This is a genomic window from Pseudomonas sp. PSPC3-2, from assembly GCF_049897085.1.
Lineage (GTDB): Bacteria > Pseudomonadota > Gammaproteobacteria > Pseudomonadales > Pseudomonadaceae > Aquipseudomonas > Aquipseudomonas paraveronii.
On sequence record NZ_JAFCVO010000001.1, the window covers coordinates 845,668 to 900,661 of the forward strand.

At 60.3% G+C, this 54,994-nt stretch carries 56 protein-coding genes (2 of these 56 running past the window's edge); 39 read left to right on the forward strand and 17 right to left on the reverse strand.

Annotated features, from left to right (window positions below; translation table 11 throughout):
* On the forward strand, positions 1–139 hold the end of the coding sequence (locus ACP7CJ_RS03950) for an ammonium transporter (RefSeq protein WP_276197195.1). Its footprint begins 1,070 nt before the window's first position; only the last 139 of its 1,209 coding nucleotides appear in the window; its start codon lies off the left edge, out of view; the stop codon is at positions 137–139.
* Here the strand turns inward: ACP7CJ_RS03950 and ACP7CJ_RS03955 are convergent.
* A complete protein-coding gene (locus ACP7CJ_RS03955) occupies positions 126–1,862 on the reverse strand; it encodes a cation:proton antiporter (RefSeq protein ID WP_276197196.1) in 1,737 nt (578 codons plus the stop codon). The two genes, ACP7CJ_RS03950 and ACP7CJ_RS03955, sit on opposite strands and share 14 nt — an antisense overlap.
* A gap of 146 nt (positions 1,863–2,008) precedes the next feature.
* Here ACP7CJ_RS03955 and ACP7CJ_RS03960 point away from each other — a divergent pair, with 146 nt between their 5' ends.
* From ACP7CJ_RS03960 to ACP7CJ_RS03970, 3 genes are all read left to right on the forward strand, one after another.
* On the forward strand, positions 2,009–2,245 hold the full coding sequence (locus ACP7CJ_RS03960) for a glutaredoxin family protein (protein ID WP_247397298.1): 237 nt from the start codon (positions 2,009–2,011) through the stop codon (positions 2,243–2,245).
* A gap of 74 nt (positions 2,246–2,319) precedes the next feature.
* Positions 2,320–2,655 (forward strand): transcriptional regulator, encoded by a 336-nt coding sequence (locus ACP7CJ_RS03965; protein WP_247397301.1) that lies wholly within the window; start codon positions 2,320–2,322, stop codon positions 2,653–2,655.
* A 71-nt stretch (positions 2,656–2,726) separates the two neighbouring features.
* A complete protein-coding gene (locus ACP7CJ_RS03970; RefSeq protein ID WP_247397304.1) occupies positions 2,727–3,617 on the forward strand; it encodes a pseudouridine synthase in 891 nt (296 codons plus the stop codon).
* 54 nt (positions 3,618–3,671) lie between these two features.
* Here the strand turns inward: ACP7CJ_RS03970 and ACP7CJ_RS03975 are convergent, their stop codons facing one another.
* A complete protein-coding gene (locus ACP7CJ_RS03975; protein WP_247397306.1) occupies positions 3,672–3,893 on the reverse strand; it encodes a YgdI/YgdR family lipoprotein in 222 nt (73 codons plus the stop codon).
* A 79-nt stretch (positions 3,894–3,972) separates the two neighbouring features.
* Positions 3,973–4,575 carry a molybdenum cofactor guanylyltransferase MobA gene (gene mobA, locus ACP7CJ_RS03980; protein WP_276197197.1) on the reverse strand — a complete coding sequence of 201 codons (603 nt, stop codon included), beginning with the start codon at positions 4,573–4,575 and terminating at the stop codon, positions 3,973–3,975.
* 76 nt (positions 4,576–4,651) lie between these two features.
* Between mobA and moaB the strand changes: the two genes are divergently transcribed.
* Positions 4,652–5,191: a molybdenum cofactor biosynthesis protein B gene (gene moaB, locus ACP7CJ_RS03985; RefSeq protein ID WP_276197198.1), complete on the forward strand. Its 540-nt coding sequence runs from the start codon at positions 4,652–4,654 to the stop codon at positions 5,189–5,191.
* Positions 5,175–6,401, forward strand: a complete 1,227-nt coding sequence (gene glp / locus ACP7CJ_RS03990; RefSeq protein WP_426099415.1) for a gephyrin-like molybdotransferase Glp — start codon at positions 5,175–5,177, stop codon at positions 6,399–6,401. The genes moaB and glp overlap by 17 nt, the downstream gene beginning before the upstream one ends.
* 129 nt (positions 6,402–6,530) lie before the next feature.
* Here glp and ACP7CJ_RS03995 read toward each other — a convergent pair whose 3' ends face one another.
* Entirely contained in the window at positions 6,531–6,860 is a 330-nt protein-coding gene (locus tag ACP7CJ_RS03995) for an EscU/YscU/HrcU family type III secretion system export apparatus switch protein (protein WP_426099414.1), read from the reverse strand.
* The gene (locus ACP7CJ_RS04000) at positions 6,857–8,440 is read right to left on the reverse strand and encodes a flagellar hook-length control protein FliK (protein WP_426099413.1); all 1,584 of its coding nucleotides are present in this window, start codon (positions 8,438–8,440) and stop codon (positions 6,857–6,859) included. Before ACP7CJ_RS04000 ends, ACP7CJ_RS03995 begins: the two co-directional genes overlap by 4 nt.
* Positions 8,441–8,640: 200 nt before the next feature.
* Between ACP7CJ_RS04000 and ccmA the strand changes: the two genes are divergently transcribed.
* The 12 genes from ccmA (at position 8,641) to phnN (ending at position 17,021) form a co-directional block, all read left to right on the forward strand.
* Positions 8,641–9,276 (forward strand): cytochrome c biogenesis heme-transporting ATPase CcmA, encoded by a 636-nt coding sequence (gene ccmA / locus ACP7CJ_RS04005; protein ID WP_253394355.1) that lies wholly within the window; start codon positions 8,641–8,643, stop codon positions 9,274–9,276.
* Positions 9,273–9,941 carry a heme exporter protein CcmB gene (gene ccmB, locus ACP7CJ_RS04010; RefSeq protein WP_017849435.1) on the forward strand — a complete coding sequence of 223 codons (669 nt, stop codon included), beginning with the start codon at positions 9,273–9,275 and terminating at the stop codon, positions 9,939–9,941. The genes ccmA and ccmB overlap by 4 nt, the downstream gene beginning before the upstream one ends.
* A 90-nt stretch (positions 9,942–10,031) precedes the next feature.
* A complete protein-coding gene (locus ACP7CJ_RS04015) occupies positions 10,032–10,787 on the forward strand; it encodes a heme ABC transporter permease (RefSeq protein WP_276197203.1) in 756 nt (251 codons plus the stop codon).
* A complete protein-coding gene (ccmD, locus tag ACP7CJ_RS04020) occupies positions 10,784–10,960 on the forward strand; it encodes a heme exporter protein CcmD (RefSeq protein ID WP_253394359.1) in 177 nt (58 codons plus the stop codon). The genes ACP7CJ_RS04015 and ccmD overlap by 4 nt, the downstream gene beginning before the upstream one ends.
* Positions 10,957–11,412 (forward strand): cytochrome c maturation protein CcmE, encoded by a 456-nt coding sequence (gene ccmE, locus ACP7CJ_RS04025; protein WP_027607026.1) that lies wholly within the window; start codon positions 10,957–10,959, stop codon positions 11,410–11,412. The genes ccmD and ccmE overlap by 4 nt, the downstream gene beginning before the upstream one ends.
* A gap of 3 nt (positions 11,413–11,415) precedes the next feature.
* On the forward strand, positions 11,416–13,404 hold the full coding sequence (locus tag ACP7CJ_RS04030) for a heme lyase CcmF/NrfE family subunit (RefSeq protein WP_276197204.1): 1,989 nt from the start codon (positions 11,416–11,418) through the stop codon (positions 13,402–13,404).
* Complete coding sequence (locus ACP7CJ_RS04035; protein ID WP_276197205.1) at positions 13,401–13,937, forward strand: DsbE family thiol:disulfide interchange protein; 537 nt, start codon at positions 13,401–13,403, stop codon at positions 13,935–13,937. Before ACP7CJ_RS04030 ends, ACP7CJ_RS04035 begins: the two co-directional genes overlap by 4 nt.
* Positions 13,934–14,407, forward strand: a complete 474-nt coding sequence (locus tag ACP7CJ_RS04040; protein WP_276197206.1) for a cytochrome c-type biogenesis protein — start codon at positions 13,934–13,936, stop codon at positions 14,405–14,407. The genes ACP7CJ_RS04035 and ACP7CJ_RS04040 overlap by 4 nt, the downstream gene beginning before the upstream one ends.
* Positions 14,400–15,584: a c-type cytochrome biogenesis protein CcmI gene (gene ccmI / locus ACP7CJ_RS04045; RefSeq protein WP_426099412.1), complete on the forward strand. Its 1,185-nt coding sequence runs from the start codon at positions 14,400–14,402 to the stop codon at positions 15,582–15,584. Before ACP7CJ_RS04040 ends, ccmI begins: the two co-directional genes overlap by 8 nt.
* Before the next feature lie 15 nt (positions 15,585–15,599).
* Complete coding sequence (locus ACP7CJ_RS04050) at positions 15,600–15,995, forward strand: hypothetical protein (protein WP_276197208.1); 396 nt, start codon at positions 15,600–15,602, stop codon at positions 15,993–15,995.
* Positions 15,996–16,035: 40 nt separating this feature from the next.
* On the forward strand, positions 16,036–16,254 hold the full coding sequence (locus ACP7CJ_RS04055; RefSeq protein ID WP_426099411.1) for a hypothetical protein: 219 nt from the start codon (positions 16,036–16,038) through the stop codon (positions 16,252–16,254).
* Between the two features lie 203 nt (positions 16,255–16,457).
* Positions 16,458–17,021 (forward strand): phosphonate metabolism protein/1,5-bisphosphokinase (PRPP-forming) PhnN, encoded by a 564-nt coding sequence (gene phnN / locus ACP7CJ_RS04060; RefSeq protein ID WP_276197210.1) that lies wholly within the window; start codon positions 16,458–16,460, stop codon positions 17,019–17,021.
* Here phnN and ACP7CJ_RS04065 read toward each other — a convergent pair.
* A complete protein-coding gene (locus ACP7CJ_RS04065) occupies positions 17,010–17,891 on the reverse strand; it encodes a LysR family transcriptional regulator (RefSeq protein WP_426099410.1) in 882 nt (293 codons plus the stop codon). The genes phnN and ACP7CJ_RS04065 overlap by 12 nt on opposite strands.
* Before the next feature lie 459 nt (positions 17,892–18,350).
* On the opposite strand from ACP7CJ_RS04065, the gene ACP7CJ_RS04070 reads away from it, so the two are divergent.
* Positions 18,351–19,892, forward strand: a complete 1,542-nt coding sequence (locus tag ACP7CJ_RS04070; RefSeq protein WP_426099409.1) for a M57 family metalloprotease — start codon at positions 18,351–18,353, stop codon at positions 19,890–19,892.
* Between the two features lie 30 nt (positions 19,893–19,922).
* On the opposite strand, the gene ACP7CJ_RS04075 is transcribed toward ACP7CJ_RS04070, so the two are convergent.
* The 6 genes from ACP7CJ_RS04075 to gcl all read right to left on the reverse strand — a co-directional run bounded on the left by ACP7CJ_RS04075 (position 19,923) and on the right by gcl (position 27,232).
* Positions 19,923–21,119 (reverse strand): MFS transporter, encoded by a 1,197-nt coding sequence (locus ACP7CJ_RS04075; RefSeq protein WP_426099408.1) that lies wholly within the window; start codon positions 21,117–21,119, stop codon positions 19,923–19,925.
* 322 nt (positions 21,120–21,441) lie between these two features.
* On the reverse strand, positions 21,442–22,446 hold the full coding sequence (locus ACP7CJ_RS04080) for a sulfate ABC transporter substrate-binding protein (protein WP_426099407.1): 1,005 nt from the start codon (positions 22,444–22,446) through the stop codon (positions 21,442–21,444).
* 95 nt (positions 22,447–22,541) lie between these two features.
* Positions 22,542–23,366, reverse strand: a complete 825-nt coding sequence (locus ACP7CJ_RS04085; protein ID WP_247405189.1) for an ion transporter — start codon at positions 23,364–23,366, stop codon at positions 22,542–22,544.
* 237 nt (positions 23,367–23,603) lie between these two features.
* Positions 23,604–24,494: a 2-hydroxy-3-oxopropionate reductase gene (locus ACP7CJ_RS04090; protein ID WP_426099406.1), complete on the reverse strand. Its 891-nt coding sequence runs from the start codon at positions 24,492–24,494 to the stop codon at positions 23,604–23,606.
* Positions 24,495–24,663: 169 nt separating this feature from the next.
* Positions 24,664–25,446: a hydroxypyruvate isomerase gene (hyi, locus tag ACP7CJ_RS04095; protein ID WP_426099404.1), complete on the reverse strand. Its 783-nt coding sequence runs from the start codon at positions 25,444–25,446 to the stop codon at positions 24,664–24,666.
* Positions 25,447–25,456: 10 nt separating this feature from the next.
* Positions 25,457–27,232, reverse strand: coding sequence for a glyoxylate carboligase (gcl, locus tag ACP7CJ_RS04100; protein ID WP_426099403.1), 1,776 nt, complete (start codon positions 27,230–27,232; stop codon positions 25,457–25,459).
* 266 nt (positions 27,233–27,498) lie between these two features.
* Between gcl and ACP7CJ_RS04105 the strand changes: the two genes are divergently transcribed.
* A complete protein-coding gene (locus ACP7CJ_RS04105; protein ID WP_276197218.1) occupies positions 27,499–27,939 on the forward strand; it encodes a GlcG/HbpS family heme-binding protein in 441 nt (146 codons plus the stop codon).
* Between the two features lie 150 nt (positions 27,940–28,089).
* Here the strand turns inward: ACP7CJ_RS04105 and ACP7CJ_RS04110 are convergent, their stop codons facing one another.
* Positions 28,090–28,695 carry a TetR/AcrR family transcriptional regulator gene (locus ACP7CJ_RS04110; RefSeq protein ID WP_046384206.1) on the reverse strand — a complete coding sequence of 202 codons (606 nt, stop codon included), beginning with the start codon at positions 28,693–28,695 and terminating at the stop codon, positions 28,090–28,092.
* Positions 28,696–28,829: 134 nt separating this feature from the next.
* On the opposite strand from ACP7CJ_RS04110, the gene ACP7CJ_RS04115 reads away from it, so the two are divergent.
* From ACP7CJ_RS04115 to ACP7CJ_RS04135, 5 genes are all read left to right on the forward strand, one after another.
* A complete protein-coding gene (locus ACP7CJ_RS04115) occupies positions 28,830–29,744 on the forward strand; it encodes a DUF808 domain-containing protein (RefSeq protein ID WP_276197220.1) in 915 nt (304 codons plus the stop codon).
* Positions 29,745–29,931: 187 nt separating this feature from the next.
* On the forward strand, positions 29,932–30,684 hold the full coding sequence (locus ACP7CJ_RS04120) for a transporter substrate-binding domain-containing protein (RefSeq protein ID WP_276197221.1): 753 nt from the start codon (positions 29,932–29,934) through the stop codon (positions 30,682–30,684).
* Positions 30,685–30,701: 17 nt separating this feature from the next.
* Positions 30,702–31,418 carry an ABC transporter permease gene (locus ACP7CJ_RS04125; protein WP_426099402.1) on the forward strand — a complete coding sequence of 239 codons (717 nt, stop codon included), beginning with the start codon at positions 30,702–30,704 and terminating at the stop codon, positions 31,416–31,418.
* Positions 31,415–32,137: an ABC transporter permease gene (locus ACP7CJ_RS04130; protein WP_426099401.1), complete on the forward strand. Its 723-nt coding sequence runs from the start codon at positions 31,415–31,417 to the stop codon at positions 32,135–32,137. Before ACP7CJ_RS04125 ends, ACP7CJ_RS04130 begins: the two co-directional genes overlap by 4 nt.
* Before the next feature lie 15 nt (positions 32,138–32,152).
* On the forward strand, positions 32,153–32,929 hold the full coding sequence (locus tag ACP7CJ_RS04135; protein ID WP_276197224.1) for an amino acid ABC transporter ATP-binding protein: 777 nt from the start codon (positions 32,153–32,155) through the stop codon (positions 32,927–32,929).
* 71 nt (positions 32,930–33,000) lie between these two features.
* On the opposite strand, the gene ACP7CJ_RS04140 is transcribed toward ACP7CJ_RS04135, so the two are convergent.
* Together ACP7CJ_RS04140 and ACP7CJ_RS04145 are read right to left on the reverse strand one after the other, a co-directional pair.
* Complete coding sequence (locus ACP7CJ_RS04140) at positions 33,001–33,789, reverse strand: MlaA family lipoprotein (RefSeq protein WP_276197225.1); 789 nt, start codon at positions 33,787–33,789, stop codon at positions 33,001–33,003.
* Complete coding sequence (locus ACP7CJ_RS04145) at positions 33,782–35,080, reverse strand: serine/threonine protein kinase (RefSeq protein ID WP_276197226.1); 1,299 nt, start codon at positions 35,078–35,080, stop codon at positions 33,782–33,784. Before ACP7CJ_RS04145 ends, ACP7CJ_RS04140 begins: the two co-directional genes overlap by 8 nt.
* A gap of 236 nt (positions 35,081–35,316) precedes the next feature.
* Between ACP7CJ_RS04145 and ACP7CJ_RS04150 the strand changes: the two genes are divergently transcribed.
* Positions 35,317–35,685, forward strand: a complete 369-nt coding sequence (locus ACP7CJ_RS04150; RefSeq protein WP_426099399.1) for a hypothetical protein — start codon at positions 35,317–35,319, stop codon at positions 35,683–35,685.
* Positions 35,686–35,737: 52 nt separating this feature from the next.
* Here the strand turns inward: ACP7CJ_RS04150 and ACP7CJ_RS04155 are convergent, their stop codons facing one another.
* Complete coding sequence (locus ACP7CJ_RS04155) at positions 35,738–37,291, reverse strand: glycosyl hydrolase family 17 protein (RefSeq protein ID WP_426099398.1); 1,554 nt, start codon at positions 37,289–37,291, stop codon at positions 35,738–35,740.
* Positions 37,292–37,622: 331 nt separating this feature from the next.
* On the opposite strand from ACP7CJ_RS04155, the gene ACP7CJ_RS04160 reads away from it, so the two are divergent.
* The 3 genes from ACP7CJ_RS04160 (at position 37,623) to ACP7CJ_RS04170 (ending at position 40,701) form a co-directional block, all read left to right on the forward strand.
* Entirely contained in the window at positions 37,623–38,474 is an 852-nt protein-coding gene (locus tag ACP7CJ_RS04160; RefSeq protein WP_276197228.1) for a glycine betaine ABC transporter substrate-binding protein, read from the forward strand.
* A gap of 260 nt (positions 38,475–38,734) precedes the next feature.
* A complete protein-coding gene (locus ACP7CJ_RS04165) occupies positions 38,735–39,046 on the forward strand; it encodes a DUF485 domain-containing protein (protein ID WP_276197229.1) in 312 nt (103 codons plus the stop codon).
* Entirely contained in the window at positions 39,043–40,701 is a 1,659-nt protein-coding gene (locus tag ACP7CJ_RS04170) for a cation acetate symporter (RefSeq protein WP_276197230.1), read from the forward strand. Before ACP7CJ_RS04165 ends, ACP7CJ_RS04170 begins: the two co-directional genes overlap by 4 nt.
* Positions 40,702–41,220: 519 nt before the next feature.
* Here ACP7CJ_RS04170 and gltA read toward each other — a convergent pair.
* Entirely contained in the window at positions 41,221–42,510 is a 1,290-nt protein-coding gene (gltA, locus tag ACP7CJ_RS04175; RefSeq protein ID WP_247396434.1) for a citrate synthase, read from the reverse strand.
* Between the two features lie 363 nt (positions 42,511–42,873).
* Here gltA and sdhC point away from each other — a divergent pair, with 363 nt between their 5' ends.
* From sdhC to brnQ, 10 genes are all read left to right on the forward strand, one after another.
* Positions 42,874–43,248 carry a succinate dehydrogenase, cytochrome b556 subunit gene (gene sdhC / locus ACP7CJ_RS04180; RefSeq protein ID WP_247396437.1) on the forward strand — a complete coding sequence of 125 codons (375 nt, stop codon included), beginning with the start codon at positions 42,874–42,876 and terminating at the stop codon, positions 43,246–43,248.
* Positions 43,242–43,610, forward strand: a complete 369-nt coding sequence (sdhD, locus tag ACP7CJ_RS04185) for a succinate dehydrogenase, hydrophobic membrane anchor protein (RefSeq protein ID WP_247396440.1) — start codon at positions 43,242–43,244, stop codon at positions 43,608–43,610. The genes sdhC and sdhD overlap by 7 nt, the downstream gene beginning before the upstream one ends.
* A gap of 3 nt (positions 43,611–43,613) precedes the next feature.
* Positions 43,614–45,386 (forward strand): succinate dehydrogenase flavoprotein subunit, encoded by a 1,773-nt coding sequence (gene sdhA, locus ACP7CJ_RS04190; protein WP_276197231.1) that lies wholly within the window; start codon positions 43,614–43,616, stop codon positions 45,384–45,386.
* A gap of 11 nt (positions 45,387–45,397) precedes the next feature.
* A complete protein-coding gene (locus ACP7CJ_RS04195; protein WP_276197232.1) occupies positions 45,398–46,102 on the forward strand; it encodes a succinate dehydrogenase iron-sulfur subunit in 705 nt (234 codons plus the stop codon).
* Positions 46,103–46,363: 261 nt separating this feature from the next.
* Positions 46,364–49,195 carry a 2-oxoglutarate dehydrogenase E1 component gene (locus ACP7CJ_RS04200; protein WP_276197233.1) on the forward strand — a complete coding sequence of 944 codons (2,832 nt, stop codon included), beginning with the start codon at positions 46,364–46,366 and terminating at the stop codon, positions 49,193–49,195.
* 44 nt (positions 49,196–49,239) lie between these two features.
* On the forward strand, positions 49,240–50,457 hold the full coding sequence (gene odhB, locus ACP7CJ_RS04205) for a 2-oxoglutarate dehydrogenase complex dihydrolipoyllysine-residue succinyltransferase (RefSeq protein WP_426099397.1): 1,218 nt from the start codon (positions 49,240–49,242) through the stop codon (positions 50,455–50,457).
* A gap of 101 nt (positions 50,458–50,558) precedes the next feature.
* Positions 50,559–51,995: a dihydrolipoyl dehydrogenase gene (lpdA, locus tag ACP7CJ_RS04210; RefSeq protein WP_276197235.1), complete on the forward strand. Its 1,437-nt coding sequence runs from the start codon at positions 50,559–50,561 to the stop codon at positions 51,993–51,995.
* A 203-nt stretch (positions 51,996–52,198) separates the two neighbouring features.
* Positions 52,199–53,365, forward strand: coding sequence for an ADP-forming succinate--CoA ligase subunit beta (gene sucC, locus ACP7CJ_RS04215; protein WP_017846770.1), 1,167 nt, complete (start codon positions 52,199–52,201; stop codon positions 53,363–53,365).
* Positions 53,365–54,246 carry a succinate--CoA ligase subunit alpha gene (gene sucD / locus ACP7CJ_RS04220; protein WP_003210566.1) on the forward strand — a complete coding sequence of 294 codons (882 nt, stop codon included), beginning with the start codon at positions 53,365–53,367 and terminating at the stop codon, positions 54,244–54,246. Before sucC ends, sucD begins: the two co-directional genes overlap by 1 nt.
* A 428-nt stretch (positions 54,247–54,674) precedes the next feature.
* Positions 54,675–54,994: the 5' end (the start) of a branched-chain amino acid transport system II carrier protein gene (gene brnQ / locus ACP7CJ_RS04225; RefSeq protein WP_276197236.1), read on the forward strand. The gene runs 994 nt beyond the window's last position; the window shows 320 of its 1,314 coding nt (coding positions 1–320); the start codon lies at positions 54,675–54,677; the stop codon falls past the right edge of the window.

Sequence of the window (54,994 nt, forward strand, 5' to 3'; positions counted from 1 at the left end):
TGTGGGTGTGGCGTTTGCCGGCGGCCTGCTGGTGTACGGCGTGATCAAGCGCGTACACGGGCTGCGCCTGAGCCAGGAAGAGGAGTACTACGGCGCGGACCTGTCGATCCATAAGATCGGTGCGATCAGTCAGGATTGATCGGCGCCTCTTCGTCAGGGGTCGCCCGCGGGTAAAAGCCGTGTAGCAGACGGTAGCGGTTATGCCGCACGTCATCGACCCGCGCTTGCACCTGCTGGTCTGGTATGCCCAGCAGGATCAGGGCGTGGGAGGCGAGCATCAGGCTCGACTCCAGAAGTTCGGGCACCACTTCGCTGGCGCCCGCGGCTTTCAGCTCGGCCAATTGGCTGTCGTCGCGTGTGCGCACCAGGATCGGTACGTCGGCGTTGATCCGGCGGGCCTCCTTCAGTACCACGAGAGCGACCTCCGTGTTATCCACGGCAATCACCACCAGGCGCGCACGTTCCAGGCCGACCGCACTGAGCAGGGCGCCACGACGGCAGTCGCCATAATGCACGCTGCTGTCTTCGGTGGCGGCTTCTTGCACCCGTTCCGGGTTGTCATCCAGTGCAATAAACGCCTGTTGTTCACGGTGCAGAAAGCGCCCGATCGATTGCCCGACGCGGCCATAACCGCAGATCACCGCATGATCACGTAACTCAGCGTTGAGCGCGGTGATGGCTTCGAGTTGCACCTGTTGGTTGGGCTTGCGGTGCAGGCGCAGGGCAATGCTCGGAGCCGCCCGCAGTAACAGCGGGGTCAGCAGCATCGAGCAGAATGTGGCGGCCAGCAGCAACCCGTTGAGCTCATCTGGTATCAGCCGGCTCTGCTGCATCTGCGCCATCAGCGCAAAACAGAACTCGCCGCCCTGGGCCAGGGCCAGGCCGCTGCGCCAGGCAGTTTCTCGGTCGCTGCCGCGCAGTTTGACCAGTGCCGCGACCACGCAGCCCTTGGTCAGCATCAGCGTTAGGGTCAGGCCGAGGATCAGCAGGCTGTGGCTGATGAACAATTGCAGGTCGATGAGCATGCCGATGCTGACGAAAAACAGCCCCAGCAGAATGTCGCGAAACGGTCGGATATCTGCTTCGATCTGATGCCGGTAATGGCTTTCCCCCAGCAGCATGCCGGCCAGGAACGCGCCAAGCGCGGGGGAGAGGCCCAGCAGGTGAGTGAGCCAGGCGGTCAGCAACACAATCACCAGCGCCAGCAGCACAAACAGCTCGGCCGAATGGGAGGCGGCGACTTCACGGAACAAACGCGGCAATAACCAGCGGGCGGCGAGCAGCAGGCCGACGAACAACAACAGCGTCTTGCCCAGCGTCAACGGCAGGGCCCAATACCAGGCCTGCTCGCTGCTGCCGGCGAACACCGGGACCAGGGTCAGCAGCAACACCGCGACCACATCCTGGAACAGCAGCACCCCAATCGCGTTCTGGCCATGGCTGCTGAAGATTTCCCCGAGGCTGCCCAGCTCTTTGCTGACGATGGCCGTGGACGACAACGCCAGCCCCGCACCGAGCAGCAGGGCGATGTTCGGCGACACGCCAAAGGCCATCAGCATGCCCCCCAGCAGCACCCCGCACCCCAGCACCTGCAGGCTGCCCAGGCCAAACACCACGCGGCGCAGGGCAAACATTTTGCTCAGCGAGAACTCCAGGCCCAGGGAAAACAGCAGGAACACCACGCCCAGTTCGGCGAGGTCGGGCAGGTCTTCGCTGTCATTCACCCAGTCGAGGGCGGTCGGCCCCACAGCCAGGCCCACGCACAGGTAGCCCAGCACGGGCGGCAATTGCAGCCGGCGAAACAGCGCAATCACCACCAGGGATGAGGCCAGAATGATCAGCAGGTTGGCGAACACAAGCATCTCCGTTGTAGGGGGGGCGGACAAAAAGCCGCGAGAGTCGCTGAATCAGTTATAGGACGTGGTGACCTGGGTCAGGGTTTATCGGCTCGCCAGCGCTATTGAGTCGGCCTAAAATGGGCGCCTATTCCTGATCAGGTTCTATCGTCATGCCTCCTGAATGCCAGTTGTTCACTACTCTGGGCTGCCATCTGTGTGAGCTCGCCGAAGAAGAAATCATGCCGTTGGTCGAACATGGGTTGATGGTGGAACTGGTGGATATCGCCGATTCCGAAGCCCTGTTCGAAGCCTACGGCCTAACGATTCCGGTGCTGCGCCGGGTAGACACGGGGGCTGAACTGGCTTGGCCGTTCGACACCGAGCAAGTCGTGTCCTTCCTACTCTAGCGCTTGGGCGATGGCAGCTTTCTCAATATTGGGTTACTGTATGTTTGTACAGCGATTGAATAGAGGGAACGCCCGTGGTGAATGTTGAACAACTGAAAAGCAGCGTTAATCGCATGTCCGCCGATGTCGTGCGCGACGCGGTGAACGAGCTGCGCCTCGATGGCCTGGTCACGGAAGGCAAGACGCCGTTTAACAAAGTGCATTTCAATACCTGCTTTGCCGAGATCGAGGCGCTGTTCCAGCGCGCCGGTTATCACAGGCAGTTGGATGTGGTGGGTTACCAGGGCTTGCTGTACGCGCTGTATGATCCGGGCCGTTGGGAAGCGGTGGACGTATTGCGCTGGCTCAAGGAATTTACCGACGCCGCCAGTGCTTCGCCGATCCTGCGGGCACAATTGGCCAAGGCCTGAGATCCGCCCTAGGCTCAATCCCGCTCCATGCGGGATAATGCCGGCCTGTTTCCCAGGCTTCGAGCATCTGCATGTCCACTTCCGGTTTTTCTGCGTCCCAGCATCAAGCCAGCACCTTGTACTTGCCGCCTGGCCCTTGGGCGACGGTGCTCGATTGCCTGTGCGAGCATTTCCCGGCGATCGGCCGCGCGCAGTGGCTGGACCGCATCGCCCGTGGCCGCGTGCTGGATCTGCAGGGCAGTCCGATCCGCCTGGACCTGGCCTACAAGGAAGGCCTGTGCATCTACTACTTCCGCGAAGTGCCGAACGAAAAAGTCATCCCGGTGCAGGAAACCATCCTGTACGCCGACGAGCACCTGGTGGTGGCGGACAAACCGCACTTTCTGCCCGTCACCCCAGCCGGTGAGTACGTCGAGCAAACCCTGTTGCGCCGCCTTATTCGCCGCCTGGACAACCCGTCCCTGGTGCCCCTGCACCGCATCGACCGGCACACGGCGGGGCTGGTGCTGTTCTCGGCTAACCCGCGAAGCCGCTCGGCCTATCAGCAGTTATTTCCCACTCGCAAAATCGACAAATTCTACGAGGCTATCGCCCCAGCCTTGTCGAACCTGACCTTCCCCCTGGTCCATAAAAGCCGCCTGGTGGATGGCGAGCCATTCTTTCGCATGCAGGAAGGGCCAGGCACCAGCAACACCGAAACGGCCGTGGAAGTGCGCGAAACCCACGGCGATTTATGGCGCTATGGCCTGTTCCCCGTGACCGGTAAGAAGCACCAGTTGCGGGTACACATGACGGCCCTCGGGGCGAGTATCTGCAATGATCCGTTCTACCCCGACGTAATCAAGGATGCCGTTGACGACTACGCCAATCCCTTGAAGCTGCTCGCCCAAGGCGTGCGTTTTATCGATCCGGTAACGGGTGAAGAACGCAGTTTCCGCAGCCAAATCACCCTCGACTGGTAACCCCGGAAACGACAAGGCCCGCGCGAGGCGGGCCTTGTGTGCAAGCGTTGCGGCTTACAGGTCTTTAACGGTACGCACTTGATCTTTGTTTATGCGGGTACGCTTGCCGTCAAGCTGTTCGAATTCGTAGAAGCCCGAAGCCTTGTCGAATTGTGGGGTGTCGACAGCCTGGATTTCGCGACCGTCATTCAGGGTGATCACTGTTGGCGAGGCGCAACCGGCAAGGGTAGCGAGGCCCAGTGCAAGCATGAGAGCGGCGATGGTCCGTTGAGTCATGAGTGTGTCTCCGAGAGAATTCTTTTTGAGTGCTGACTGTGTGACGCGTGGCGCGTCGACAAAGTTCCTTGTGCGAGGTTCATTCTGACATGCCAGGCCCTGTGTGTAACAGCGCAGGCGTGTTCAGGTTGGCCAGGCGCGGATCATCTGCCGGGCATTCCAGCCCGACGCCACCCAACTGCAGGAAAATCTTGCGCGGGCTGCGCTCACCGGCTTGCCAGGCCTGTTCTACCGCGCTTTGCAGGTAGGTGGGGATGATGCAGATCAACGGTTCCCAGAATTCTCCGTGGCGTACCATCACCGGCAGCCGCGGATTGCGCTGCGCCGTCTCGCGCAGATCGGCGAGCAGTCGGGCGTCAAGGTGCGGTACATCGCACGGTAAGATCAGCACGTGCCCATGGCGGGCGGTACTCAATCCTGCGCGGATACCGGCCAGCGGTCCGGGGAAATCCACGCTGTCGTCACTCACCACCTGGTCGGCATAGGGCGCGTACCGCTCCAGGTTGCGGTTGCACGAGATGATCAGGTCGTCGGTCAGTGGGCGCACCAAGTGTTGCAAGTGCGCAATCAGCGGCTGGCCGTGCCATTCCAGCAAGCCCTTGTCTTGTCCGCCCATGCGTTGGCCGCGCCCACCGGCCAACAGCAGAATTGAACAGGGTAGGGTCGAAGAGTCGTCGGGCATGTGGGTTCCGCTGCGGCAGGTAAATAGGGGCCTGTGATATAACATCGGGCTGTTCCTTCGACAACCGGACCGTGCCATGAACGCCAAGGCAGATGCGCCCTTCGTACCCCTGAATATCGCTGTACTGACCGTCAGTGACACCCGCACCCTGGACACCGATACCTCGGGCCAGGTTTTTGTCGACCGCCTGATCGCCGCCGGCCACCTCCTGGCCGAGCGCGTGCTGCTCAAGGACGACCTCTACAAGATCCGCGCTCAGGTGGCCCACTGGATCGCCGAAGACGTGGTGCAGGTCGTGCTGATCACCGGCGGCACCGGCTTCACTGGCCGCGACAGCACGCCCGAAGCGGTGAGCTGCCTGCTGGACAAACAGGTTGATGGCTTTGGCGAGCTGTTCCGTCAGATCTCCGTGGCCGACATCGGCACCTCCACCGTGCAATCGCGCGCCCTGGCCGGCCTGGCCAACGGCACCCTGGTGTGCTGCCTGCCGGGTTCCACCAACGCCGTGCGCACCGGCTGGGACGGCATCCTCGCCGAGCAACTGGACAACCGTCACCGCCCCTGCAACTTCGTACCGCACCTGAAACAGGCCGAACCCTGTGAATCCCGTGGATAAGCCGGGCAAGACCGGCGCCTTGATGCCGGTGGAAGAAGCCCTGCAACGCTTGCTCGAGATAGCCGAAGCCGCGCCGATTCGTGAGCGGCAGGTGTTGCCCCTGGCCGCGTGCGATGGCCGCATATTGGCGCAGGATCTGATCTCCACCCTCGACCTGCCGCCCTGGCCCAACAGCGCCATGGACGGTTACGCCCTGCGCCTTTGCGACTGGGCCGGCGAGCCGTTGGTGGTGAGCCAGCGCATCTTCGCCGGCCAAGCACCCGCGCCATTGGCCGACGGCACCTGCGCGCGTATCTTCACCGGGGCGCCCGTGCCGGAAGGCGCTGACTGTGTGGAAATGCAGGAAAACGCCGTGGTCCACGCCGATGAGCGGGTGAGCTTTACCGAGCCGTTGCATATCGATCAGAACATTCGCCCGCAAGGGCAGGAAACCACCGTCGGCGAATTGGTGTTGGCAGCGGGCACGCGCCTGGGCCCGATCGAGCTCGGCCTGGCCGCATCCCTCGGTCTCGACCATTTGGCCGTGGTACGCCGCGTGCAGGTCGCGGTGCTGTCCACCGGCGATGAGTTGATCGAGCCCGGTTTGCCCCTCGGCCCGGGGCAGATCTACAACAGCAACCGCCGCGTGCTGTGCAGTTGGCTGGAGCGCCTGGGGTGTGAAGTGATCGATGCCGGCATTCTTCCGGATGACCTGGAACAGACGCGCGTGCGCTTGGCCGGCCTGGGCGTAGTTGACCTGATCCTGTCGACCGGCGGTGTGTCGGTAGGCGAGGCGGACTTTCTCGGCATTGCCCTGCGTGAAGAGGGCGAGCTGGCCTTGTGGAAGCTGGCGATCAAGCCCGGTAAACCGCTGACCTTCGGCCATTTTCGTGGCGTGCCGGTGATCGGCCTGCCGGGCAATCCGGCGTCGACGTTGGTGACGTTTGCCCTGTTGGCGCGCCCCTATCTGCTGCGCCGCCAAGGTGTGGCTGAAGTCGAACCGCTACGGTTTGAGGTGCCGGCAGGGTTCGTCTGGCCCAAACCGGGCAATCGCCGCGAGTATCTACGCGGGCGTATCGAGCAGGGCAAGGCGATCATCTATCGCAACCAGAGCTCCGGCGTGCTGCGCAGCGCGGCGTGGGCGCAAGGGTTTGTGGAGGTGTTGGAAGGGACGACGCTGGCGATCGGCGACCGGGTGAATTTCATTCCCCTGAGCGAAGTCCTCAACTAAACACCGATTCAAGTGTGGGAGGGGGCTTGCTCCCGATAGCGGTGGATCAGCCAACAAATAAGTGACTGACACACCGCCATCGGGGGCAAGCCCCCTCCCACATTTGGATTGTTGTCTGTCTGGGGCTACTCAGTAATCGTCGCCACGCTCGGTCACATCGCGCTCCACCGGCGCGGCGTTCGGGTCATATCCCACCGGAAACTTGCCCTTCAACGTCCAGGCAAACGCAATGATCTCGGCGATCGTGCGGTACAACTCTTCCGGGATACTGTCGCCCAACTCCATGCGCGCCAGCAGCTTCACCAGCTCGGCGTTTTCATAGATGGGCACTTCATTTTCCCGCGCCAGCTTGAGGATCGCTTCGGCCAGGGCATCGTCGCCCTTGGCGGTCAGGGTCGGCGCTTGTTGGCCGTCATACTTGAGCGCGATGGCCTGGCGCGGCGGGTTGGCGTTGTTCATGCGGTTTCGTCCACCCAACGTTGCTCCAATCCGGTTTTCGGCCCGCGTGGCGGGGTGCCGAGGTGGCAGTCGAGGTCGCCGACATTGATGCCCGACGTCACCAGGCGCTCGCGCAAACTGCCCAAGTGACTTTCGATCAAACTGGCGGTGAACGGTCGAGTCGCCCACAACTGGCTCGACAGTTTGCCCTGAGACAATTGCGCCTGGACCTGTAACGGGCCCAGCGGCTCCATGTCGAAGGCCAGTTCCACGCGCCAGAGCATCTGCTTGGGGTCTCTTTTATCTTTGCGTTCGGGCTGGTCCTTGTCCGGCGCGGGGTCTTCGCGCTGGAACTTGACCTGCAGCGGCACGATGTCCTGCAGGGTACGCATGGGAATTTCCAGCTGCCAGGTGGTTTGCAGGCGGCCATCGGCAGTGGTGCCGGTCTGTTCCAGGCTCGACAGTTGATGGCTCTGTAGTCGCGAGATGGCACCGGCGGCCAGGCGCAGCAGGTTTTCCAGGTCGCCTTCGCCCTCCAGGCGTTGCATCAGCCGCTGCGGCAATGGAAAACCGACGGGTGCCTGGCGCGCGCTGACTTGCCCGAGGGTGTTCAGCGGGCTGCGCACGAAGTTGGGCAGCATCTGGGCCAGGGTGTTGGCGGCGAGTATGGCATTGAGGTTGGTGCTGGCGGGCAGGGCGGGCAGCAGATCGGCGACCAGGCGCAGCAGGGCACCTTTTATATCCAGCGGTGGAATTTGCGGGGTTTGCCCGATCAATAATTTGGCTTCAAGAAACGCGCCGCTGTTCTGGATCACTTGAGCCAGCACCTTGGGATTGCTGACCTGTGCCAGGTCGGGCAGCGCGGCGAGCAAACGGTCGGCGGCCGCGCGCAGCTCGACGGAAGTGCTGTCGTCCTGGGGCAGGGTTTGCAACGCGGTGAACACTGCATCCAGCGAGCCCTGGCGACTTTGCTGGGTGGCGAGTTGCTGGGTCACGGCCAGTTGATCCTTGAGCCCGCTCAAGGGCACGAAGTTCAGGGTCTGCGCATCCTGCACCACGGCGCTGAGCAGGCTGCCGATACGCAGGGGTTGCGGGCTCTCCACGGTCAGGGTCGTACCGGCCAGGGCGTTGTTGAGCACCGTCACCAACGAGCGGTAGATCGTCGGTTGCGTGGTGCCTTGGGGCAGCATTTGGCTGGTCAGGACTTTGGCTTGCAGCAAGGTGCCTGCCGGCATTTGCGTGGTGTCGATGCGAGTGAGGGCGGCGACGTTGGCACTCAAGGCTTGCTGCAGGCTGAGGGTCAGGTTGCCGGCAGGCGTCTGGCTCACCGCCACATTGCTGCCCAGCGGCAAGGGTTGCGGGCTGCTGGCCTGGACCAGCGTCTGGCGGCCACCGTCGAGGGTCAATTTGAGCAGCAACTGAAAGGATTCATCGCCTTGTTTAAGTGCGATGACTTCGGCGTTCGCGGTTTTTCCCGGGTCGATCAAGCCGATCTGCGGCTCCAGCAGTTTCAGCAACTCACCGGTCGCTGGCGCCGGCGCAGGGGCCGGCCCGGCTGTCGGGGCAGGAGGAAGCGTAGGAAGGTTGATCTCACCGGTCATCGTGCGCGTCGTCTCTGGGGAAATAGCCCTCTTTAGCGTAGGGCATCGCATGTATAATGCGGCCCGTCTGCCATGAGAGCGGTAAAAACCTCACAACTATTTGATCCAGCTCTCTAAAATCGGTCGCCAAAGTCGTTATTGTGCTTCTTTCTATAACGGCCGCCGCACCGCCGACTTGAACCGTAAAGGCCCGCGATCTTTTGACCAGCCCTCTTCTTGAAGCCGTAGCGCTTGCCTGTGAACGCGACCTGCGCCTGCTGTTCGAGCACCTCGACCTGCGCCTGGCGGGCGGTGACATGGTGCAGATCAGTGGTCCCAACGGCAGCGGCAAGACCAGCCTGCTGCGTTTGCTGGCCGGGTTGATGCAGCCTACGGCGGGCGAAGTACGGCTCAACGGCAAACCGTTGAACGAACAACGCACCGAGCTGGCCCGCAATCTCACCTGGATCGGCCACGCCGCCGGGATCAAGGACGTGCTGAGCGCCGAAGAAAACCTCAGTTGGCTCAGCGCCCTGCATCATCCGGCCAGCCGCGAGGCGATCTGGCAGGCACTGGCCGCCGTCGGCCTCAAGGGCTTCGAAGACGTGCCCTGTCACACCCTGTCCGCCGGCCAGCAGCGCCGCGTGGCCCTGGCGCGCCTGTATCTGCCCGGCCCGCCGCTGTGGATTCTCGACGAACCTTTCACCGCCCTCGACAAACAAGGCGTCGCCCAGTTGGAAGAACACCTGGCCCGGCATTGCGAGCAGGGCGGCCTCGTCGTGCTGACCACGCACCACAGCCTGACGCGCCTGCCCGCCGGTTACCGCGACCTGGACCTGGGGCGGTGGTCGGTATGAGTGTGTTCGCCCTGTTGGTGGCCCGCGAGGCGCGGCTGTTGTGCCGTCGCCCGGCCGAGCTGGCCAATCCGTTGGTGTTCTTCGCGATTGTCATCGCGTTGTTCCCGCTGGCGGTCGGCCCCGAGACTAAACTGTTGCAAACCTTGTCTCCGGGACTGGTGTGGGTGGCGGCCCTTTTGTCCGTGCTGCTCTCGCTGGACGGGCTGTTTCGCAGTGATTTCGAGGATGGTTCCCTGGAACAGTGGGTCCTTTCGTCGCACCCCCTGCCGCTTCTGGTATTGGCCAAGGTACTGGCACACTGGGCGTTTTCCGGCTTGGCGCTGGTGTTGCTCTCGCCGTTGCTGGCAATGATGCTAGGGTTGCCCAGCGAATGCCTGCCGGTGTTGCTCATGTCCTTGTTGCTCGGCACGCCGGCGCTCAGCCTGTTGGGCGCGGTGGGCGCGGCGCTGACGGTAGGTTTGAAGCGCGGCGGCCTGCTGCTGGCCTTGTTGATTCTGCCTTTGTATATCCCGGTGTTGATCCTGGGCAGCGGCGCTTTGCAAGCCGCGCTCATGGGCATGCCGGCGACCGGTTACCTCTTGTGGCTTGGCAGCCTGACCGCCCTGGCGGTAACCCTGACACCCTTTGCCATAGCGGCCGGCCTGAAGATCAGCGTCGGCGAATAATGAAGTCTGGTTACGTGTAACCGGTTCTTCAACATAAGAAAGACCCTACGCTTCTTGCAACCACAAGACGCAACCGTGATGGAAACAGCAATGAACTGGACCTGGTTTCACAAGCTCGGCTCGCCCAAATGGTTTTACGGCATCAGCGGCAAGCTGCTGCCGTGGTTGAGCGTCGCCGCCGTATTGCTTATCGGCCTCGGCCTGGTCTGGGGCCTGGCCTTCGCACCGCCGGATTACCAGCAGGGCAACAGCTTTCGCATCATCTATATCCACGTGCCTGCCGCGATGCTGGCCCAGTCCTGCTACGTGATGCTGGCGGTGTGCGGCATCGTCGGCCTGGTGTGGAAGATGAAGCTCGCGGACGTCGCCCTGCAATGCGCTGCGCCCATCGGTGCGTGGATGACCGCCGTGGCGCTGGTCACCGGCGCGATCTGGGGCAAACCCACCTGGGGTTCGTGGTGGGTGTGGGATGCGCGACTAACGTCCATGCTGATCCTGTTGTTTCTGTACTTCGGTCTTATTGCCCTTGGCAATGCGATCAGCAATCGTGACAGCGCCGCCAAGGCCTGTGCGGTGCTGGCGATTGTCGGCGTGATCAACATCCCGATCATCAAATACTCGGTGGAGTGGTGGAACACCCTGCACCAGGGCGCCACCTTCAGTCTGACCGAAAAGCCGGCCATGCCCGTGGAAATGTGGGCGCCGCTGTTGGTGATGGTGCTGGGGTTCTACTGCTTCTTTGGCGCTGTGCTGCTGATGCGCATGCGCCTCGAAGTGCTCAAGCGTGAAGCCCGCGCCAGTTGGGTCAAGGCCGAAGTGCAAACCAGCCTGGGAGCGCGTGGATGAGTTTTGCTTCTTTCAGTGATTTTCTCGCCATGGGCCACCACGGCCTGTATGTCTGGACGGCCTATGGCATCTGCCTGGCCGTACTGGCCCTCAACGTCGCCGTGCCGATCCTGGCCCGCAAGCGTTACCTGCAACAAGAGGCGCGTCGTCTGCGCCGGGAGACCGATAAGTGAATCCGCTGCGTAGAAAGCGTCTGTTGATCATCCTTGCCATTCTGGCCGGCGTAAGTATCGCCGTGGGCCTGGCGATGAGCGCCCTGCGGGAGAACATCAACCTGTTCTACACCCCGACCCAGATCGCCAATGGCGAAGCCCCGCTGGACACGCGCATCCGCGCCGGCGGCATGGTGGAGAAGGGCTCCTTGAAGCGTTCCGGCGATTCCCTGGACGTCACCTTCGTGGTCACCGACTTCAACAAGGCCGTGACCATTACTTATCGCGGCATCCTCCCGGACCTGTTCCGTGAAGGCCAGGGCATCGTCGCCCTGGGCAAACTCAATGCCGACGGTGTGGTAGTGGCCGATGAAGTACTGGCCAAGCACGATGAGAAATACATGCCGCCGGAAGTCACCAAAGCGTTGAAAGACAGCGGCCAATCCGCCCCAACTCCAGCCAAGGAGGGCTAAGTGATGACGTCCGCACTGTATATTCCGGAGCTGGGCCACTTGGCGATGATCCTCGCCCTGTGCTTCGCCATCGTCCAGGCCGTGGTGCCGTTGCTCGGCGCGTGGCGTGGCGACCGTCTGTGGATGAGCCTCGCGCAGCCGGCCGCCTGGGGCCAGTTTGCCTTCCTGGTGTTCGCGTTCGGCTGCCTGACCTACGCCTTTATGACCGACGATTTTTCCGTCGCCTATGTGGCCAGCAACTCCAACAGCGCCTTGCCCTGGTATTACAAATTCAGCGCCGTGTGGGGCGCCCACGAAGGTTCGCTGCTGTTGTGGGCCCTGATCCTCGGCGGTTGGACCTTCGCCGTGTCGATCTTCTCCCGGCAACTGCCGCAAGTCATGCTGGCTAGGGTGCTGGCGGTGATGGGCATGATCAGCATCGGCTTCCTGCTGTTCCTGATCATGACCTCCAACCCGTTCAGCCGCATCCTGCCGCAGATCCCGGTGGACGGGCATGACCTCAACCCGCTGCTGCAAGACATCGGCCTGATCGTCCACCCGCCGATGCTCTACATGGGTTATGTCGGGTTCTCCGTGGCCTTCGCCTTCGCCATCGCCGCCTTGCTCGGCGGGCGCCTCGATGCAGCCTGGGCGCGCTGGTCGCGGCCATGGACCATCGTCGCCTGGGCCTTTCTCGGCATCGGTATCACCCTGGGTTCGTGGTGGGCCTATTACGAACTTGGCTGGGGCGGTTGGTGGTTCTGGGACCCGGTGGAAAACGCGTCCTTCATGCCTTGGCTGGTGGGCACCGCGCTGATTCACTCGCTGGCCGTCACCGAAAAACGCGGCGTGTTCAAGAGCTGGACCGTGTTGCTGGCCATCGCGGCGTTTTCCCTCAGCCTGCTCGGCACTTTCCTCGTGCGTTCGGGCGTGCTGACCTCGGTTCACGCGTTTGCGTCCGACCCTGCGCGCGGTGTGTTCATCCTGATCTTCCTGCTGTGTGTGGTCGGCGGTTCGCTGACCCTGTTCGCCCTGCGCGCGCCGGTGGTCAAGAGCCAGGTCGGCTTCAACCTGTGGTCGCGGGAAACCCTGCTGCTGGGCAATAACCTGGTGCTGGTGGTGGCTGCGTCGATGATCCTGCTCGGCACCCTGTACCCGCTGGTGCTGGACGCGCTGACCGGCGCCAAGCTGTCGGTCGGCCCGCCGTATTTCAACGCCTTGTTCATCCCGTTGATGGGCTTGTTGATGGTGGTAATGGCTATCGGCATGCTGGTTCGCTGGAAAGACACCCCGGTGAAATGGCTGGTGGGCATGCTGACCCCGGTGCTGCTGGGCAGCGCGGCCTTGGCCGTGATCGCCGGTATTGCCTATGGCGATTTCAACTGGGCGGTCCTCGCCACGTTCATGCTCGCCGCCTGGGTGTTGCTGGCCGGTATGCGCGACATTGTCGACAAGACCCGCCACAAAGGCCTGATCAAGGGCCTGCCCACCCTGACCCGCAGCTACTGGGGCATGCAGGTCGCGCATATCGGCATCGCCGTGTGTGCCCTCGGCGTGGTGCTCTCCAGCCAGAACAGCGCCGAGCGCGACCTGCGCATGGCCCCCGGCGAGTCCATGGACCTGGCCGGTTACCACTTCATCTTCGAAGGCGCCAAGCACTTCGAAGGGCCGAACTTCACGTCCGACAAAGGCACCGTGCGCGTAGTACGCAACGGTAAGGAAATCGCCGTGCTGCACCCGGAAAAACGCCTGTACACCGTGCAGAGCTCGATGATGACCGAAGCCGGGATCGACGCCGGTTTCACCCGCGACCTTTACGTCGCCATGGGTGAGCCGCTGGGCGAAGGCGCCTGGGCGGTGCGCGTGCATGTCAAACCGTTCGTGCGCTGGATCTGGTTCGGCGGTTTGATCACCGCTTTTGGTGGTGTGCTCGCGGCGCTGGACCGGCGCTATCGGGTCAAGGTCAAGAGCCGGGTGCGTGAAGCGCTGGGTCTGCAAGGAGCGGCGGTATGAAGCGTTGGTTGATGGTCGTGCCGCTGGGGTTGTTTCTGCTGATGGCGGTGTTCCTGTATCGCGGGTTGTACCTGGACCCGGCCGAGTTGCCCTCGGCCATGATCGGCAAGCCGTTCCCCGCCTTCAATCTGCCGACGGTGCAGGGCGACAAAACCCTGACCCAGGCTGACCTGCTGGGCAAACCGGCGCTGGTCAACGTGTGGGGCACCTGGTGCATCTCCTGCCGTGTCGAGCACCCGGTGCTGAACAAGCTGGCGGAGAAGGGCGTGGTGATCTACGGCATCAACTATAAGGACGACAACGCGGCGGCCTTGAAGTGGCTGGCGGAATTCCACAACCCGTACCAGTTGGATATCCGCGATGAAGACGGCAACCTCGGTTTGAATCTCGGCGTCTACGGTGCCCCGGAAACCTTCTTTATCGACGCCAAGGGCGTGATCCGCGATAAGTACGTCGGCGTGATCGATGAAGTGGTCTGGCGCGAACAACTGGCCGCCAAGTACCAGGCCCTGGTCGACGAGGCCAAGCCATGAAGCGCTGGTTAGCTGCTGCCGTATTAGCCTTGGGCCTGGTGGGCGTGGCCCACGCCGCCATCGACACCTACGAATTCGCCAATGACGCCGAGCGCGAGCGTTTCCGCGACCTGACCAAGGAACTGCGCTGCCCCAAGTGCCAGAACCAGGACATCGCCGACTCCAACGCGCCCATCGCCGCCGACCTGCGCAAAGAGATCTTTCGCATGTTGGGGGAGGGCAAGGACAACCAGCAGATCATCGACTTCATGGTCGACCGCTATGGCGATTTTGTTCGCTACAAACCGGCGCTCACCGGCAAGACCGCGCTGCTCTGGTTCGGCCCCGCCGGGCTGCTGCTGGCCGGCATTGTGGTGATGGTGGTGATCGTCCGCCGTCGCCGCGCCGCCCCTACCGATGGTTCCGACGCGCTATCCGCCGAAGAGCGCCAACGCCTCGACCAATTGCTGGACACCAAGACTGATGATTGATTTCTGGCTCGCAGCCGGCTTGCTGCTTCTGATTGCCCTGAGTTTCCTGTTGATCCCTGTATTGCGTGGCCGTCGTGCCCAGCGTGAAGAGGATCGCACCGCGCTGAACGTGGCGCTCTATCAAGAACGCGTGGCCGAACTGCAAACCCAGCAGGACGAAGGCGTACTCAACGCCGCCCAACTCGACACTGGCCGCGCCGAAGCCGCGCGCGAATTGCTGGCCGACACCGAAGGCGTAGAAAAATCTCACGAATCGCGTCTGGGCAAGCCGCTGCCGTTGCTCGCTGCGGTTTTAGTGCCGGTGCTGGGCCTTGGCTTGTACATGCACTTCGGCGCCAGCGACAAGGTCGAACTGACCCGCGAATTCTCCCAGCCGCCGGTGTCCATGGAAGACATGACCCACCGCCTGGAACGCGCCGCGGCCGCTCAACCGGACTCGGCGGAAGGCTTGTACTTCCTCGGCCGTGCGTACATGGCCCAGGACCGTTCCGCCGATGCCGCCAAGGTCTTCGAACGCACCGTGGCCCTGGCCGGGCGCCAGCCGGAGCTGTTGGGCCAGTGGGCCCAGGCCCAGTACTTTGCCGACAACAAGCAGTGGTCGCCCAAGGTCCAGGCCCTGACCGACGAAGCCCTCAAGCTCGACCCGAGAGAAGTCACCAGCCTCGGCCTGCTCGGCATCGTGGCCTTTGAAGGCCAGCGCTACCAAGAGGCGATCGATTACTGGAGCCGCCTGCTGGCGCAATTGCCACCGCAAGACAATTCCCGCGTCGCCCTGCAAGGCGGGATCGATCGCGCGGCAGAAAGGCTGAAAGCGAACGGTGGCACCGTCGCCCAAAAGGCCGTGATGAAAGTGCGTGTGGACCTGTCCGCCGACATCAAGGCCAAGGCCCTGCCTGGCGACAGCGTGTTCATCTTTGCCCGCGCCGTCTCCGGCCCGCCGGCGCCGCTCGCGGCCAAGCGCGTGACCGTCGCCGACCTGCCCGTCACCGTCGAACTGGGCGATGCCGACGCAATGATGCCGCAGTTGAAACTGTCAAACTTCCCCGAAGTCCAACTGGTTGCGCGCATATCCCGGGCCGGTCAACCGACCCGTGGCGAGTGGATCGGCCGCAGCCAACCCTTGGCCAGCACCACCACTGCGCTGCAGCAGCTGACCATCGACAGTCCGGACAAGTAATTCGAGGAAACGCCTATGACCGCCCTTGCACGCATCACCCTGCTCAGCCTGGTAGTGGGCTTGAGCGCTTGTGCGGTCCACCGCCCACCTCCCGCGCCCACCGGCCCGACCATCCCACCGTCGGGCCCGTCGACCCAACCCGGCACCCGACCTTCCAGCCCGGTCACCGCCCCAACGAAAGCGCCACCGAGCAAGTCGTCAACCTTCGCCCCGCCACCGGGCGCGGCCAGCCACTGGGACGGCAAGATGCAGGTGTATGTGCTGGAAGACCAGCCCGACACCTTCTACCGCCAGCGCACTTACTACCGCTGGAGCAACGGCTGGAGCCGCTCCATCAGCCCGGACGGGCCGTGGGAAGAGACCGACGTGCAGGGCGTGCCGCCGGGGTTGAGCAAGCACTACGCGCAGTGACAAAAGGCGACCTTTGGGTCGCCTTTTTCGTGGCTTCGTAATGTGGGCCTTCAAATACTGGAGAGCCTATGCCGGGGCTGGACTCTACCTGAACCTGGCGGGTTTTCTGGTGGGCTCATTTTCAGGCCAGCGGTTATATGCGCTGGGTGGCAGCATCATCAGGACCCGGCTGGACGATCATCCTGATCTGGATGTGATCAATTTTATCAGCGGTGGATTATTGATTGGCTTTGCGGTCTGGCAATGTGCGCGCATTTAGTCAGGAGGCTGATCCTCTGCCATTCGGGAAATCGTACGCAGTTGCCTGCAACCGAACATGAAAGTGCTGACGGGCACGCCTGACCGGGTGCGTGGCGCATCGTAATCCGATACTGTGGCCGCCGCCGGGCTGGTCTAGGCCAGGCGCCGTGATGCGTAGCCGGCCATGTAACAAATCTGCAGATAAGCGAAGAGGGTGTATTGATGGCGGGCAGGTTGATCTATCTCATCGGGCCATCGGGTTCGGGCAAGGACAGCCTGTTGGACGCTGCACGATCACGTTTGGCCGAGCGTGGCTGCCGCATTGTGCGTCGTGTGATTACCCGCTCGGCGGAAGCGCTGGGCGAGGCGGCGCAGGGGGTGAGCGCCGAGCAGTTTGTCGCGATGCAAGCCGAAGGTGCGTTTGCGCTGAGTTGGCAGGCCAATGGTTTGTCCTATGGCATTCCCAAGGAGATCGGTGCGTGGATGGCGGCGGGGACGGATGTGCTGGTCAACGGCTCTCGTGCCCACCTGGCGCAGGCCCGCGAGCGCTATCCGACGTTGCTGGTGGTATTGCTGAGTGTTGATCAGACGGCACTGCGCCAGCGCTTGCTGGCGCGGGGGCGTGAGTCGGTGGCGGATATCGATGCGCGCCTGGCGCGTAATGCGCGGTTTACGGCGCAGTTGCTGGCCGGCATGGGGGCGGGGTTGCTCGTGCTGGATAACTCCGGCCCGCTGGAGCATACGGTCGAGCGTTTGCTGCGCTGCCTGCACCCGTCAGGGGTTTAACAACCGTTCCACATACTCCACAAACGCCCGCGCCTTGGCACTCGCCATCCGGCCTGTCGGAAAGACGGCCCATAAGTCCCGCGCCGGTAAACGCCAGTCGGTCAACACCGGTTTCACCTCGCCACTGGCCAGTTCCTGCGTGAACATCCAGGCCGATGCGAGGGTCAGGCCCAGGTGGTTCAGCACGGCAGCGCGTACCCCTTCAGCCGCTGTGACGTTCAAGCGGCCACGGGCGACGATCGGGTATTCGCGGGCGCCTTGGGTAAAGGTCCAGCGCGGGCCTTCGCCCTGGGTGTAGATGACCGCCTGGTGCTGCAACAGATCAGTTGGCGTGGCGGGTTCACCGAAGCGTTCGAAGTAGGCAGGGGTGCCCAGGATATGGCAGGGCGACTCACCGATCTTGCGCGCGGTCAGCCCTGAATCGCTCAGGTTGCCCATGCGCAGGGCGACGTCGATGCCTTCTTCCACCAGGTTTAGGCTGCGGTCGTCGAGCACCATTTCGATGTTCATCCCAGGGTACTGCTCCAGAAACGGCCCCAGGTGCGGAAGGATATGCAGGCTGGCAAAGGTTACGGCGGCGCTGATGCGCAGGTTACCCGACAGCCCGGCGCCCGCGCTTCGGGCGGCGTCGTCGGCCTCGTTGGCTTCATCGATAGCTCGCTTGGCTTTTTCGAAAAACGCCAGGCCCGCTTCGGTCGGTGTCAGGCCTCGGGTTGAACGCAACACCAACCGCACCGCCAGGCGCGCTTCCAATTGCGCGACGCTCTTCGACACGGCGGGCTGGCCGATGCCCAGGCGTTTGGCAGCGGCGGAAAACGACCCGGTTTCGACAACGTGGACGAAGGTTTCCATGGCGCTAAGGCGGTCCATCGGGTGTCCCTTGCTTGATTGAGCGCATCGCGACGCAGTGCGGCGCACAAGCCTACGGGGAACGGTCATGGTTTGTCATCCGGTCCTAAACGGCGCTTATCGTATTAAAGAAGGTTAAAGGGTTATGTCCTTGTCAGTGGAAGATTGGAGTAACTCATCGGCGGGTATTTCTTTAGATGATGTTTTTTTAGTGTAAAAACAACCCGCTATTTACGAGGTATTTGTGTGCTTGAATATTTAAATTGCAAATGGAATCTTAGTTATCTAACTGCGTGTTACGTGGCGTGGGGATGTTTCGGCTGAAACTAAAATGGGGTTGGTCTGATATTTTTCACTGTGCGAGATTATCAGCGATGACGATGAGCCTGGCTCAACTAGTTTGCGTCTATCAATACTTAATCTCCGGGTCGGTTTGATTCGGTCTCTTTATTTATTCGTTAACAAAGCGAGTGCCGCACAATGAATGGATTTGATCTGCGTTCTGTTACTTCCCATGCTGGTTTACCGATATCGGAGCCCGGCCCGTTTGGTGCGGGCGCCACTCAGAAACCGTCCTTTACAACTGACCAGGCAGCCAAACAAATCACCCGGGAAAATCTTCGTTTTCGCGACCGTAACGGCGATCAGAAGATCGATTTGCACTACACGGTAGACGCGAGCTTCACCGCCCTGCAGCAGCAACGCGTGCGCCAGGCGGTTCAAGCCTGGCAGGATGTGGCCGCTATCAACTTCCGCGAGCAGTCAGGCAGTACGGACGGAACGCTCAGTATCCACAACAACCCTCGCGGCGACCGGGGAGTTGCCGACATGCCTCATGGCGCCACGACCCGTGCATCGGCCACGATCGGCACCGGGGGAAGTGCGAGTTCGCCGGCGCTGGGCAGTCACTTTTCGGTCACGGCTATTCATGAAATCGGTCACGCCATCGGCCTGCAACATCCGGGAGACTATAACGGCGGCGCCAACTATCAAAACGGCGCGGTCTATGCGCAGGACACCAAGGCACGCACTGTGATGAGTTACTGGTCGGAACGCCATCAATCCGGTCACGACTTCAAGTCGCTCAATCCGTCCGCTCCGATGATGGACGATATCGCCGCGGTCCAACGCTTGTATGGGGCCAATCACCAGACCCGCAAGACCGACACCACCTATGGCTTCAATTCCAATACCGAGCGGGAAGTGATGAGCCTTAGCAGCGCCAAAGACAAACCGGTCTTCTGCGTATGGGATGGTGGCGGTAAAGATACGCTGGATTTTTCCGGGTTTTCCCAGGATCAGAAGATCGATCTGAATGCGGAGTCGTTCTCTGACGTGGGCGGCTTGAAGGGCAATGTGTCCATCGCCAAGGGGTGCATTATTGAGAATGCGATCGGCGGTGCCGGCCGTGATGCTTTGATTGGCAATGACGCGGCCAATCGGCTCAAGGGCGGTGCCGGTGCTGATACGTTGAGAGGCGGAGGCGGGGCGGATACGTTTGCCTACGATAACGCCAGCGACTCCACCGCGCAGAGCCCCGACCTGATCGAGGACTTCACCAGCGGCACCGATAAGATCGACGTTTCTGGAGCATTAATCGCGTCGGGTGTGCGTGCCCTTGTGTTCACCGATCGGTTCAGCGGTCGCGCCGGTGAAGCGGTGCTCAAGCACGATGCAAGTACGGGCCGGTCGAGCCTGGCCATTGATCTGAAGGGAACGGGCAACGCGGACATGGTGATCAACAGCAAAGGGCAGATCAAACCGGGCGATGTACGGTGGGGTGGACCGCAGCATGAAGTTCAGCCTGTGCCGACACCGACACCGACACCGACACCGACACCGACACCGACACCGACACCGACACCGACACCAATGCCAACCCCAACCCCAACCCCACAGCCTGGTGAAACCCCAATCGTGCCATCTGCACTGTTCGAAATGCTTGCCAAGACACTGTCAGCGCTCTTGTTACAGATGATGCAGCTTATCGCCCCATCGTCCAGTGGAAGGCCGCGGTCGTAACCCCACCCACGATCGCGGCGCATCATGCCGTCAGGCAGTGACCACCGAGGTGTGGCGCGAAGCACTGAGAAAGCGCAGCAACGCCACCAGCGGGAACGCGCTGCCCACCAGCATCACGCCCAGCCAGCCGCCGTGTTCGTACACGCTGCTGGCAATCGCCGAGCCGAAGGCACCGCCGATGAAGATGCTGGTCATGTACAGCGCGTTCAGGCGGCTGCGGCTGTTGGCATCGAGGGCGTAGATGGCGCGTTGGCCGAGGACCATGTTCATCTGCACACAGAAGTCGAGGACCACGCCGGTCACTGCCAGGCCGATCACGCTGTACAGCGGGTGTACGAAGGCCGGCAGGAAGCTCAACACCGCAAACACCATGGCCAGCAGCGACGCGCGGTGGGTGTGGCCGGCGTCGGCCAAGCGCCCGGCGATGGGCGCGGCGATGGCGCCGATGGCCCCGACCAGGGCGAAGATGGCAATCTGGGTCTGGCTCAGGCCATGGTTACGTACCAGCTCCAGCGGAGCGGCGGTCCAGAACAGGCTGAAGGTGGCAAACATGCAACCTTGATAAAAGGCGCGCTGGCGCAGCAGCGGTTGTTCGCGCAGCAGGGTGCCGAGGGAGCGCAGCAATTGGCCATAGCTGGCGCTGTGGTCGGGCTGGCGCTTGGGGATGGTCATCAGCAAGACCACGCTGATAACGGCCATCAACGCGGCAGCGGCCATGAACATTGCACGCCAGCCGAAGTGGTCGGCGACGACGCTGGACACCGGCCGTGCCAGCAGGATTCCCAGCAACAGGCCACCCATGATGCTGCCGACCACTCGGCCACGGGACTCGGCAGGTGCCAGGTGCGCCGCCAACGGGATCAGGATCTGCACCGACACCGAACTGAAACCGATCAACAACGACACCAGCAGGAACAGGTTCGGTTGCTCGGTAAACGCCGCGGCCAGCAGGCTGGCGATGGCGATCACCGTGGTGCTGATCATCAGCTTGCGGTTTTCCAGCAAGTCACCCAGGGGCACCAGGAAAAACAGGCCCAGGGCGTAGCCGATTTGTGTCAGCGATACGATCAGGCTGGCCATCGCAGGCGTCAGGCCGATGTCCGGTGCGATCAGTTCGATGATCGGCTGCGCGTAGTAGATGTTGGCGACGATGGCGCCGCAGCAAAACGCAAACAGCATCACCATCCCGCGGGTCATGGTGCTTGTAGCGTGGGGAGTAGCGTTCATGGTGTTCTCATAAAAGCGAAGGAAGATGGCGAGCGAGAGTAAAGACAAGACTCGGCGGCGAGTAGGCTGTTGGCGGTGATATCACTCATGCCGTGAAATGATGACTGAAGCCTTGGCGTTGGCTTCGAGCCCCCATGATACATTCAGACACACCTGCCGAAACAGGCCATTCGGCAGCCTGAGGATCACGCTGAACACCAAACAAATGTGGGAGCTGGCTTGCCTGCGATGTGGACCCCCCGGTGTATCAGACACACCAGGGCGACGCTATCGCAGGCAAGCCAGCTCCCACACGTGCTCGCCTTCCTTCAGTGGGCGCGGCTTACTGCCCGCTGTAGATCTGGTCAAACACCCCGCCATCATTGAAGTGGGTTTTCTGCACGGTGCGCCAGTCGCCAAAGGTCTTCTCGACCGACAGGAAGTCGACTTTCGGGAAACGATCGGTGTACTTGGCCAGCACTTTCGGATCACGCGGGCGCAGGTAGTTGCTGGCTGCGATTTCCTGGCCTTCCGGCGACCACAGGTACTTCAGGTAGTCTTCGGCGACTGCACGCGTGCCTTTCTTCTCGACCACTTTGTCCACCACCGTGACCGGCGGCTCGGCTTCGGCGGAGACGCTTGGGTAGATCACTTCGAACTGATCGCGGCCGAATTCGCGGGCAATCATTTCTGCTTCGTTTTCAAAGGTCACCAGCACGTCGCCGATCTGGTTGGTCATGAACGTAGTGGTGGCGGCGCGGCCGCCGGTGTCCAGCACGGGCGCTTGTTTGAACAGCTTGCCGACAAAGGCCTTGGCCTTGTCTTCGTCGCCGCCGTTCTTCAGTACATAGCCCCAGGCCGACAGGTAGGTGTAGCGGCCATTACCCGAGGTTTTCGGGTTGGGCACGATCACTTGCACGCCATCTTTGAGCAGGTCCGGCCAGTCTTTCAGGGCTTTCGGGTTGCCCTTGCGCACGATAAACACGGTGGCCGACGTGAACGGCGCGCTGTTATTCGGTAGGCGGCTGACCCAGTTGTCCGGCACCAGTTTGCCGTTGTCGACCAGGGCGTTGATGTCGGTGGCCATGTTCATGGTGATCACGTCAGCCGGCAGGCCGTCGATCACCGAGCGCGCTTGTTTGCTGGAGCCGCCGAAGGACATCTGCAAGGTCAGCTTGTCGTTCGGGTGCTCGGCTTCCCAGTGTTTCTGGAAGGCGGCGTTGTAGTCCTTGTAGAAATCGCGCATCACGTCGTAGGAGACGTTGAGCAGAGTGGTCGGTGCGGCCTGGACGACGCCGGCCAGTGCGAGGCCTGCAGCCAGGAGAGAGGCGCCAACGAGTTTTTTCACTGCTCATTCCTTGTTGTTCGAGAGTAGAGAGAGGCACTGTGCCAGCGACTATAGCCGGGGGTGCATAGTCGTTTAAAGATTAAAAAGAACTTTGCTTATTCCTGTTTCTTAAACAGCGCGTTGCCACACCGCGAACAAAACGCCGCGTTCGCGTCATGGGTGTTTTTCTTGCACACCGGGCAGTCCGTTTGCAACTGTTCACCGCGCATGGCATTGGCCAGTTCAGCGGTAAAAATCCCGGTAGGCACGGCGATGATCGAGTAACCGGTGATCATCACCAGGGACGAAATCACCTGGCCCAGCGGGGTCTTGGGCACTATGTCGCCAAAGCCCACGGTGGTCAGGGTCACGATCGCCCAGTAGATGCCCTTGGGGATACTGGTAAAGCCGTGCTCCGGCCCTTCGATCACATACATCAAGGTGCCGAACACCGTCACCAGGGTGCAGACGCTGAGCAGGAACACCACGATCTTCTGCTTGCTGCCGCGCAACGCCGACATCAGGTAGTTGGCCTGCTTGAGATACGGCCCGAGTTTCAGCACCCGGAAGATCCGCAGCATGCGGATGATGCGGATGATCAGCAGGTACTGGGCGTCGCTGTAATACAGCGCGAGGATGCCGGGGACGATGGCGAGCAAGTCCACCAAGCCATAGAAACTGAAGGCATAGCGCAACGGCTTGGGCGAGCAGTACAGCCGCAGGCCGTACTCGATGGCGAAGATGACGGTGAAGCCCCACTCGATGTAGGCCAGCACGTTCGCGTAGTTGTCGTGGACTTCCTGAATGCTGTCGAGGATCACCACCACCAGGCTGGCGAGAATGATCAGCAGCAGGGTGCTGTCGAAACGCCGCCCGGCGGGCGTGTCGCTCTGGAACACCATGACGTAGAGACGCTGGTGCCAGTCGTTGTTGCTGTCCATAACTCTCGCCCATGTCGGATATCGGGCAAGCCTAGGGGGATTCGAACGGGCTGTCCACGCAGGCGTTGTGCCGCATTCGGCGACCGGCGCTGCAGGATAATCTGGCTGAACCCGCCGAGCGGGGCTTCGGCCCGGTCGGGGTAGGAGGGGTTGCGCATTATGCGTAAGTCAATGAGCGCAAGTTGTCCTCATCGCAGGCAAGCCAGCTCCCACACTGGCTCGCATTTCATCGCGCGCTTACTGATCGCGAATCGAAAAATTCGCCATATGCTCCAGCCCCTTGATCAGCGCCGAATGGTCCCAATTACCGCCACCGAGGGCGGTGCAGGTGCTGAACACTTGCTGGGTGCCGGCGGTGTTCGGCAGGTTGATCCCCAGCTCCTTGGCCCCGGCCAGCGCCAGGTTCAAATCCTTCTGGTGCAGATTGATGCGAAAGCCTGGATCGAAGGTGCCCTTGATCATACGTTCGCCGTGCACTTCAAGGATCTTCGACGCGGCGAAGCCGCCCATCAGCGCTTCACGCACCTTGGCAGGGTCGGCGCCGTTTTTCGCGGCGAACAGCAGCGCTTCAGCCACCGCCTGGATGTTCAGTGCGACGATGATCTGGTTCGCCACTTTGGCGGTCTGGCCGTCGCCGTTGCCGCCGACCAGGGTGATGTTCTTGCCCATGCTCTGGAGCAGCGGCAAGGCACGCTCGAAGGTCTGCGGCTCGCCGCCGACCATGATGCTCAAGGTGCCGGCCTTGGCCCCGACTTCACCGCCGGACACCGGCGCATCGAGGTACTGCGCGCCGGACTGGTTGATCCTCGCGGCGAACGCCTTGGTCGCGGTGGGGGAGATCGAACTCATGTCGATCACCACTTTGTTCTGCGACAGACCGGCGGCTACGCCATCGGTGCGGAACAGCACGTCATCGACCTGCGGGGTGTCGGGCACCATGACGATGATGAATTGCGCTTCCTGGGCGACTTGCTGCGGGTTGGCCAGCGCGATGGCGCCGGCCGCGAGCAGCGCGTGTGGCGCCTTGCCGTGGTGTTCGGACAGGAACAGTTGGTGACCGGCTTTTTGCAGGTTGGCGGCCATGGGTTGGCCCATGATGCCGGTGCCGATAAATCCGATTTTAGCCATGAAGAAATCCTCTTTTTATTCGATAGAGCGCGGTCTGCCAAACACATGGGGTCCAAATGTGGGAGGGGGCTTGCTCCCGATAACGGTCTTTCATTCAACCTGTGTGTTGACGGATACACCGCTATCGGGAGCAAGCCCCCTTCCACTTTTTGGTTTCGTGTGGTGCCTGTCAGATCGCGTTGTGGGTCTTGAGCCAACCCAAACCCGCTTCGGTGGTGGTCAACGGCTTGTATTCACAGCCAACCCAACCCTGATAACCGATGCGATCCAAATGCTCGAACAGGAACCGATAGTTGATCTCCCCAGTCCCCGGTTCGTTGCGCCCCGGGTTATCCGCCAGTTGGATGTGGTTGATCTCACTCAAGTGCGCGGCCAAGGTCTGGGCCAGATCACCTTCCATGATTTGCATGTGATAGATGTCGTATTGCAGGAACAGATTGTCACTGCCCACCTGCGTGCGAATCGCCAGGGCCTGCGCGGTGTTGTTCAGGTAGAACCCAGGGATGTCGCGGGTGTTGATTGCTTCCATCACCAGCTTGATACCCGCCGCTTGCAGCTTGTCGGCGGCGTATTTGAGGTTGGCGACAAAGGTCTTTTCCACGGCGGCATCGTCCACGCCTTGTGGCCGGATGCCTGCCAGGCAGTTGACCTGAGTGTTGCCCAGCACCTGGGCGTAGGCGATGGCCAGGTCGACCCCGGCGCGGAATTCCTCGACCCGGTCCGGGTGGCACGCCAGGCCCCGTTCACCCTTGGCCCAGTCGCCGGCCGGTAGGTTGAACAACACTTGGGTCAGGCCATTGGCGTCCAACTGCGCCTTGATTTCGGCGGAGTTGAATGCGTAGGGGAACAGGTACTCGACGCCTGCGAAACCGGCATCGGCGGCCGCTTTAAAACGAGCGAGAAAAGCCTGTTCGGTGAACAGCATGGACAGGTTGGCGGCAAAGCGCGGCATAAAGTTCTCCTTAATCGAGCAGGGAAATGGCAGTCGGCGCATCGTTACCGACCAGGGCCAGGTCTTCGAATTCGTTGACGGCGTTGATCTCGGTGCCCATGGAAATATTGGTCACGCGCTCCAGAATAATCTCAACGATCACCGGAACCTTGAATTCTTCGAGCATTTCCTGGGCGCGGCGCAGTGCCGGCTGGATCTGGCCCGGCTCGAACACGCGCAGGGCCTTGCACCCCAGGCCTTCGGCGACCGCGACGTGGTCGACGCCATAGCCGTTGAGTTCCGGGGCGTTGAGGTTGTCGAAAGACAACTGCACGCAGTAGTCCATTTCGAACCCGCGCTGGGCCTGGCGTATTAATCCCAGGTAGGCGTTGTTCACCACCACGTGGATATACGGCAGCTTGAACTGCGCACCCACGGCCAGTTCTTCGATCATGAACTGGAAGTCATAGTCGCCGGACAGCGCCACCACCTTGCGGCTCGGATCGGCCTTGACCACGCCCAGCGCCGCCGGGATGGTCCAGCCCAACGGGCCGGCCTGGCCGCAGTTGATCCAGTGACGTGGCTTGTAGACGTGCAGGAATTGCGCACCGGCAATCTGCGACAGGCCGATGGTGCTGACGTAGCAGGTATCTTTGCCGAACACCTGGTTCATCTCTTCGTACACCCGTTGCGGCTTGACCGGCACGTTGTCGAAGTGCGTCTTGCGCTGCAGGGTGGCCTTGCGCTGTTGGCAGTCATGCAGCCAGGCGCTGCGGTCCTTGAGTTTGCCGGCGGCTTTCCACTCACGGGCGACTTCGATGAACATCGTCAGCGCGGCACCGGCGTCGGAAACGATGCCCAGGTCCGGGGTGAACACGCGGCCGATTTGCGTCGGCTCGATGTCGACGTGGATAAATCGGCGCCCCTCGGTGTACACCTCCACCGAACCGGTGTGGCGGTTGGCCCAGCGGTTGCCGATGCCCAGCACCACGTCCGATTTCAGCAGCGTCGCGTTGCCATAACGGTGGGAGGTTTGCAGGCCGACCATGCCCACCATCTGCGGGTGATCGTCGGGGAGGGTGCCCCAGCCCATCAGGGTCGGGATCACCGGGATGCCGGTCAGCTCGGCGAACTCCACCAGCAAGTCGCTGGCATCGGCATTGATCACGCCGCCACCGCTCACCAGCAGCGGGCGTTCGGCCTGGTCGAGCAGGGCCAGGGCTTTTTCGACCTGGATGCGCGTGGCCAGCGGTTTGGCCAGGGGCAGTGGCTGGTAGGCGTCGATGTCGAATTCGATTTCGGCCATCTGCACGTCGAACGGCAGGTCGATCAGCACCGGGCCAGGGCGGCCGGAGCGCATTTCATAAAAGGCTTTCTGGAACGCATACGGCACCTGGCCGGGTTCGAGGACGGTGGTTGCCCACTTGGTCACCGGCTTGACGATGCTGGTGATGTCCACGGCCTGGAAATCCTCCTTGTGCATCCGCGCCCGGGGGGCCTGGCCGGTGATGCACAGGATCGGAATCGAGTCGGCCGAGGCGCTGTACAGGCCGGTGACCATGTCGGTGCCCGCCGGGCCCGATGTGCCGATGCACACGCCGATATTGCCGGCCTTGGTGCGGGTGTAGCCCTCGGCCATGTGCGAGGCGCCTTCCACATGGCGAGCAAGGACGTGATCGATGCCACCCACCTTCTGCAAGGCCGAATACAGCGGGTTGATCGCGGCGCCCGGGATACCGAAGGCGGTGTCGACCCCTTCGCGACGCATCACCAGAACGGCGGCTTCGATTGCTCTCATTTTGCTCATTATTTTGCGGCCTCTTGCGTTTTATAATTGTATACAAGTTGCGTCTGTGCAAAGTGTATTCATGGCGAGCGGCGTAGGTCAATGCATTTTATTCGGCGGTCTTTGCGTTGGTCTTAGCGTGTTTTAACGGCGATTTCCGACGATATGCAGGCGTATGCGAAAAAAACTGTATACATGATATATAAATATTGTGTTCTATTTGTTGTGTTTTGTGGCTGCTAAAGAAGAGCCAACGGCTTTCCCATAACAAGATAAGGACGGCACCCATGAGCGCTTTAACCTTGAAAGTCGCAGTCAACCTGGCCAGCCAGGCCATCGGCGCAGGCCGTACCATCGCCTCGGCACCGCTGACCATCGCCGTGCTCGACAGCGGTGGTCACCTGATCACCCTGCAACGCGAAGACGGCGCCAGCCTGCTACGCCCGCAAATCGCCATCGGCAAGGCCTGGGGCGCGATTGCCCTGGGCAAAGGCTCGCGCTTGCTCGCGTTGGATGCGCAGCAGCGCCCGGCATTTATTGCGGCGTTGAACAGCCTGGGGCAGGGCAGCGTGGTGCCGGCGCCGGGTGGTGTGTTGATTCGGGGTCAGGATGGGGCGGTGCTGGGGGCGATCGGGATCAGCGGGGATACGTCGGATATTGATGAGCAGTGTGCGATTACGGCGATTGAGGGGGTGGGGTTGTGGGCGGATGCGGGGGTGTCAGCCTGATTATTGGATGACGGTCAGGGCCTCATCGGGAGCAAGCCCCCTCCCACATTTGACGGTATTCACAAATAGAAATGTGTGAACACAGTCAAAGGTGGGAGGGGCGGTGCGACGATTCGACTTGCCCCCGATTGGCACAGGCACCTCGGCATCTCAGTCCGGCGCACAGCCTTTAAGCACCAACCGAATAATCGTCTGCGCCGCCGCCTCGTAATCCGCTTCATCCAGCTTGGCTTTACCCGTCACCGCCGAAATCTGCCAATCAAAATCCGCATACGTCTGGGTCGCCGCCCAGATGCTGAACATCAAGTGATTTGGATCGATCGGCGCAATCAATCCGCGATCCACCCAGTGCTGAATGCACTGGATATTGTGCTTGGCCTGGGCATTCAGCTGTTCAACCTGCTCGGCGCTCAGGTGCGGGGCGCCGTGCATGATTTCGCTGGCGAACACTTTGGAGGCGAAGGGTAGGTCGCGGGAGATGCGGATTTTCGAGCGGATGTAGTTGCTCAGTACCACCGCCGGCTCGCCCTCTGGGTTGAACGGTGTGGAGGCCGCCAGGATCGGCTCGATGATGCTCTCGAGTACTTCGCGGTAGAGGTTGTCCTTGGACTTGAAGTAGTAGTAGACGTTGGGCTTGGGCAGCCCGGCCTTGGCGGCGATGTCACTGGTTTTGGTCGCGGCGAAGCCCTTGTCGGCAAACTCCTCGCTCGCCGCCCGCAGGATCTTTTCTTTATTGCGCTCGCGAATGCTGCTCATAAACCAGAGGGTTCCTTGCCATGACAGGCGGTTGCGCATGGTAGCACCGGCCATCCGCGAGCCTCAACAATGTGCCCGCAACGCCCATGGCCGCGTTATGCTCGCGCCATCTCACCCTTATGGAAGCCCGATTCATGGCAGGAAGCAGCTTGTTGGTTTTGATCGACGATATCGCCGCAGTACTCGATGACGTTGCACTGATGACAAAGATGGCCGCCAAGAAAACCGCCGGCGTGCTCGGCGATGACCTGGCGCTCAATGCCCAGCAAGTCTCCGGGGTGCGCGCCGAGCGGGAGATCCCGGTGGTGTGGGCGGTGGCCAAGGGGTCGTTTCTCAACAAGCTGATCCTGGTGCCGACGGCGTTGTTGATCAGTGCGTTTGTGCCCTGGGCGGTGACGCCGTTGTTGATGCTCGGCGGCGCCTACTTGTGTTTCGAGGGCTTTGAGAAGCTCGCTCACACGTTTCTGCACAGCAAAGCCGAAGACCAGGCCGAACACGCCCAGTTGGTCGCCGCCGTGGTGGACCCGGCGACCGATCTGGTGGCGTTCGAAAAGGACAAGATCAAAGGCGCGATCCGCACGGACTTCATCCTCTCGGCCGAAATCATCGCCATCACGCTGGGCACGGTTGCCGATGCGCCGTTGACGCAGCAGGTGATCGTGCTATCGGGCATTGCCATTGTGATGACCATCGGCGTTTACGGCGTGGTGGCCGGCATCGTCAAGCTCGATGACCTGGGCCTGTGGCTGACCCAGAAGCCTGGGCAGATGGCGCGCAGTATCGGTGGCGCGATCTTGCGCGCGGCACCGTACATGATGAAAAGCCTGTCGGTGATCGGTACGGCGGCGATGTTCATGGTCGGCGGCGGCATCCTCACCCACGGCGTGCCGGTGGCGCATCACTGGGTCGAGACGGTCAGCCAGAGCACCGGTGGCCTGGCGTGGTTGATGCCGACCTTGCTCAACGCGGTGGCCGGCATTATTGCCGGGGCGCTGGTGTTAGCACTGGTCACTGTGGCGGGCAAAACCTGGCGGGCCGTGCGCGGTTGATTGGGCATTCAGGGTTTTGCCTACAAAAAACTCAGAAATAGACCGTATGTAAAAAATAGATTATTTGTGCAAGTTGGCGTAGTGTCCGCTTGGTCAGTGACTGAGCCTGCGTCAATTACCCGTGTCCCTTCAGGTTAACCAGGCCTCAGGCACTACCCAGAATAAAAATAATTCGGTAGGTGCCTTCATGAAACACGTCAAACAGACGCTCTATGCCGTAACGATCACCCTCGGGCTGCTGTCGGTGGCCCACGCGCAACCGCTGCGTTTCGCCACGGAGGGCGCTTATCCGCCGTTCAACTACGTGGACTCGAATAACCAGCTGCGTGGTTTTGACGTCGATATGGCGAACGCCCTGTGCGCCAGGCTGAGCGTCGAATGCTCGATCGTGGCCCAGGACTGGGAAGGCATCATCCCGGGCCTGCTTGCCAAAAAGTACGACGCAATCATCGCCTCGATGGCCATCACCGAAGAGCGCCAGCAGACCGTCAGCTTCACCCAGCCCTACAACCGCACGCGCATGGTCCTGGCAGTGCCCAGGGGCAGCGACATTCAGGACACGGCACCGGCCACGTTGGCCGGCAAGACGGTCGGCGCTCAATCGTCCTCGACCCAGGGCATCTACAACCAGGATGTCTATGGCGCCAATGGCGCGCGGGTCAAGTTGTATGTCGGGCAGGACGAGGCCAACAGTGACCTGCTCAATGGTCGCCTGGATGCGGTGGTCAACGACAGCGCGCCGATGCAGGAGTGGTTGAAGAGCACCGACCCGCAGTGTTGCCGGGTGCTGGCTATTCCCGGTACGCAAAGCGACGCCGGTATTGCCGTGCGCAAGGCCGATGACGCGTTGCGCGCCAGGCTGAACCAGGCCATCGCGGATGTGATCGCCGACGGTACGTATCGACAGCTCAAGTTGGCCCATGGCCTTGAGGATGATTAAGCGCGGGAGTGTCTTCCATGTTCGAGTCATTGGGGTTGTTGTCGTTGGGCGCGGGCGGTTGGGGCGGCGCGCTGCTGGCGGGCGCTGGGGTCACGATGGCGCTGGCATTGGCGTGTGTGCCGCTGGGGTTGCCATTGGGCTTGTTGGTGGCGTTGTGCAGCAAATCGCCCAGCGCAACGGTGAGGGCGATGGCGGCACTGTTCTCCACCTGTTTTCGTGGTCTGCCGGAGTTGCTGACGTTATTGATCGTGTATTACGGCATCCAGATTGCGCTGCAGAAATTCCAGGCGTATTGGGGCGGTTCGGCCGAGTTTTCCATCAATGCGTTTGTGGCGGCGGTGATCGCGTTCAGCCTGGTGCTGGCGGCCTTTTCCAGCGAGGTGTGGCTGGGTGCGCTGAAGACCGTCGCACGCGGTCAGTATGAAGGCGCCCAGGCACTGGGCTTGAGTCGCAGGCAGGCGTTTTTCAAAGTGGTGCTGCCGCAGGTGATGAGCGTTGCCTTGCCGGGGCTGTCGAACAACTGGTTGAGCCTGCTCAAGGACACGGCGTTGGTGTCGACCATTTCCCTGGTGGACTTGATGCGCCAGACCAGCCTGGCGGTGAATGCCACCAAGGAGCCGATGCTGTTTTATCTGGCGGCGTGTTGCCTGTACCTGCTGCTGTCATCGATCTCGGGGTTTTGCATCGCGCAGCTTGAAAAGCACTACGGCCAGGGCCGGGAGCGTGCCTCATGACGGCGGGCGAGCGCTTTGCCGAGTGGCTCGGGCTTGAACTGTTGCAGCGCTATGGGGCGCAGTTGCTTGATGGTTTGTTGCTTACCCTGCAATTGGTGGCGCTATCCAGCAGCGTCGGGATGGTACTCGGCGTGCTGTTGGCGTTGGGCAGGACTTCGCGCTGGCGCTCGTTGCAGTACGGGTGCAGGGCCTATGTCTACTTTTTCAGGGGCTCTCCACTGTTGGCGCAACTGTTCCTGATTTATTACGGCTTGGGTTCCTTCCACGGTTTCTGGCGCGACCTGGGCCTATGGGGGTGGTTCGGCGACCCATGGTTTTGCGCTTTGCTGGCGTTCACCTTGAATACGGCGGCCTACCAGGCCGAGATCTTTCGCGGCGGATTGCTCTCTGTGCCGCGTGCCCACTATGAAGCCGCGACGGCGTTGGGGTTGAATCGCACCACCACGTTTTTCAAGGTGACCTTGCCGCAGGTGCTCATCGTGACGGTAGGGCCGCTGGGCAATGAACTGATTTTGATCATCAAGGCCAGCGCCATTGTGTCGCTGGTCACCTTGCTGGACTTGATGGGCGTGGCCAAGCTGGCGTTTTCACGCACTTTTGATTTCCAGGTGTATGTGTGGGTGGCGCTGGTTTACCTGCTGGTGGTCGAGTGTGTCCGGCGTGGGGTGAACCGTCTTGATCGTCGACTTACCCAGCATCTGCGGCCAACTGACGAATGATAGGAGAGGGCACACATGGGGTCATCAATGCAGTTAAAGCGGTTGATCTGTCCACCTGCGCCGGTGGTGATTGACGTCGAAGGGCTGAGCAAATGGTATGGCCCGTATCAGGTGTTGCACGGCATCGACCTGCGGGTGGTGCAGGGCGAACGAATTGTGCTGTGCGGTACCTCGGGCTCCGGCAAGTCCACGTTGATCCGTTGCCTCAATCGTCTGGAACCTGCGCAGCAGGGCCGAATCCAGGTGCTGGGAGCCGACGTGAGCGCATCGCCGACACACTGCCGGGCGGCCTTGCGTGAGGTCGGCATGGTGTTTCAGGGCTTCAACCTGTTTCCTCACCTGACCGTCTTGCAAAACTGCGTGCTGGCGCCGATGTCCGTGCGCGGCATGCCCCGCGACAGCGCACAGGAGCAGGCCATGGCGCTGCTGAAAAAAGTCGGGATTGATCAACACTGGAAAAAATACCCGTCGCAACTGTCGGGCGGCCAACAGCAACGGGTCGCGATTGCCAGGGCATTGTGCATGGCCCCAAAAATCATGCTGTTCGATGAGCCGACGTCAGCGCTGGACCCGGAGGCTGTCGGCGAGGTGCTGGACGTGATGGTCATGCTCGCCGAAAGCGGCATGACCCTGCTCTGCGTCACTCACGAAATGGGCTTTGCCCGGCAAGTGGCCGGGCGTGTGCTGTTTCTCGATGGCGGGCGGATTATCGAAGACCAGCCGCCGGAGGCGTTTTTCACTGCGCCGCGAACGCCACGCGCCCAAGCATTTCTGGCGCAGGTGCTGGGGTAGGCGTCAGGTATCGAGCAGGCAAAAAAAAGCCACTCGAGCGCGTCGAATGGCTTTTTTACAGCGTGGATCGGTTACTCGGCAATCTGCAACTTGCGCGATTCGGTATAGATGTAGCGCACTTTTTCGTACTCGAATGGCGAGTTCATCTGACCGTAGCGGAAGCTGGTCTGGTAGCGCTTGTCGACCGCGCGCAGGGCCCAGATTTCCGGATGGTTGGAGCTGACTTCGGAGACGTTCAAGAAGTTGATCTGCGATTCGGCGCTGTAGTCGACCAGCAGGCCGCCGGTATCGCGCAGGTTCGACGGGCCCAGAATCGGCAACACCAGGTAGGCGCCGCCAGGCACGCCGTAGAAGCCTAGGGTCTGGCCGAAGTCTTCGCTTTGGCGCGGCAGGCCCATGGAGGTGGCCGGGTCCCACAACCCGGCGACGCCGAGGGTGGTATTGAGCAGCAGGCGCCCGGTGGTTTCCAGGGAGCGGTGACCCTTGAGTTGCAGCAGGCTGTTCAACAGGTTGGGCACATCGCCCAGGTTGTTGAAGAAATTGCTCACGCCGGTACGCAGGAAGCTCGGCGTGACGTAGCGGTAACCGTCGACCACCGGCAGAAACACCCATTGGTCGAAGCGGTAGTTGAAGTGGTACACGCGGCGGTTCCACGACTCCAACGGGTCATACACGTTGAGGGCGGTCAGTGATGAACGTTCGAATTCGCGTTGGTCCAGGCCCGGATTGAACTTGAGCTTGCTCAGTGGCTCCTTGAAACCGTCGGCACCCACCACGGTGGGCGCGTGAGCCTTGCTGTTGTCGGCATTGGCCACGCTTGCGCACATCAGGGCGGCAAGCAGCAGAAGATATTTAGCCACGGAAGAACTCCAGCATGGCGTCGGCGTTGACGCGGTAATTGAGGTTGCCGCAGTGGCCGCCCAGCGGGTAGACGGTCAAGCGATCGCCGAAGGTTTGACGCAGGAAGCCGAGGTCGCCCGGACCGAGGATCACGTCGTCGGCGTTATGCATGACGGCGATTTTCGGGCTGGCGTGCAGGTAGTCCTTGAGGGCGTACAGGCTGACCTGATCGACCAGTTGCAACAGGCTGCCGCCATCGGAACGGGCGCGCCACATCGGAATGACCTGTTCGGTGAGGTAGCAATCGAAGTCACATTGCAGCGCGCGCTTGAGGAACGGCGTGAGGCTGGTGCCTTCGGTGATCGGGTACTTCGGCGGGATGATCAGGCCACGGCGGTTGATCAGGTCCGAGGTGAACGCGATGTCGGCCGCCGAAAAGCGGAACGTGGTGCCGATCAGCATGGCCATCTGTTCGTTGGTCAGGTGTTGCTTGGAGTTCTGGAAGTCGTAGAGCAGAGCGTCGTTTAGGTCGATATAGCCTTTTTGCTGGAAGTAGCGGGTCAGCTTGTTCAACACCAGCTCATAAAAGGTCGTGGTGTTGTTGATGCCCTTGACCTCGGTTTGCACCAGCTTGTCGAGGTTGGTGATCGAGGTGTAGAGGTTGACCGGAGGGTTGAGCAGCAGCACTTTCTTGAAGTTGAAGCTGCGACGGGTTTCATCGAGCTTGCTGACAAACGCCGCATCCAGCGCGCCGAGGCTGTAGCCGCTGAGGTAAAAGTCGGTGACCGGCAGCGAGGCGTTCTGCGCGCGCACTGCTTGCATCACGCGGTACATATCTTCGGCGTCTTCCTGGGTGATGCCAGGCGTGGCAAAGCGCGAGGCTGCGCTCATGAAGTCGAAGCTGGTGGGCGATGACAGTTGCACGACGTGGTAGCCGGCCTGGTAGTAGAGTTTTTTCAGGTATTCGTTGATGCTGCTGTCAAACCGCGCACCGGTGCCCGATATCAAGAAGATCAGCGGCGCGGCGTGGTCTTGCTTGGCGATGCGGTAGGTGAGTTTCTTCACCGCCCAGAAGTTGTCGGGCAGGCTGAATTCGCGCTCGGGGCGCATGTTCAGGGTGTAGTCCGACTGGTTGATTTCGTCGTTGCTCGGCAAGCTGGGCCGAAGGTCAGGCGGCGTGGTGGCAATGGTCGCTTCGAACGGGTTGGTCAAAGGGAAGCCATAGCTGGCCTGGTCGATGTCGACGGCCAGTGCTGACGCACTCAAAAAAAGGCTGCCTAGCAAGGCAGCGCAGCGCAAGGAACGGAGCATGACTTAATCCCTAAGAGGAAACGTGCTGAATGAAGTTCGCAGGCTATGACCACCGCGTTGCCACCGAAGTGCCAGCCTTCGGCACGAAAAATCGGAAAAAAAACGTCGGAATCGGGGTGATAGTCGCCAGAAGATACACTTTGCGACGCATTGATGAACACTTATCTGCGTACATATCTTGCTAACGGCCGCCGGGGGATTAAGCTGAGCGCCGTTTTTGCCTATCGGAGTGCTCCATGTCCCGCCGCTTGCCGCTGATCTTGCTGCTTATTGCCCTGCCGTTATGGCTGGCCGCCAGTTATGCCGCGCGTTACGGCTTTATGGAGGATGGCCGCTGGGTCGGTATTTGCGCGGATGAAGCCAGCCGCTGGGAATGCCAGGTGCGTTCGAACCTCGGTTTGATGATTCACTTCAAGATGATGGGCTGGGCTGCGCTGATGACGTCGGTGCTGGCGTTTTTCGTACCGGGGCGCGCGGGGTGGGGGTTGGCGGTGCTGGGACTGGTGTTCGGGTTGCCAGCGCTGGCGTTGTACAACACCACGTTTGCGGTGTTTGCAGTGGTGATTGCGGGGTTGCGGTTGGTCCGCAAGCCACGGGGCGCCTGATAGGGCCAATCGGGGGCGGTGCGACGATTCGACTTGCCCCCCGATGGCGTTCTTAAGCCTTGCGCATCCGCAAGCACCGCCACAAAGCCACAACCATCAACCCACTGACCAGCGCCCAACCCCACGCCTGCTGGTTCAGTAGGCCTTCGCGGAACAGCTGGGGCGCAATGCCGGCACCGATGATAAAGGTCAGCAACGCGATTTCCCGACGTGGCCCGGTCACGGGGCGAACCAGATAGACCAAGGCGGGCAGTACCAGCGCCGCACTTGGGAAGCTGCGATAACGTGGGTCAAACACCAGCGCCAGCATCATGACCGCACCCGCGAACCCGGCGATTGCCACCCACCAGCCTGCGCGCTGCTCCAGCCAGTTGAATGCTCGTTCGCGCCAACCCTCGCGGTCGCTCAAGGCCAGGGCCGCGTGCGCCAGTACCAGCAGGTTCAACGCGACCAGCAGCCCCGCCCACACCCATTCATCATTGAAGCGTGCAGTTACGCGGGTCAGTTCGGCCCAGGTGCCGATGGAGCAGGCGGCGACGGCCCCGAGCAGCGGTAGCAGCCAGGCGGCGCGCGGGCTGCGCACCCGCCCACCGAGCGCTAGCGTGCCCAGCAGGATGATTCCGCCCACCCCCAGCCACAGCGGCCAGTACGGCACGTTGGTCACCGGGCCGGCGAGGATGCCCTTGTCCTGGCGGTCGGCATCGAATAAGCCCCAGTAACCCCCGACAGCGCCTTCACTGGCACGCTTCCACGGCTGATCAAAGGCTTCGATCAGGTTGTAGTGCCAACCATTGGCTTCGGCCATGGCCACGAAGCCGCGCATGAACTTGGCCTCATTGACCCGGCTCGGCACTGCGGTTTCGCGCTGGCGGCCTTCGCTGGGCCAGCCGGTCTCGCCGATCAGTACGTCCTTGGGCGCAAATTTGTTGCCAAAGGTCTGGCGCACATCGCCGACATGTTTGAGTGCCTGGTCGATCCCCGAGGGATCGTCTTCCCAGTAGGGCAGCAAGTGGATGGTCAGGAAATCCACCGCCGGGGCTATTTCCGGGTGTTGCAGCCAGAATTCCCAGACGTCGGCATATGTGACCGGCTGCTTGACCTGGCTTTTGACCTTATGGATCAGCTTCACCAACTGTGCGGCCGTGACTTCCTTGCGCAGCAGGGTTTCGTTGCCGACGATCACCGAGGTGACCACGTCGGCGTTGGCGTTGGCCGAGGCGATCAAGGCGTCAACTTCTTTTTCAGTGTCGAGTGGGTTGCCGTTGACCCAGGCGCCGATCATCAGTTTTAGCCCGTGTTTGCGCGCCAGGTCCGGCAAGGCTTCCAGGCCGGTCATGGAGTAGGTGCGGATGCATTCGAAGCGAGTGGCCAGCAGGGCCAGGTCGGCGTCCATGCGCTCGGGACGCAGCGTGAACGGCTGGTCGAACGGCGATTGGTCCTTGTCGAAGGGCGTGTAGGAGGCGCATTGCAGCTTATGGCTGGCGCTGGCCACGTCCGGCAACACCACCGGCCGGCCGAGGCCGTACCAGTACCCGACCAGCGCGAGCAGGCCGAGGATCGAGGCGAAAAAATAGGGCAGGGCAGGGAAGCGGGCAGTCGCGGGCATGGTCGGCTTATCTGGGGAGCAAAGGCGCGCATCTTACCCGGATTTGTCGCGTCCCAGTGGGGCTGCATGATTTAGACATGCAAAGTTCGGGCGGGGTATGAGGCGAGTGTCCCATAAAAGCGCTAGCTGGCGATGTGATGTCGTTTCTTGCTTACCTGAGGTCGCTGACAGAGCAGGACAAAGGCCCCGGCAGGTTGATGATCGAAGTATCAGCACTCCACTGATGTCGTAGCGGCCGGAAAGATGCGCGTGAAGGGGGCGCGGCGCACCACATAACAACAGGTTGACGTCGCTCGACATCCGTCGGGCGCAGCACTTTCGGGGAAGTACGATGAAGATGCGACGACTCTTGGGCGCAGCTGCCACTCTGGTAGTTGCGATGAGCTCCACACTGGCCAGCGCCGACAGCAAAACCCTGAGCATCGGCTATGTGGACGGTTGGTCCGACAGCGTTGCCACCACCCATGTGGCGGCAGAGGTGATCAAGGCAAAGCTCGGTTATGACGTCAAACTGCAAGCGGTCGCCACCGGGATCATGTGGCAAGGCGTTGCCACCGGCAAGCTCGACGCCATGCTCTCTGCCTGGCTGCCCGTGACCCACGGTGAATACTGGGCCAAGAACAAGGACAAGGTGGTCGACTACGGCCCCAACTTCAAGGATGCGAAGATCGGCCTGATCGTGCCGGAGTACGTCAAGGCCAAGTCCATTGAAGACCTCAAGACCGATACCACCTTCAAGAACAAGATCGTCGGTATCGACGCCGGTTCAGGCGTGATGCTCAAGACCGACGAAGCGATCAAGGCCTATGGCCTGGACTACAAGCTGCAAGCCAGTTCCGGCGCCGCGATGATCGCCGAACTGACCCGTGCCGAAGACAAACAGGAATCCATTGCGGTCACCGGGTGGGTGCCACACTGGATGTTCGCCAAGTGGAAACTGCGTTTCCTGGACGATCCAAAAGGGATTTATGGCGCTGCTGAAACCGTCAACAGCATCGGCAGCAAGGGCCTGGAGAAGAAAGCGCCGGAAGTTGTGGCGTTCCTGAAGAAATTCCAATGGGCTTCCAAGGACGAAATCGGTGAAGTCATGCTCGCCATTCAGGAAGGCGCCAAGCCTGATGCAGCCGCCAAGGACTGGGTCGCCAAGCACCCTGAGCGGGTTGCCGAATGGACCGGTAAGTAACCCCCTTTGATGTAACTCCCCTGTGGGAGGGGGCTTGCCCCCGATTGCGGTGTGTCAGTCGCTGATGATCTGACTGGTCTACCGCTCTCGGCGGCAAGCTCCCTCCCGCATTATTTTCGTCACCCGTAAATGTTTCTGCGCCCTCGCAAACCCTCGCTACACTCCCTCCTAATACTAAGGTCGTCTGGAACGTGTCCAGCAGTCGCATACAGTGGATATTGTTTCAATAATAACAAAGCTGTGCTGCGAGGATAAAAACAATGAACGACAGCATTTACCTCTCGATTCAAAACAGCCCGCGCTTCAAGGAGCTGGTTAGGAAAAGGGAAAGGTTCGCCTGGATTCTCTCGGCGATCATGCTAGGGCTTTACTCCGGATTCATCCTGTTGATCGCCTACGGGCCACAATTGCTGGGGACTAAGATCAGTCCCACTTCGTCCATCACCTGGGGAATCCCTATTGGTGTCGGGCTGATTCTTTCGGCCTTTGTCCTCACTGCGATCTACGTGCGACGCGCCAACGGCGAATTCGACGACCTGAACAATGCGATTCTCAAGGAGGCTGCGCAATGATCCGTCGTCTATTGGCTGTACTCGGTGCTTCGGTCTTCGCGCCTGCTGTATGGGCGGCGGAGGCATTAACGGGTGAAGTGCAAAAACAACCGCTGAATATTCCAGCGATCCTGATGTTCGTGGTCTTTGTCGGCGCGACGTTGTGCATCACCTACTGGGCGTCCAAGCGCAACAATTCGGCGGCCGACTATTACGCGGCCGGCGGCAAGATCACCGGTTTTCAGAACGGTCTGGCGATTGCCGGCGACTATATGTCTGCCGCGTCTTTCCTGGGTATTTCCGCACTGGTATACACCTCCGGCTACGACGGCCTGATCTACTCGATCGGCTTCCTGGTGGGCTGGCCGATCATTCTGTTCCTGATCGCCGAGCGCTTGCGTAACCTGGGCAAATACACCTTCGCCGACGTGGCGTCCTACCGCCTCGGGCAAACCCAGATCCGCAGCCTGTCGGCCTGTGGCTCGCTGGTGGTGGTAGCGTTCTACCTGATCGCGCAGATGGTTGGCGCGGGCAAGCTGATCCAGTTGCTGTTCGGTCTCGATTACCACGTGGCAGTGATCATGGTGGGTATCCTGATGTGCATGTACGTGCTGTTCGGCGGCATGCTGGCAACCACCTGGGTGCAGATCATCAAGGCAGTCTTGCTGCTGGCTGGTGCTACATTCATGGCGGTCATGGTGATGAAGCACGTCAACTTCGACTTCAGCACATTGTTCGCCGAGGCAGTCAAGGTTCACCCTAAAGGTGAGGCAATCATGAGCCCCGGCGGCCTGGTGAAAGATCCGGTCTCCGCGTTCTCCCTGGCCCTGGCACTGATGTTTGGTACCGCCGGCCTGCCGCACATCCTGATGCGCTTCTTCACCGTGAGCGACGCCAAGGAAGCCCGTAAGAGCGTGTTGTACGCTACTGGCTTCATCGGCTACTTCTACATCCTGACCTTTATCATCGGTTTTGGTGCGATCCTGTTGGTCAGCACTAACCCGGCGTTCAAGGATGCTGCAGGCGCCTTGCTCGGTGGTAACAACATGGCAGCGGTTCACCTGGCCAACGCGGTGGGTGGCAGTATCTTCCTGGGCTTCATCTCGGCTGTGGCGTTTGCCACCATCCTTGCGGTGGTTGCGGGCTTGACCCTGGCCGGTGCTTCGGCGGTGTCCCACGACCTATATGCCAGCGTGATCAAGAAAGGCAAGGCCAACGACAAGGATGAGATTCGCGTCTCGAAGATCACCACTATCGCTTTGGCGGTGCTGGCAATCGGTCTGGGTATCCTGTTTGAAAGCCAGAACATTGCGTTCATGGTTGGCCTGGCCTTCTCCATCGCGGCTAGCTGTAACTTCCCGGTGTTGCTGCTTTCCATGTATTGGAAGAACCTCACCACCCGTGGCGCAATGATTGGTGGCTGGCTCGGGTTGATCAGTGCCGTGGGCCTGATGGTCCTGGGGCCGACCATCTGGGTGTCGATCCTGCATCACGAAAAAGCCATCTTCCCGTATGAGTACCCTGCGCTGTTCTCGATGATCATCGCGTTCGTCAGTATCTGGTTCTTCTCCATCACCGACAAGTCGGCGGCGGCAGTCAAGGAACGGGCGCTGTACTTCCCGCAGTTTGTGCGTTCGCAGACTGGCCTGGGGGCGAGTGGGGCGGTTGCTCACTAAGGTTGTAGCTCAATAGGAAATGCCCCGGTCGAAAGGCCGGGGCATTTTTTTGGCTGGGGTTTTGTGTTGGCTGGGCTATTGTCATCGGGAGCAAGCTCCCTCCCACATTTGACTGCATTCCAGGGTGGGTAGTCGGGCAAATGCGGGGGGTTGTAGCTCAATAGGAAATGCCCCGGTCGACAGGCTGGGGCGTTTTTTGGCTGGGCATTGTCATCGGGAGCAAGCTCCCTCCCACATTTGACTGCATTCCAGGGTGGGTAGTCGGGCAAATACGGGGGGTTGTAGCTCAATAGGAAATGCCCCGGTCGACAGGCTGGGGCATTTTTTGGCTGGGCATTGCCATCGGGAGCAAGCTCCCTCCCACATTTGACTGCATTCCAAGGCGGATGCTCGGTCAAATGTGGGAGGGGGCTTGCTCCCGATAGCGGCATTTCAGACAAAACCGTTTCTCGGTTCCTGCACAAATAAAAACGGCCTCCATGAAGGAGGCCGCTTTTTTATTACTCATCAGTCAGATGCTTACTTGCGATCTTCCAACTTGGTGATGTCACGCGACGCGTAGCCGGTGTACAGCTGGCGCGGGCGGCCAATCTTGTACGGGCTGGAGAGCATTTCTTTCCAGTGGGAGATCCAGCCCACGGTCCGCGCCAAGGCGAAGATCACGGTGAACATGCTGGTTGGAATGCCGATCGCCTTGAGGATGATCCCCGAGTAGAAGTCGACGTTCGGGTACAGCGAGCGTTCGATGAAGTAAGGGTCGGTCAGGGCGATCTCTTCCAGGCGCATGGCCAGTTCGAGTTGCGGATCGTTCTTGATGCCCAGTTCCCTCAACACTTCGTCGCAGGTTTTCTTCATGACGGTGGCGCGCGGGTCGCGGTTCTTGTAGACCCGGTGACCGAAGCCCATCAACTTGAACGGATCGTTCTTGTCTTTGGCCTTGGCGATGTATTTGTCGATGTTCGAGACATCGCCGATTTCATCGAGCATGGTCAATACGGCTTCGTTCGCACCACCGTGGGCAGGGCCCCACAGTGCGGCGATACCGGCGGCGATACAGGCGAACGGGTTGGCACCCGAAGAACCTGCCAGACGCACGGTAGAGGTGGAGGCGTTCTGCTCGTGGTCGGCATGGAGGATGAAGATCCGGTCCATTGCCTTGGCGAGCACCGGGCTGATCGGTTTGATCTCGCACGGGGTGTTGAACATCATGTGCAGGAAGTTTTCCGCGTAAGTCAGGTCGTTGCGCGGGTACATCATGGGTTGGCCCATGGAGTACTTGTAAACCATTGCGGCCAGGGTCGGCATCTTGGCAACCAGGCGGATCGCGGAAATTTCGCGATGCTGCGGGTTATTGATGTCGAGGGAGTCGTGATAGAAAGCCGACAGGGCACCGACTACGCCGCACATGACGGCCATTGGGTGGGCGTCGCGACGGAAGCCGTTGAAGAAAGTCTTCAACTGCTCGTGAACCATGGTGTGGTTCTTTACGGTGCTGACGAACTCGGCTTTCTGCTCGGCGGTTGGCAACTCGCCATTTAGTAGCAGATAGCAGGTTTCCAGGTAATCCGATTTTTCAGCCAGTTGCTCAATCGGGTAGCCCCGATGCAGCAAAATGCCATTGTCGCCATCGATATAGGTAATCTTCGACTCGCATGAAGCGGTCGACATGAAGCCTGGGTCGAAAGTGAAACGGCCCGTGGCCGTAAGGCCCCGTACGTCGATAACATCAGGACCAACGGTGCCGGTTAAAATGGGCAGCTCGACGGGGGCTACGCCCTCGATGATCAACTGCGCTTTTTTGTCAGCCATGTGGCCTCCTATTTATGCTTCAAATCATCAGACAGACCCCCCACGCAGGGCCCGGACCACTATAGTGAGATAAATTCAGATGTCAATTTGCCTAAAGTCTTGCTCCAGAAGGCTTTCACAGGACTTTTTCCTCGAAATTTACCGCCATTTACGCCTTTTATTCCGCCAGCGCAATGCGCTATTAGCGTGAGGTCAGCGCGTTGTCATTAGTAGCCTAACTGTCTATACTCGGCCACCGACCGCCAAGGGCTTTTGGGCTTGCTTTCATTGGGGGTCGCACTCCCTGGGTGGCGTTACCTGACCAGTACACTCCCCAACAACTTTGCCCTGATTGTTAGGGGCTCTTCAGTGTGAAAAAAAGCCGTGAATAGCCAACGACCTGTAAACCTAGACCTAAGGACCATCAAACTCCCCATCACCGGCGTTACGTCGTTCCTGCACCGTGTTTCCGGCATCATCCTCTTCCTGGGCTTGGGCTTCATGCTTTATGCATTGAGCAAATCCTTGGGTTCCGAGGAAGGTTATGCCGAGGTGAAGGCATGCTTGACCAGTCCGCTGGCCAAGTTCGTAGCATGGGGTCTCTTGTCCGCTCTGCTGTATCACTTGGTAGCCGGCGTGCGCCACTTGATCATGGATATGGGCATCGGTGAGACGCTGGAAGGCGGCCGCCTGGGCTCGAAAATCGTCATCGCCATTTCCGTGGTGCTGATCGTTCTGGCAGGAGTTTGGATATGGTAACCAGCGTAACGAATCTGTCGCGTTCGGGCCTCTATGACTGGATGGCACAGCGTGTGTCTGCGGTCGTTCTCGCGGCTTATTTCATTTTCCTGATCGGATACCTCGTCGCAAATCCGGGCATCGGCTATGAGCAGTGGCATGGCCTGTTTTCCCATAACGCGATGCGAATCTTCAGTCTGCTGGCCCTTGTAGCCCTGGGCGCTCACGCCTGGGTCGGCATGTGGACCATCTCGACCGACTACCTGACGCCAATGGCGCTGGGCAAGTCTGCGACAGCAGTACGGTTTCTCTTCCAGGCAGTATGCGGCGTCATGATGTTCGCTTACTTCGTCTGGGGTGTGCAGATTCTTTGGGGTATCTGATCCATGGCTAACATTCCAACTATTTCCTTCGACGCCATCATCATTGGTGGCGGCGGCGCCGGCATGCGCGCAGCGCTGCAACTGGCTCAGGGCGGTCACAAGACTGCCGTGATCACCAAGGTGTTCCCGACGCGTTCCCACACCGTATCGGCTCAGGGTGGCATCACCTGCGCCATCGCCTCCGCCGACCCGAACGATGACTGGCGCTGGCACATGTACGATACCGTCAAGGGTTCCGACTATATCGGTGACCAGGACGCTATCGAATACATGTGTCAGGAAGGCCCGGCCGCCGTGTTCGAGCTGGACCACATGGGGCTGCCGTTCTCGCGTACCGAGCAAGGTCGTATCTACCAGCGTCCATTCGGCGGTCAGTCGAAGGATTACGGTAAAGGTGGCCAGGCTGCCCGTACCTGCGCTGCTTCCGACCGTACCGGTCACGCGCTGCTGCACACCCTTTATCAGGGCAACCTGAAAGCTGGCACCACGTTCCTGAACGAGTACTACGCGGTTGACCTGGTGAAAAACCAGGACGGCGCATTCGTCGGCGTGATCGCTATCTGCATCGAAACCGGTGAAACCACCTACATCCGCGCCAAGGCTACTGTTCTGGCGACTGGCGGTGCAGGTCGTATCTACGCATCGACCACCAACGCCCTGATCAACACCGGTGACGGCGTTGGCATGGCGCTGCGTGCTGGCGTGCCGGTGCAGGACATTGAAATGTGGCAGTTCCACCCAACCGGTATCGCCGGTGCCGGTGTACTCGTCACCGAAGGTTGCCGTGGTGAAGGTGGCTATCTGATCAACAAGCACGGTGAGCGTTTCATGGAGCGTTATGCTCCGAACGCGAAAGACCTTGCTGGTCGTGACGTTGTTGCTCGCTCCATGGTCAAGGAAATCATCGCCGGCAACGGCTGTGGCCCGAATGGCGACCACGTAATGCTGAAGCTCGATCACCTCGGCGAGGAAGTGCTGCACAGCCGCCTGCCAGGTATCTGCGAGCTGTCCAAGACCTTTGCTCACGTTGACCCGGTGGTTGCTCCGGTTCCGGTTGTTCCGACTTGCCACTACATGATGGGCGGCGTGCCGACCAACATTCATGGTCAGGCGATCACCCAGAACGCCGAAGGTGTGGACGAGATCATTCATGGTCTCTTCGCAGTAGGCGAAGTGGCTTGCGTATCGGTACACGGCGCCAACCGTCTGGGCGGCAACTCGCTGCTCGACCTGGTGGTATTCGGCCGCGCTGCCGGCCTGCACCTCGAGAAGGCGCTGACCGACGGCATCGAATACGATGACGCCACTGACGCCAACATCGAAACCGCCCTGGCCCGTCTGAACGCTCTGAACGAGCGTACCGATGGCGAAGACGTGGCTACCCTGCGTCGCGAGCTGCAAAGCTGCATGCAGAACTACTTCGGTGTATTCCGTACCGGCGAATACATGCAGAAGGGTATCGCCCAGTTGGCCGACCTGCGCACGCGCATCGCCAACGTCAAGATCAACGATAAGAGCCAGGCGTTCAACACCGCTCGTATCGAAGCCCTTGAACTGCAAAACCTGTTGGAAGTGGCTGAAGCGACTGCGATCGCCGCCGAGGTTCGTAAAGAATCCCGTGGTGCTCACGCTCGTGAAGACTTTGAAGATCGCGATGACGAAAACTGGTTGTGCCACACCCTGTACTTCCCGGGTGACAAGCGCGTAACCAAGCGTGCCGTTAACTTCTCGCCGAAGACGGTTCCGATGTTTGAACCGAAAATTCGGACTTACTAAGGGTGGCTGCCATGTTGAAAGTCAGTGTGTATCGCTACAACCCTGATCGGGACGCTGCGCCGTTCATGCAGGATTTTCAGGTCGATACCGGTGGTAAAGACTTGATGGTGCTGGATGTGCTGGCCCTGATCAAAGAGCAGGACGAAGGTTTCTCCTATCGTCGCTCTTGCCGTGAAGGTGTGTGCGGTTCCGACGGCATGAACATCAACGGCAAAAACGGCCTGGCGTGCATCACGCCACTGTCCGCCGTGGTTAAGGGCAATAAGCTGATCGTTCGTCCTCTGCCAGGGTTGCCGGTTATCCGTGACCTGGTCGTCGATATGAGCATCTTCTACAAGCAATACGAGAAGGTTAAGCCATTCCTGCAGAACGACACGCCGGCTCCGGCCATCGAACGTCTGCAGTCCCCGGAAGAACGCGAAAAGCTCGACGGTCTGTACGAGTGCATCCTGTGCGCTTGCTGCTCGACTTCCTGCCCGTCCTTCTGGTGGAACCCGGACAAGTTCCTGGGTCCAGCCGCTCTGCTGCAAGCGTATCGCTTCCTGGCAGACAGCCGTGACACCTATACGTCCGAGCGCCTGGCTTCACTGGATGACCCGTTCAGCGTATTCCGCTGCCGCGGGATCATGAACTGCGTCAACGTATGTCCCAAAGGCCTGAACCCGACTAAGGCCATTGGTCACATCCGTAATATGCTGCTGCAAAGCGGCGTGTAATTGACGTTGTAGCAAAGCAGGACCGTTGTGCCCGTAAATGCTACGGCGCAGGCTTCAACCGGCGCCGTAGTCTTAACTTGAGCAGCGACTTACAAAGCCGCGGCTCTTATTTTGAAGAAATGAGACAAGCAGGGGCATTCGGGTTGGTACCCGAACTATCAGCGTGATCCTAAGTGGCTTGTTTTGGTCGCTGCACTGGGCCTTTTGCAAGCAAACTCGGTGTCGCCGCCGGTGGTGTCCCCAAATCGAGGGTGACCAAGCATGCAAGAAAGCGTGATGCAGCGCATGTGGAACAGCGGCTATCTTTCAGGTGGTAACGCTGCCTATGTGGAAGAGCTTTATGAGCTCTACCTGCACGACCCTAACGCTGTGCCAGAAGAATGGCGCACCAAATTTCAGACGTTGTCTTCAGACGGCAACGCTGCCACCGATGTATCGCACGCAACAATTCGCGATCAGTTCGTGCTGCTGGCAAAGAACCAGCGCCGCGCCCAACCGGTTTCTGCCGGAAGCGTGAGCAGTGAGCATGAGAAGAAGCAAGTTGAAGTATTGCGACTGATCCAGGCCTACCGTATGCGTGGCCACCAGGCGGCCCAGCTCGATCCGCTGGGGCTCTGGAAGCGTCCTGCACCTGCAGACCTGTCGATCAATCATTACGGCTTGACCAATGCCGATCTTGATACGATCTTCCGTGCCGGCGACCTGTTCATCGGCAAAGAGGAAGCGAGCCTACGTGAAATTCACGAAGCGTTGCAGCAGACATATTGCCGCACCATTGGCGCTGAGTTCACGCACATCACCGACTCCGAACAGCGTCACTGGTTCCAGCATCGCCTGGAAGGCGTGCGTGGCCGTCCGGTTATGTCCGCCGATGTGCGCAGCCACCTGCTTGAGCGCGTGACCGCAGCCGAAGGCCTGGAAAAATACCTGGGCACCAAATACCCGGGTACCAAGCGTTTCGGCCTGGAAGGCGGCGAGAGCCTGATTCCGATGCTCGATGAGCTGATCCAGCGTTCCGGCTCCTACGGCACCAAGGAAATCGTGATCGGCATGGCCCACCGTGGCCGTCTCAACGTGCTGGTCAACACCTTCGGCAAGAACCCGCGCGAGTTGTTCGACGAGTTCGAAGGCAAGAAAAAGGTCGAGCTGGGTTCCGGTGACGTTAAATACCACCAGGGCTTCTCGTCCAACGTGATGACCACCGGCGGTGAAGTTCACCTGGCCATGGCCTTCAACCCATCCCACCTGGAAATCGTTTCTCCAGTGGTCGAGGGTTCGGTGCGGGCTCGCCAGGATCGTCGTAACGACACCACTGGTGAGAAGGTTCTGCCGATTTCCATCCACGGCGACGCGGCATTTGCCGGTCAAGGCGTGGTTCTGGAAACCTTCCAGATGTCGCAGACCCGCGGCTTCAAGACTGGCGGTACCGTTCACATCGTCATCAACAACCAGGTGGGCTTCACCATCAGCAACCCGTTGGACGCGCGTTCCACCGAGTACGCCACCGACGTTGCCAAGATGATCCAGGCACCGATCCTCCATGTGAATGGTGATGATCCGGAAGCCGTGCTGTTCGTGACCCAACTGGCGGTCGACTACCGCATGCAGTTCAAGCGTGACGTGGTGATCGACCTGGTTTGCTACCGCCGTCGCGGTCACAACGAAGCGGACGAACCAAGCGGCACCCAGCCGTTGATGTACCAGCAGATCACCAAGCAGCGCACTACCCGTGAGCTGTACGCCGAAAGCTTGACCAAGGCCGGTGTGGTTGACGAAGTGCGTGTTCAGGCGAAAGTCGACGAATACCGCAACGCTCTTGACAATGGTTTGCATGTTGTAAAAAGCCTGGTTAAAGAGCCGAACAAAGAGCTGTTCGTCGACTGGCGTCCGTACCTGGGCCACGCCTGGACTGCACGTCACGATACGTCTTTCGATCTGAAGACCCTGCAGGAACTGTCTGCCAAGCTGCTGGAAATTCCGGATGGCTTCGTCGTACAGCGCCAGGTTGCGAAGATCTACGAAGACCGTCAAAAAATGCAAGCCGGCGGCCTGCCGATCAACTGGGGTTACGCTGAAACCATGGCGTACGCGACCCTGGCGTTCGAAGGTCACCCGATCCGCATGACCGGCCAGGACATCGGCCGTGGTACGTTCTCGCACCGTCACGCGGTTCTGCACAACCAGAAAGACGCGGGTACCTACATCCCGTTGCAACACCTGTACGAAGGTCAGCCACGTTTCGACCTGTACGATTCGTTCCTGTCCGAAGAAGCCGTGCTGGCGTTCGAATACGGTTACTCGACCACCACGCCTCAGGCGCTGGTGATCTGGGAAGCCCAGTTCGGCGACTTCGCCAACGGTGCCCAGGTGGTTATTGACCAGTTCATCACCAGCGGTGAGCACAAGTGGGGCCGTCTGTGCGGTCTGACCATGCTGCTGCCACACGGTTATGAAGGTCAGGGTCCGGAGCACTCTTCGGCCCGTCTGGAGCGTTACCTGCAACTGTGCGCCGAGCACAACATCCAGGTATGCGTGCCGACTACCCCGGCCCAGATCTACCACTTGCTGCGTCGTCAGGTCATTCGCCCGCTGCGCAAGCCGCTGGTAGTGCTGACGCCGAAATCGCTGCTGCGTCATAAATTGGCCATCTCGACCCTGGAAGATCTGGCTGACGGTTCGTTCCAGACCGTGATTCCAGAAATCGATGCACTGGATGCGGCCAAGGTCACTCGCCTGGTCCTGTGCAGCGGCAAGGTCTACTACGATCTGCTGGAAAAACGCCGTGCCGAAGGCCGCGAAGACATCGCCATCGTGCGTATCGAGCAGCTTTACCCGTTCCCGGAAGATGACCTCATGGAGATCATCGCGCCTTACACCAACCTCACTCATGTAGTGTGGTGTCAGGAAGAACCGATGAACCAGGGCGCGTGGTACAGCAGCCAGCATCATCTGCGTCGCAGCATGGGTAACCACATCAAGGGCTTGGGCCTGGAGTACGCCGGCCGCGATGCTTCTGCCGCACCTGCATGTGGCTATGCATCGATGCACGCCGAGCAGCAGGAAAAACTCCTGCAAGATGCTTTCACTGTTTAACGCCTTCGCGCTGACTGAAACCGAATTTTAAGGACCCATAGATAATGGCTATTGAAATCAAAGCCCCGACATTCCCGGAATCGGTTGCCGATGGCACCATTGCCACTTGGCACAAGAAACCCGGCGAGGCTGTAAAACGTGACGAACTGATCGTCGACATCGAGACCGACAAAGTCGTTCTGGAAGTGTTGGCCGAAGCTGACGGCGTGCTGGGCGCGATCATCGCCAATGAAGGCGATACCGTCCTGTCCAACCAGGTACTGGGCTCGATCGAAGCGGGCAGCGCTGCTGCTGCTCCAGCCGCCGCACCGGCTGCTGCTTCTGCTCCAACTGCTGCTCCGGCTGCTGGTGGCGAAGATCCAATCGCCGCACCGGCTGCTCGTCAATTGGCCGAAGAAAACGGCATTAACCTGGCTTCCATCAAAGGCACCGGCAAAGACGGCCGTGTGACCAAGGAAGACGTGGTTGCTGCAGTTGAAGCCAAGAAAAACGCTCCAGCAGCTGCACCTGCCAAGGCTGCAGCGCCTGCTGCCGCTGCTCCTGTGTTCGCCGCTGGCGACCGCACCGAGAAGCGCGTTCCGATGACCCGCGTGCGTGCCACCGTGGCCAAGCGCCTGGTTGAAGCCCAGTCGAACATGGCGATGCTGACCACCTTCAACGAAGTCGACATGACCGAAGTCATGGCCCTGCGTTCGAAGTACAAGGATCTGTTCGAGAAGAGCCACAACGGCGTGCGCCTGGGCTTCATGTCGTTCTTCGTGAAAGCGGCCACCGAAGCGCTGAAACGCTTCCCGGCAGTCAACGCTTCCATCGACGGTAGCGACATCGTTTACCATGGCTACGCAGACGTCGGCGTTGCCGTGTCCAGCGACCGTGGCCTGGTGGTTCCGGTTCTGCGTAACGCCGAGCTGATGAGCCTGGCTGAAATCGAAGGCGGCATCGCCGGCTTCGGCAAGAAAGCCCGTGACGGCAAGCTGACCATCGACGAGATGACCGGCGGTACCTTCACCATCACCAACGGTGGTACCTTCGGTTCGATGATGTCGACCCCGATCGTCAACCCGCCGCAAGCCGCGATCCTGGGCATGCACAACATCATCCAGCGTCCGATGGCCATCAACGGCCAAGTCGTGATCCGCCCAATGATGTACCTGGCGCTGTCTTACGATCACCGCCTGATCGATGGTAAAGAAGCCGTGACTTTCCTGGTGACCATCAAGAACCTGCTGGAAGACCCAGCTCGTCTGCTGCTGGATATCTGATAGAAGCAGCTGCCGGCCTCAAGTGACAGGCTGCCGGAAACGGCAGTCGGGCTTGGGGCTTGCGGCTTGAAAGCTTGCTGCTAAATAGAGGAACTATTTTCATGTCGCAGAAATTTGACGTTGTAGTGATTGGTGCAGGTCCTGGCGGCTATGTTGCCGCCATCAAGGCTGCACAACTGGGCCTCTCGACTGCTTGCATCGAAAAATACACCGACAAGGAAGGCAAACTGGCACTGGGCGGTACTTGCCTGAACGTTGGTTGCATTCCTTCCAAGGCGCTGCTGGACAGCTCCTGGAAATTCCACGAAGCGCAAAGCGGTTTTGCCATCCACGGCATCAACCACGCTGGCGTGACCATGGACGTACCCGCGATGGTCGGCCGTAAAGCCAACATCGTTAAAGGCCTCACCTCCGGCGTTGCGACCCTGTTCAAGGCCAACGGCGTAACTTCCCTGCAAGGTCACGGCAAACTGCTGGCCGGCAAGAAAGTTGAAATCACCAAGCCGGACGGTTCGGTAGAAATCATCGAAGCCGAAAACGTGATCCTGGCCCCCGGTTCGCGTCCAATCGACATTCCACCAGCACCTGTTGACCAGAACGTGATCGTTGATTCGACCGGCGCCCTGGAATTCCAGGCAGTTCCTAAGCGTCTGGGCGTGATCGGCGCTGGCGTGATCGGCCTGGAACTGGGTTCGGTCTGGTCCCGTCTGGGTTCCCAAGTCACTGTTCTCGAAGCCCTGGATACGTTCCTGCTGGCTGCTGACACCGCAGTGTCCAAAGAAGCGCTGAAAACCCTGACTAAACAAGGTCTGGACATCAAGCTGGGCGCTCGCGTGACCGGCTCGAAGGTTAACGGCGAAGAAGTCGTCGTGACCTACACTGACAAGGATGGCGAGCAGACCATTACTTTCGACAAGTTGATCGTAGCCGTTGGTCGCCGCCCAGTGACCACCGACCTGCTGGCTTCCGACTGCGGCGTGAACATCGACGAGCGTGGTTTCATCCACGTTGACGATCACTGCGCTACCACCGTTCCAGGCGTCTACGCCATTGGCGACGTGGTTCGCGGCATGATGCTGGCGCACAAGGCTTCCGAAGAAGGCATCATGGTTGTCGAGCGCATCAAGGGCCACAAAACCCAGATGAACTACGACCTGGTACCATCGGTTATCTACACCCACCCGGAAATTGCATGGGTTGGCAAGAACGAACAGCAGTTGAAAGCTGAAGGCGTTGAAGTTAACGTCGGCACCTTCCCGTTCGCTGCTTCTGGCCGTGCCATGGCAGCCAACGACACCGGTGGTTTTGTCAAAGTCATCGCTGATGCCAAGACTGACCGCGTATTGGGCGTCCATGTGATTGGCCCAGGCGCTGCAGAACTGGTCCAGCAGGGCGCAATCGGTATGGAATTCGGCACCAGTGCCGAGGACATCGGCATGATGGTTTTCTCCCATCCGACCCTGTCCGAAGCGTTGCACGAAGCCGCGCTGGCAGTGAATGGTCATGCCATTCACATCGCGAACAAGAAGAAGCGCTAAAACGAGATAATAAGAAACCACGGCGGCTGCCCGTCGTGAGCCTTGTGCGCAAGACTCACCGCGGAATGTCCGCTGGACGCAGTCTTGCGCAGCTTGACCGGGCTTAAGTCCGGCAAGTTGCGTAAGCAGCAGTCACAGGTGGCGCGGCACTCATAATGAGCGCAGCGCCGAATGCGCAGTACCTAACGAAGACGGTAAAAAGCATGAATCTTCACGAGTATCAGGGTAAGCAGCTGTTCGCTGAATACGGCCTGCCAGTATCCCAGGGCTACGCAGTAGACACCCCGGAAGCAGCAGCAGAAGCTTGCGATAAAATCGGCGGGACCGAATGGGTTGTAAAAGCCCAGGTTCACGCAGGTGGTCGCGGTAAAGCGGGCGGCGTTAAGCTGGTTCGCAGCAAAGAAGACGCCAAGGCCTTCGCACAACAGTGGCTGGGCAAGCGTCTGGTGACTTACCAGACTGATGCCAATGGCCAGCCAGTCACCAAGATCCTGGTTGAATCGTGCACTGATATCGCTAAAGAGCTGTACCTGGGCGCTGTCGTTGACCGTTCGAGCCGTCGCATCGTGTTCATGGCTTCCACCGAAGGTGGCGTGGACATCGAGAAGATCGCTCACGACACTCCAGAAAAAATTCTCAAAGCCACCATCGACCCACTGGTTGGCGCTCAGCCATTCCAGGGGCGCGAGCTGGCTTTCCAGCTGGGCCTGGAAGGCAAGCAAGTTGCCCAGTTTGCCAAGATCTTCGTAGGTCTGGCCAAACTGTTCCAGGATCACGATCTGGCCCTGCTGGAAGTGAACCCGCTGGTGATCAAGGCTGACGGCGATCTGCATTGCCTCGACGCCAAGATCAACATCGACGCCAACGCCATGTACCGTCAGCCTAAGCTGAAGACTTTCCACGATCCGTCGCAAGACGATCCGCGCGAAGCGCACGCTGCCAAGTTCGAACTGAACTACGTAGCCCTGGAAGGTAACATCGGCTGCATGGTCAACGGTGCTGGCCTGGCCATGGGTACCATGGACATCGTCAATCTGCATGGCGGCAAACCAGCCAACTTCCTCGACGTGGGCGGTGGTGCTACCAAAGAACGCGTAACCGAAGCCTTCAAGATCATCCTGTCCGACTCCAACGTCGCTGCAGTACTGGTCAACATCTTCGGCGGCATCGTTCGTTGCGACATGATTGCCGAAGGCATCATCGGTGCAGTGAAAGAAGTCGGCGTGAAAATCCCGGTGGTTGTTCGCCTTGAAGGTAACAACGCTGAACTGGGCGCTAAAGTACTGGCAGAAAGCGGTTTGAACATCATCGCGGCTACCAGCCTGACCGACGCTGCTCAACAAGTTGTTAAAGCTGCGGAGGGCAAATAATGAGCGTCCTGATCAATAAAGACACCAAAGTTATCTGCCAGGGTATTACCGGTTCGCAAGGTAGTTTCCACACCCAGCAAGCCATCGAATACGGCACCAAGATGGTGGGTGGTGTAACTCCGGGCAAAGGCGGCACCGAGCACCTGGGCCTGCCCGTGTTCAACACCGTGAAAGACGCAGTCGCTGCCACTGGCGCCACCGCCAGCGTGATCTACGTTCCAGCTCCTTTCTGCAAGGACTCGATCCTGGAAGCGGCATTCGGCGGCATCAAGCTGATCGTGTGCATCACCGAAGGCATTCCTACCCTGGATATGCTGGACGCCAAGGTCAAGTGCGACGAGCTGGGCGTGGTCCTGATCGGCCCTAACTGCCCAGGCGTGATCACTCCAGGCGAATGCAAGATCGGCATCATGCCCGGTCACATTCACTTGCCAGGTAAAGTCGGTATCGTTTCCCGTTCCGGCACCCTGACCTACGAAGCTGTGAAGCAGACCACTGACGCCGGTTTCGGTCAGTCGACTTGCGTCGGCATCGGCGGTGACCCGATCCCAGGTTCGAACTTCATCGACATCCTGAAGCTGTTCCAGGAAGACCCGAAGACCGAAGCGATCGTCATGATCGGTGAGATCGGCGGTTCGGCTGAAGAAGAAGCGGCTGCCTACATCAAGGCACACGTGACCAAGCCGGTTGTTTCCTACATTGCTGGTGTGACTGCCCCTGCTGGCAAGCGCATGGGCCATGCTGGCGCAATCATTTCTGGCGGCAAGGGCACTGCAGACGAGAAGTTTGCTGCCCTGGAAGACGCAGGCGTGAAAACCGTGCGTTCGCTGGCAGACATCGGCAAGGCTCTGTCCGAGCTGACCGGTTGGGCTGTCAAGTAAGCCTCGCGCTTAACTGACGCTTCACCAGGCAAAGGCCACCTTCGGGTGGCCTTTGTGCATTCTGGGCGGCCCATTTATTGAAATGTACTCGGTTCCATGTGGGAGGGGCTTGCTCCCGATAGCGGTTCAGTCACATCAGCAGTGACTGAGCCTCCGCTATCGGGAGCAAGCCCCTCCCACATTTTTTATCTGTATTGCCAAATTAAGTATGAAAACACGACATTCGGATGTCGCTTATCGGACAGTCCGCCCTGCAACAGTGCGTTTATCGGCCAAATTCTGTACCCTTGCCGCCTCTTTAAAGCGCCCGCATCCCAAAAGGAAGCCGCGCGCTAGGCCGGTTGGTGCCCATAAGGGCCGACAGCATTTCCCTCATCCATAGGGAAGCCCTCTCTAAATTCCGATTCAGTAGTGTGGTATTTCCTCAAATGAAAGTGTTGAAAAGCCAGGACATCCTGGCGTTGGGCTTTATGACCTTTGCCCTGTTCGTGGGCGCCGGCAACATCATCTTCCCGCCGATCGTTGGTTTGCAGTCCGGGCCCCATGTCTGGATGGCGGCGTTGGGTTTCCTGATCACCGCAGTCGGGCTACCGGTGGTCACGGTAATCGCCCTGGCCAAGGTCGGCGGCGGTATGGATGCGTTGAGCAGCCCGATCGGCAAGATCGCCGGTGGCGTGCTGGCGGCGGCCGCGTATCTGGCGGTAGGGCCGCTGTTCGCCACCCCGCGTACCGCGACCGTGTCCTTTGA

Coding starts and splice junctions, on each gene's coding strand:
- ACP7CJ_RS03955 (WP_276197196.1), bottom strand. CDS start 1,862: ATGCTTGTGTTCGCCAACCTGCTGATCATTCTGGCCTCATCCCTGGTG.
- ACP7CJ_RS03960 (WP_247397298.1), top strand. CDS start 2,009: ATGCCTCCTGAATGCCAGTTGTTCACTACTCTGGGCTGCCATCTGTGT.
- ACP7CJ_RS03970 (WP_247397304.1), top strand. CDS start 2,727: ATGTCCACTTCCGGTTTTTCTGCGTCCCAGCATCAAGCCAGCACCTTG.
- ACP7CJ_RS03975 (WP_247397306.1), bottom strand. CDS start 3,893: ATGACTCAACGGACCATCGCCGCTCTCATGCTTGCACTGGGCCTCGCT.
- mobA (WP_276197197.1), bottom strand. CDS start 4,575: ATGCCCGACGACTCTTCGACCCTACCCTGTTCAATTCTGCTGTTGGCC.
- moaB (WP_276197198.1), top strand. CDS start 4,652: ATGAACGCCAAGGCAGATGCGCCCTTCGTACCCCTGAATATCGCTGTA.
- ACP7CJ_RS03995 (WP_426099414.1), bottom strand. CDS start 6,860: ATGAACAACGCCAACCCGCCGCGCCAGGCCATCGCGCTCAAGTATGAC.
- ACP7CJ_RS04000 (WP_426099413.1), bottom strand. CDS start 8,440: ATGACCGGTGAGATCAACCTTCCTACGCTTCCTCCTGCCCCGACAGCC.
- ccmB (WP_017849435.1), top strand. CDS start 9,273: ATGAGTGTGTTCGCCCTGTTGGTGGCCCGCGAGGCGCGGCTGTTGTGC.
- ACP7CJ_RS04015 (WP_276197203.1), top strand. CDS start 10,032: ATGAACTGGACCTGGTTTCACAAGCTCGGCTCGCCCAAATGGTTTTAC.
- ccmD (WP_253394359.1), top strand. CDS start 10,784: ATGAGTTTTGCTTCTTTCAGTGATTTTCTCGCCATGGGCCACCACGGC.
- ACP7CJ_RS04030 (WP_276197204.1), top strand. CDS start 11,416: ATGACGTCCGCACTGTATATTCCGGAGCTGGGCCACTTGGCGATGATC.
- ACP7CJ_RS04035 (WP_276197205.1), top strand. CDS start 13,401: ATGAAGCGTTGGTTGATGGTCGTGCCGCTGGGGTTGTTTCTGCTGATG.
- ACP7CJ_RS04040 (WP_276197206.1), top strand. CDS start 13,934: ATGAAGCGCTGGTTAGCTGCTGCCGTATTAGCCTTGGGCCTGGTGGGC.
- ccmI (WP_426099412.1), top strand. CDS start 14,400: ATGATTGATTTCTGGCTCGCAGCCGGCTTGCTGCTTCTGATTGCCCTG.
- ACP7CJ_RS04050 (WP_276197208.1), top strand. CDS start 15,600: ATGACCGCCCTTGCACGCATCACCCTGCTCAGCCTGGTAGTGGGCTTG.
- ACP7CJ_RS04055 (WP_426099411.1), top strand. CDS start 16,036: ATGTGGGCCTTCAAATACTGGAGAGCCTATGCCGGGGCTGGACTCTAC.
- phnN (WP_276197210.1), top strand. CDS start 16,458: ATGGCGGGCAGGTTGATCTATCTCATCGGGCCATCGGGTTCGGGCAAG.
- ACP7CJ_RS04065 (WP_426099410.1), bottom strand. CDS start 17,891: ATGGACCGCCTTAGCGCCATGGAAACCTTCGTCCACGTTGTCGAAACC.
- ACP7CJ_RS04070 (WP_426099409.1), top strand. CDS start 18,351: ATGAATGGATTTGATCTGCGTTCTGTTACTTCCCATGCTGGTTTACCG.
- ACP7CJ_RS04075 (WP_426099408.1), bottom strand. CDS start 21,119: ATGAACGCTACTCCCCACGCTACAAGCACCATGACCCGCGGGATGGTG.
- ACP7CJ_RS04085 (WP_247405189.1), bottom strand. CDS start 23,366: ATGGACAGCAACAACGACTGGCACCAGCGTCTCTACGTCATGGTGTTC.
- ACP7CJ_RS04090 (WP_426099406.1), bottom strand. CDS start 24,494: ATGGCTAAAATCGGATTTATCGGCACCGGCATCATGGGCCAACCCATG.
- hyi (WP_426099404.1), bottom strand. CDS start 25,446: ATGCCGCGCTTTGCCGCCAACCTGTCCATGCTGTTCACCGAACAGGCT.
- gcl (WP_426099403.1), bottom strand. CDS start 27,232: ATGAGCAAAATGAGAGCAATCGAAGCCGCCGTTCTGGTGATGCGTCGC.
- ACP7CJ_RS04105 (WP_276197218.1), top strand. CDS start 27,499: ATGAGCGCTTTAACCTTGAAAGTCGCAGTCAACCTGGCCAGCCAGGCC.
- ACP7CJ_RS04110 (WP_046384206.1), bottom strand. CDS start 28,695: ATGAGCAGCATTCGCGAGCGCAATAAAGAAAAGATCCTGCGGGCGGCG.
- ACP7CJ_RS04115 (WP_276197220.1), top strand. CDS start 28,830: ATGGCAGGAAGCAGCTTGTTGGTTTTGATCGACGATATCGCCGCAGTA.
- ACP7CJ_RS04120 (WP_276197221.1), top strand. CDS start 29,932: ATGAAACACGTCAAACAGACGCTCTATGCCGTAACGATCACCCTCGGG.
- ACP7CJ_RS04125 (WP_426099402.1), top strand. CDS start 30,702: ATGTTCGAGTCATTGGGGTTGTTGTCGTTGGGCGCGGGCGGTTGGGGC.
- ACP7CJ_RS04130 (WP_426099401.1), top strand. CDS start 31,415: ATGACGGCGGGCGAGCGCTTTGCCGAGTGGCTCGGGCTTGAACTGTTG.
- ACP7CJ_RS04135 (WP_276197224.1), top strand. CDS start 32,153: ATGGGGTCATCAATGCAGTTAAAGCGGTTGATCTGTCCACCTGCGCCG.
- ACP7CJ_RS04145 (WP_276197226.1), bottom strand. CDS start 35,080: ATGCTCCGTTCCTTGCGCTGCGCTGCCTTGCTAGGCAGCCTTTTTTTG.
- ACP7CJ_RS04150 (WP_426099399.1), top strand. CDS start 35,317: ATGTCCCGCCGCTTGCCGCTGATCTTGCTGCTTATTGCCCTGCCGTTA.
- ACP7CJ_RS04155 (WP_426099398.1), bottom strand. CDS start 37,291: ATGCCCGCGACTGCCCGCTTCCCTGCCCTGCCCTATTTTTTCGCCTCG.
- ACP7CJ_RS04160 (WP_276197228.1), top strand. CDS start 37,623: ATGAAGATGCGACGACTCTTGGGCGCAGCTGCCACTCTGGTAGTTGCG.
- ACP7CJ_RS04165 (WP_276197229.1), top strand. CDS start 38,735: ATGAACGACAGCATTTACCTCTCGATTCAAAACAGCCCGCGCTTCAAG.
- ACP7CJ_RS04170 (WP_276197230.1), top strand. CDS start 39,043: ATGATCCGTCGTCTATTGGCTGTACTCGGTGCTTCGGTCTTCGCGCCT.
- gltA (WP_247396434.1), bottom strand. CDS start 42,510: ATGGCTGACAAAAAAGCGCAGTTGATCATCGAGGGCGTAGCCCCCGTC.
- sdhD (WP_247396440.1), top strand. CDS start 43,242: ATGGTAACCAGCGTAACGAATCTGTCGCGTTCGGGCCTCTATGACTGG.
- sdhA (WP_276197231.1), top strand. CDS start 43,614: ATGGCTAACATTCCAACTATTTCCTTCGACGCCATCATCATTGGTGGC.
- ACP7CJ_RS04195 (WP_276197232.1), top strand. CDS start 45,398: ATGTTGAAAGTCAGTGTGTATCGCTACAACCCTGATCGGGACGCTGCG.
- ACP7CJ_RS04200 (WP_276197233.1), top strand. CDS start 46,364: ATGCAAGAAAGCGTGATGCAGCGCATGTGGAACAGCGGCTATCTTTCA.
- odhB (WP_426099397.1), top strand. CDS start 49,240: ATGGCTATTGAAATCAAAGCCCCGACATTCCCGGAATCGGTTGCCGAT.
- lpdA (WP_276197235.1), top strand. CDS start 50,559: ATGTCGCAGAAATTTGACGTTGTAGTGATTGGTGCAGGTCCTGGCGGC.
- sucC (WP_017846770.1), top strand. CDS start 52,199: ATGAATCTTCACGAGTATCAGGGTAAGCAGCTGTTCGCTGAATACGGC.
- sucD (WP_003210566.1), top strand. CDS start 53,365: ATGAGCGTCCTGATCAATAAAGACACCAAAGTTATCTGCCAGGGTATT.